This is a genomic window from Borborobacter arsenicus, assembly GCF_003934165.1.
GTDB lineage: Bacteria > Pseudomonadota > Alphaproteobacteria > Rhizobiales > Rhizobiaceae > Pseudaminobacter > Pseudaminobacter arsenicus.
This window is the reverse complement of record NZ_ML133513.1, coordinates 1-56,109: the sequence shown is the minus strand read 5'-3', so window position 1 is coordinate 56,109 and position 56,109 is coordinate 1. Positions and strand designations below refer to the sequence as shown.

Here is a 56,109-nt window from a genome sequence, read left to right as displayed (position 1 = left end):
GGATATTTACCGGCCTGATCGGCAATGCGAACCCGCTCCAGCAGATGCATCGCGTATTCGCGGGTTTCGGCCATGTTGCGCGCACCCGTCAGACGCGGCGCAATCAGCAAATTATTCAGCACACTCAGATGCGGGAACAGGTTGAATGACTGGAACACCATGCCGACCTGCTGGCGGGCCTTGCGAACGGCCTGGCTGGAGCGCGTCATCTTGATGCCTACGACCGTGACCGTGCCACTCTCGAAAGTCTCGAGGCCGTTGAGGCAGCGGATCAGCGTCGACTTTCCCGAACCCGATGGCCCGCATAGGACGATTCGCTGGCCCTCCTCGACTGCAAGGTCGATATCCTTCAGGGCGTGAAAATCACTGTAGAATTTGTTCATCTTTTCGATGGTGATCATGGGAATTTCCTCGACGGCCCCGGCAGGCATCAGTAACGTGCCTTGATGGTCTTGAGTTCGTAGCGAGCGACCAGCCGACTGAACGGCCACAGTACGATGAAATAGAGCGCTGCGGCGGCGACCAGCGGCGTCGGATTGTAGACGTTGGCCTGTGCCACCTGTGCGACGCGCAGGAGTTCGGGCATGGTGACGAGTGAAGCAATCGAAGTCGCCTTGGCCAGTTCGAGCGCATTGCTGGCAAGCGGGGCCGCGACATTGCGGATTGCCTGCGGAACGACGATGAATAAGAGGACGCGCGGCCGGCTGATGCCCAGGGCCAGGCCCGCCTCCTGCTGATGCTTTGGCACGGAGGCGAGGCCCGCGCGAAAGATCTCTCCAAAATAGCCGGTGTTGTTGATGACCAGCGTCAACACGACTGCCACGAAAGGCGGCATCATCAGCCCAAGGAATGGCAAGGCGTAGAAAATAATCATCAGCAGGACCAGTACCGGAATGGAACGGCACAGGTCGATCAACACGAACAGAACCGCCGTAAGTACCCGGTTTTTCACTGCAAACAGCAGCGCTACGAGCAAACCGCTCAACAAGGAGAGTGGCAGTGCTACCAGAGCAAGCGACACGGTGACCAGCAAACCGCTCAGCAGCAGCGGCAGCACTGACACGAAAGTGTCCACATTGGCGAAATTGTTGAGAAACGCCTGCATGACTTAGGCTCTCCGTTCGCGGGTGGATCGACGCTCGAGCCAGCGGCTTAGCAAGACCAGCGGAATGAAGAAGAGGACATACAGCCCTGCCGCCAAGGTCAGCGGGCTTGGATTGGCCGCAATCGACATCGCGCTCTGCGCGCTGCCGAGCAGTTCGGGCAACGCCACCGCCGCGCCAAGTGCCGTACCCTTGGTAATGGCGATGGCGCGATTACAGAGAAGCGGAATAGACAGCCTGATAGCTTGCGGCAGAATGATGAAGGCGATGGTCGACCAGGCGCCGATGTTGAGCGCTCGTGCCGCATCGGTCTGCCCGCGTGGGATTGCCTGGATGGCCACCCAGAACGTTTCGGCTGAATATGCCGTCAGTACGAGGCTCAGCGTGGCAACCGTCGTCACCAGCGGCGACAGCCGCAACCCGGCGTAGGGCAAGGCGAAATAGACGAGAAACAGGATTACCAGGATCGGGATCGTGCGGAACACGTCGATGAATACGGCAAAGATGACATCGACTACCACATTGGAAAAGCATTTAAGCACCGCAAGCAGCAGCCCGCCCATTATGCCCAACACCACGGTCAGCAGTGACACTTCTGCTGTGAGCATCAGGCCTTGAACGATTTCACCCCAGTAACGGCCGATAACCTCGCCATTGAAGAAAATCTCTTCGATTGCACCCAAGCTACCTACTCCTCGCATTCGGCCGCCAGTCGGGCGGGCGGGCGCCTCATTCCAGACACCCGACCCGCTTCGCTTACGGCGCGGCCGAAACCGCACATGACGGATCAGCCGCCACCATCAGTCGCACGCCGGAACGTGCGCGGTGGGCGCGTGACCGACAAAGCCCGGAGGGCCAAAGCCGAAATACACCACGTCCATGGCCGAGCCGGGCGTTGGCGGCGAGCCATACCATTTGGTGTGCAGGTCGTGCAGCGTTCCATTAAGCTTCAGGCACTCGATGATTTCTTCCACCTGGTTACGGAATTGCACGTCATCGTTGCGGAACGCGAAGGCGAAGTTACGGCCAGAATAGTCCTTATGGGCCACCTCGATGGCGCTGTTCTTGGAGGCGGCATAGACGGTGGTGGGAATTTCGTTGATCGCCACGAAGGCACGCCCGGTTATCACCGCTTGAACAGCGTCGGGGAAAGAGTCGTAGCGCTCGACGGTAAAACCATATTTCTCGGCGTTGTCCCCAGCCCAGGAATCGTCGATCGTGCCGCGATTAACCGCAACCACCTTGCCCGACAGCTCCTCGAAATTATCGAGAACGTCGCCGGCCCGCACCACAAATCCACGCCCGGTCGCCAGAAGCGGCTCGGTGTAGAGCATCTGGGTGGACCGCTCTTCGGTGATGTTGAGAAGCGTATTGGTAAACTCAATCCGCCCGCCGAACAACGCGGCAAACAGGCCAGAAAAATTGATGTCGAGAATCTCGAAGCCGGGTCGCCCCAACCGTTTGGCGATTTCGGTGGTCACGTCGACCGCGAAACCTTCCGGCCCGGATGGACCCTGCATGATCCAGGGCGCCAAGCCGAAATTAGTGCCGACCACCAACGGCTCGCCACTCTTGACCTTGCTGTCCTGCGCCAAAACGGCGGGGACCATCGCGGCATAGAGCGCTATGCCGACTAACGTTCTTCGAAAATATTTAGCACGTCTCACGTTAGTTTCCTCCTCCAAGCGTGATTGACAAACGACAGGTGCACCCTAGGGCGCGCGACCGGTAGCACAGACCGCTATCGGCCGAGCGAGCTGGGCCTTTACATCGTTGCCTTCGGCGACCAGCCCCTGAACAACGAAGAAACTCGTGGAAGTATCGAGGACCATCATACCGGCATGCCAGACGCCAGACCGATAGATGAGGCCGCCTGCTCTGTCAGCGACAAAGGCCCGGCAACTGGCGACTTCGGGCTGCCCCAGAGCATCCGCCTGCGCCACGACGATCAGGAACCGGCATGGCTGCATGGCGACGAAGACCTGGGCGCTGTGCGGATGCGCCTCTAACTCCTCGACAGAAATCGATCCTTCAATGACCGGCTGAAACCTGGATATCCAGCAGCGGGGCTCAGCGTGCGGAGAGACGATGCGGAAGCTGTCGAAGAACCGGCGGCTACCCGCACCAACCACATCCGGGTCCAGCACCTCGCCGAACGGCGCAAATGCTGCTGCGGACAACGGCTCCGGCAGCATTTGCAATTGCGGCACTTGGGTGGATGTTCGCACGCTCATAAACCCTGTCGACCCTTTAAATCACTGAAAGTAAGTTATTTCTCGTTTGGGATACCACTGGTATTTAGTTGGTGTCAATATAAAATTCCATCGTGACGTGCGTTATCGTAAAGAGCCGGGGCGGCGGGACTGTCTCGACGGGACACCTACGACAAACGTCTGGACCGCCGATGCCACCAACGCTGCAGAGCTGGAGCCACCCCACATGCTCGAATGAAAGCGGCCGCAAACCGCACCTTGCGGCGGAAACAGCCAGCCCTGCGGCATCGCCAGACGCCAGTAGACCCGCAGGATACGCAGAAGCTGCACGGACAGCATCACGGTGCGGTCTTTGCCGCCCTTGCCGTGCTCGACTCGGATGACGCGGCGGCCGCTGTCGATGTGGCGGACCTTCAGCCCGAGCGTCTCCAAGGCGCGAAGACCTGCTGCGTAGGCCGTCGTCAGGGCCGTGCGCGTCTTCAGGCTCGGGACCGCCTCAAGAAAGCGGACAACCTTGTCGGCGCTCAGAACCACCGGCAGCGTGCGCGGCGCGCCGCGAGGCTTGTTCGGAAGCAGCGGCGATATGATCGCCCATTCCCGGTCTGTGAGTTGCTAGCGGAGACGCGTCTCCAAGGCTCCTTTTTTGGAAGCCTTGAACCATCAGGTCGATCAAACACCAAGTGGTTTTATGAGTTTACGGCCTAGAGAAACCAGATCCGAAAACGTCGCTCAGCAGGACGAGATACTGAATGCCTTACAGGCCGGCCTCAGCAACACGGCCGATGCCAATAAACTCAAGGAATGCCTTGTCGTTGAGGAAAGAGCATTCAGGCGCTTGATTTCTGTGTCAGGACCGTAATCGCCTCATATTGACTCAGGAAAACCCGCCCGGTGAGATTGTGCAGGAAGGGGGAGCGCTTCAGGCGGTCCATGACCGGTCCCTTCACTTCTGACAGGTGCATGAAGATGCCCGCGTCGCGCAGGCGGTGATTTATCTCTTCCAGGCTCTCAAGCGCGGAGGCATCAATGGCATTGACCGCCGAACACATCAAGATCACGTGCTTCAACTGAGTCCATTCGGCCACCAGTTCCGAGATATGGTCCTCAAGATAGCGGGTGTTGGCGAAATAGAGGCTCTCATCGACCCGAACGGACAGGATCTCGGGTGAAATGATCACCCGATGGCGGTCAACATTTCGAAAATGCTCCGTTCCGGGCACCTGGCCCACAACCGCTATATGAGGACGCGACGTGCGGTAGAGATGCAGGAGCAGCGATAAGCCCACGCCCATCACGACGCCGATCTCAACGCCAAGAAAGAGCGTGCCAACCATGGTTGCCGCCATGGCCGAAAAATCCGCTTTGGAATAGCGCCAGACGCGCCGAATGATAGAAAAGTCGACCAGCGACAGCACGGCGACGATGATCGTCGCCGCCAGGGTTGCTTGCGGCAGCTTGGTCAGAAGCGGTGTCAGGAACAATGTCGCGAGCGCAATACCAATGGCGGTATAAATGCCTGCGGCGGGCGTTTCTGCGCCCGCATCGAAATTCACGACGGAGCGGGCAAAGCCCCCGGTCACGGGGTAGCCTGAGGAAAGCCCAGATGCGATGTTGGCTGCGCCCAACGCGATCAACTCCTGATCGGGAATGATGCGCTGTCGGCGCTTGGCAGCAAGCGTCTGCGCCACTGAGACCGACTCCACAAAGCCGATCAAGCTGATGAGAAGTGCTGGTCCGGCAAGGGCACGCACCATGTCGAGATCGATGATCGGCAGGGCAGGAACCGGCAGTCCCTGTGGGATCTCACCCACCAGGACAACCCCTGCCTCGCCAAGCCGAAAGGCGCTGGCAGCGAGGATCGTGGTGGCCACTGCCACCACCGGACCGGCCTTGACTGCTATTTCTGCCAGGCGAGGCCTTACCCCCAACCGCAGAAGCAGCGCCTTCAGCTTCAGCCTTACGAAGTAGAGAAAGGCAAGCACGCCCACGGCGACGAAAAAAGTAGGCAGATTTCCCGCGGACAAGTTCTCTCCAAGGCCCACCAATATCTTCGGCAGCGTGTCACCGCCCGTTGGGATTCCGAGAAGATGCCTCACCTGTCCGGCAGCAATCAACAGGCCCGAAGCCGTGATAAAGCCGGAGATCACCGGCCGGCTCAGGAAGTTTGCGACGAAGCCAAGCCTGAAGAGGCCCATCGAGACCAGCATCAGTCCCGAGATCAGGGCGAGCAACATGGCCGCGATCAGGTTGGAATGCGTGCCCTGCGCCGCAATCTCGCCGACCGCTACGGCAGTCATCAAGGAAATGACAGCCACGGGACCGACTGCAAGCGTTCGGCTCGTGCCGAAGATGGCATAGGCGATCAGAGGCAGGATCGAGGCGTAAAGGCCGACTTCGGCTGGCAACCCTGCCAGCATGGCATAGGCGAGGGATTGCGGGATCAGCATGATTGTCACGATGATCGCCGCAATCAGGTCATTGGCCAGGTTCGAGCGCCCGTAGTGGCGCCCCCAGTCCAGAATAGGCAGGTAGCGGGCCAACCGCGTCATGTCTTCGCCTCTGTGGTTGTCAGGCGGATCGTGCCTGCGCCCGGGCTTCGGCAAGCAGCCGTGCAGCCCACATGCCGAGCATCATGGCGGGAACGAATGCGAGAGTTCCGGCCGCACCCAGGCCGAGCGAGGTGAGCGCCGGGCCCGGGCAGAAACCGCCGAGACCCCAGCCGATGCCGAAGATAGCGGGACCGACAATCACGCGGGTGTCGATGTCATTTCTGGCCGGCAGGTGAAAGCCGCCGCTCGCAACAGGCCGGCCGCGCGCCCACACCAGACGGTAGCCGATGAAGGCAACCAGCACGGCCCCGCTCATGACGAAGGCGAGCGATGGATCCCAAGTTCCAAAGAGATCCAGGAAGTTGAGCACCTTGGCCGGGTCGGCCATGCCCGAGACGACAAGGCCGATTCCAAAGAGCAGGCCCAGAGCGACATTGACGACGAAAGACATGGCATCAACCTCCCATCACATGGCGGGCGAGGAACAGGGTGACGAAGGCCGTGAACATGAAAATACCCGTCGCCACGAAGGAGCGCGTGGAAAGCCGTGACAGGCCGCATACGCCGTGGCCGGAAGTGCAGCCATTGCCCCAGATGGAGCCGAAGCCGACAAGAAGGCCAGCGGCGGCCATCAAGGGAATGCTTGAGGAAACGGTCTGCTCGGCAGCAGAGCCGGTCAGCACCATCATCACGGCCGGAGCAGCCACCAGGCCGATCACGAAGCCGAGGCGTGAAGGCAGGGCCTTGTCGCGGTAGGGAGGCAAGAGTCTTCCGGCAATGCCGGAGATGCCGGCAACGCGTCCCTCCCAAAACATCATCAATACGGCGGAGAGGCCGATCAGCATGCCGCCGGCCAGCGAGGCAAAGGGAGTGAACTCTGTCATTTGTCGTTACCTTCGGAGTTATTCTTCGGAAGTTCACAAAACATCCGGTGCATCAGGGAGATGAACTCCGCCACCCGTCCGTCGGCGAGCCGATAGACCATGTTTTTCGATTCCTTGCGGCCGATGATGAAGCCGGCTTCACGCAATTCGGCGATCTGCTGGGACAGGCCGGGCTGCCGGATTCCGAGCGTGTCCTCCAGATCGCGCACGGAACGCTCGCCATCGACGAGCGCGCAAACGATCATCAGCCGCGAAGGATGGGCGAACTTCTTCAGGAAGTCCGCCGCCTCCCCGGCATTCCGGACGAGTTCGGTGGTGTCGGGAGCAAGATCGAGCTTCATCGGTCATCCCATGCGGCGTGCAACGTATCGAGCGGGAATTTCAGGTAGCGTCTGCCATTCGCCTCGGGTTCGGGCAGCCGGCCACCGCTCATGTTGACCTGCAGTGCGTGAAGGATCAGCTTGGGCATCGACAGGGTCTTGTCGCGGGCCTCACGCAGCTTGATGAACTCGGCCTCCGACCGACACCTGGACATATGCGTGTTCTTCGCCTTCTGCTCGGCGACCGTCGACTCCCACCGCGGCTCGCGGCCACCCGGCTGATAGTCATGGCCGGTGAAGATCCGGGTTTCGTCCGACAGGGCCAGGATCTCCATGATCGACCTGTAAAGCCGTGATGCGCTGCCGCCTGGAAAGTCCGCCCGCGCCGTGCCGGAGTCCGGCATGAACAGCGTGTCATGCACGAAGGCGGCATCGCCGATCACATAGGTGATGGACGCGAGCGTATGGCCTGGCGAAAACAGCGCCCTGGCGGGAATGTTCCCCACCTTGAAGGTCTCGCCGTCGGCAAAAAGCTTATCCCACTGCGAACCGTCGGCAGGAAAACCGGGCCAGTTGTAGATGCCCTTCCAGAGCTTCTGGACATCAACGACTTTCTCGCCGATCGCCGTCGGTGCGCCGGTCCTGTCCTTCAGGTAGCGTGAGGCCGAGAAATGGTCGGCATGCGGGTGCGTGTCGAGGATCCATTCGACCTGAAATCCCTGCGCCTCCACGAAGGCAAGGATGGAATCGGCATTGCTGGTTGCGGTCGCGCCAGACTTTTCGTCGAAATCCAGGACCGGATCGACGATGGCGCATTTCTTCGTCTCAGGATCGGCTACGACATACTGGATCGAAAAGGTGCGCTCATCGAAGAAGCCCTTTACCAACGGCCTGTCTGCATTCATCGAAATTGCTCCTTGATGGTTCGTTTCGTTCGGCTCGCGGCAATTGCGTCCATGCCGCGAACCCCGCGAGAGCGTCGATAACGATTAAATAATATCGATTGCAAAAAATTGCAATCGATATTATTTAATGACCATGGCGACCTCCCGCATGCGTGATGCCACGGCACTTTTCCTCATCGTCGGTGAGCCTCGCCTTACGGGAGATCATGTCGCGGCGATTTTCGGAGGCAGGCACCGCTGGCGCTCCGCCCGTCTCCCCCGCTTGCACAAGACGGCGCGTGACCGGATTTGCCAGGTGAAATGCGACAGGCAGTATTTTGACGGCCTCAAAGAAAGCCGGAATGCCGAACACGGGTCAGCTATCCACAGCTGGTTCAAATCGCACGGCTATCGTAAGCCCAATGCAGAAGTGCTTGACGCTGGCGGCGGCGGCACCAGCTGTCACCCGGTTCGCAGTAGCGACTGACCTGCGCGACGTGTCGGCGCATGGCTTTCCATCGTCCAATCTGGCGCTCATCCTCTCCCGCCAACCTGCGGCCGTGGAAATAGCGGCAATACCATTGGAACCATCCGCGCGGATCATCTGGATGGATCCAGCCCTTGGCTCGCCAGACATTGAGAGGCAGACTGGCATCAACGCCGAAATAGTTCAGTGAGGGATCGCGGCCGCCCGGCGACAGACGTGCGTGTCGGAACCAGCTTTCCGGGAACTCGTCCTTGCAGTCAGTCATGTACTTGCCGGCGAACACGCCAAGAGTGAGCATGGCTTCAGGCGTGAGATCAGGGTGAAAATCCGGATTCAAGCCGATACCCTCAGGCGCTGTGAGACGGTAGCGGTAGCCCTGCTGCATCCGGTCGTTTACTTCTATCCAGCGGTCGGACAAGCTCGTGCTCCTGCCTAGGATGGGATGACGCTGTTACGCCGCCAGACTGAGAAGTTGAGCAACAAGGCGAAGCTTACCCAGCAAAGATAGGGCACAAGCACTGCGGCTGCAGCCGGGTGTATCGGATAAAACAAGACGATTGTCGCGACGATCGACAGCCATAACAGGACCATCTCGACCAAAGCCCATCCAATTCGATGAAGGCCGAAAAAGATCGGCGACCAGGCTGCATTCAACAGCAGTTGAATGCCATATGCCGATAGCGGCAACTCCGCGCCTCCAAATCCTGCTTCCCGCCAGACCAGCCAGCCGGCTAAAGCAATCATCGCGTACAGAAGCGTCCAGACCGGGGCAAACAACCAGTCGGGAGGCCGCCAGGATGGCTTGTCCAGCTGCTGGTACCATTGGCCAGGTCGGAAAACGATGCCGCCGATGCCGGCTGCGAAAGACGCAACCCCGAAACCAAGTAGTACCAGCAAAGAAGCCATACCTCGCGTCAAGCTGAGGAGAGATCGCCGCTTGAGCGACCCCTCCTCGTGCTGTGCCTAGCGTGCATGTCCTGCGGCAGTGTCGTTCGATGCCAACGCAGAGACAATCGGCGCGATCTGCCATGCTGCCGACAGCCCCACGACGACATAGATGATACGTGTGAGGACCAACCCTGTTCCAGATATCGCGGCAACGAGGTCGAAATTAAGCAGGCCAACGAGGCCCCAATTCAATCCTCCAACTATAACCAGCACCAAGGTCAGGACATTCAAGATCTTCATTACATCCTCCCCGTTCCAGACTCTTCAGGTCGGTGCGCGGCTTTCGCCCGTCAGCTGCGTCCGCAAAGCCTAGCCTTGCGGCGGCATTATCACCTTGTCGATGATGTGAATAACGCCGTTGGTCGCATCGATATCGGTCGCGAGGACAGTGGCGTCGTTGACTTTCACTGAACCGCCGCCGACCTGGACATCGATTGACTTGCCATTGACGGTCTTGGCCTCATCGAGTTTGGTGACGTCGGCGGACATCACCTTGCCCGGCACAACGTGGTAGGTGAGCACGTCGACGAGCTTCTGCTTGTTTTCAGGTTTTAGCAGAGCTTCGACGGTCCCGGCAGGCAGGTTGGCAAAGGCATCATCCGTCGGGGCAAACACCGTAAAGGGTCCCTCACCTTTGAGGGTAGGGACCAATCCTGCCGCGTCGAGCGCTGCCGCCAGGGTCTTGAACTGACCAGCACCGACAGCAGTATCGACGATATCCTTTTCGGCAGCGTGTGCGGGTATTCCGAGCGCGGCTATGGAAAACACGGCGGCGGCGAGTGCGTGCTTCAGTCCCATCGTCCTTCTCCTTTGGTTAACAATGCTCGCCTCCTCGGGCGGCAACATTTCATATGGCGTAAAATCTTTCTCATGCCAGTAAAAATGTCGTGAGATGAAAATATATTCTCTTGACAGTTAAAATTGGGGGCGCCAATTGTCCTTGCATGAAAAGGAGTTGAAGGCTTGCTGTCCGACACCCTCACCGACGAGCTCGAACGCTATCGGATCGGCCCGCGCATCAAGGCACTTCGCCTGAAGAAAAAGATGGGACTGGTTCAACTGGGCGCGCACACCGGCTTATCGTCGGCGATGCTTTCGAAGATCGAGCGGGGGCAGCTTTTTCCCACGCTGCCGACCCTGCTTCGGATTGCGCTGGTCTTCGGCGTCGATCTGGATCACTTCTTCAGCAAGGAAGGGCCGCGCATGGCGGTAACCAGAAAGGGACAGCGCCTGAGGCTTCCAGTTCCGGCAGGAGGAGAGATTCCGGCCTATTCGTTTGAAAGCCTTGACTATCCAATTGCTGACCGGCGTATGGATGCATACTTCGCGGAGTTCACGGGGCCTGCAAACCCGTCAAAGCCGCATCAACACGGAAGCGCCGAATTCATTTACGTTCTGAGCGGTCGATTGAACGTGAACGTCGACGGCGAAGAAGTGTCGCTCGAAGTGGGAGATGCGGTGTATTTCGATTCGAACGTTCCGCATAGCTACTGTCGGGGGGGTATCGGAAACTGCTCGGCAATCGTGGTAACGACCCCATGATAGCGGCCTTGCAGGCGGCCCGGAGCGTGCGAAATGATCAATAACCTTGCCCTTGGAACCTTAATGATAACGCTGACGGTTCTCGTCCACACCTTCGGCTTGATAGCCGTGACAAAGGTAATGGCACGGATGGTCGCGCGCTTCAGAATGCATGGCCACCGCAGCAGGGTGGTCGCGATGGTAAGTATCGTTACGGGTTTGTTCGTCGTGCTGGCCGTGGAAATCTGGCTTTGGGCGGCCTGCTATCTGGCAATCAATCTGTTGCCTGACTTTGAGACCGCGCTTTATTTTTCCATCGTGACCTTCTCGACCATCGGCTATGGAGACATCGTTCCAGGGCATGATTGGCGCGTGCTTGCTGCCCTTGAAGGGATCAACGGCTTCCTGTTCATAGGCTGGTCCACTGCCTATCTCGTCGCCGCTGGCACAAGAGTGGGTCCTTTCAGATCCGGCGAACACTTTTGAGATATATCCCGTCCCAAGCGGAAACTTGCCCGCGTGCTGCTAGAGGATTTTACAGGATCACTTGGCGTCGCACACCTGCGGCAAAAACAAACAGATTGAGTGGCAGTCCGGATTCCGGGCATCCACCGGAACCCGACGCAGCGCCCGAGCGAGCGCATCGACAAATCCGCTCGCCATTCTAAAAGCCGACATCGGCAACTGGCGGACGAAAGTTCCGGAAACCCGTACGCGGGCAATCGCACCGTTCGTCAAACTTTCCAAAGGGCTGCGTTCGTTTGCACGTCGGCTCGGCCTTGTAGGGGTGTCCAGGAACCTCGACATAGCGCGTAGTTTCTGCGCAACCGGCTATGGCGACAAAGAGCGCCAGGGCGAAGAATGATCTCATCTCATTCATCCGATAATTGTCCTTGCCCCGCTGCAACAGCATGTCACCATCGCTTGCTGGCGCATTGTGCAAGATCAAAGGTTTCCGCCATTCGGCCGCAGGACGGAATTTGCGCGACGTCGGGGCCTGTCCACGGCGCCTACACATAACAGCTTCTAAAACAGCCCGACGATGGTGCCACCTCACCGAGAGCCGGGGTGGATCGCGCACGCGCAAGACACTTGTTCTTCGCGCGTGACGGCAATCGGCTGATGGTCCGGACGCTTGCATCTGGTGCGGTGCGCCAAGCTAGTATTTGACGCGCGTCAAGGCGAAACTGTCCGCACCGGCACACTCTCCTGGCAAATGGCCTGAACTGTGGGAGATCTGCCATGGCCGCCACCGATATCCCTTCTGCACCCGCAGCTTCTATTACGACCCCAAGCCAGACAAAGCTGCGCCTTGGCGCACTGACTGCGCTAGTCATTGGCTCGATGGTTGGCTCAGGCGTGTTCAGCCTGCCTCAGAACATGGCCGCCGGGGCTGGGCCGCTCGCCATCCTGATCGGTTGGGGCATCACCGCCGTCGGCATGTTGGCGCTCGTCTTCGTCTACCAGTCGCTCGCCGTCCGCAAGCCGAGGCTGGACGCTGGCCCCTACGCTTACGCCAAGGCCGGTTTCGGGCCGTTCATCGGCTTCAACAGCGCCTGGGGGTATTGGATCAGCGCCTGGGTCGGCAATGTCTCCTATGCGGTGATTGTTTTTTCCGCGCTGTCCTATTTCTACCCGGCGTTTGGCGACGGCAACACATGGCAGGCCGTGCTCGGCGCCTCGATCCTTCTGTGGCTCATCCACATCCTCATCTTGGCCGGCGTGCGCCAGGCCGCGATCGTCAATCTCGTGGTCACGATCGCGAAGATCGCACCCATCGTCTTGTTCATCGGCATCGTCGCCGTCGCCTTCAAGGTGGACGTCTTCAACGCCGACTTCTCCGGCCTCGGCAATGCCAACCTCGGCTCGATCATGACACAGGTCAAAAGCACCATGCTGGTGACGCTGTGGGTATTCATCGGCATCGAAGGCGCCAGCGTGTTCTCGGCCAGGGCGGAACGGCGCAACGATATCGCAACCGCGACTGTGCTCGGCTTCTTTACCTGCCTCGCGCTCTATGCGCTGGTCTCGCTTCTGTCGATCGGCATCATCAGTCAGCCGGAACTCGCCGGGTTGAAGAACCCGTCCATGGCAGGTGTCCTGGAAACGGTCGTCGGCCCTTGGGGCGCTATCCTTATCAACCTGGCGCTCGTAGTCTCCGTCGTCGGCGCGTTCCTGAGCTGGACGCTGCTGGCCGCCGAGGTTCCCCACGTCGCCGGCAAGGACGGCACCATGCCGAAATTCTTCGCGCATGAGAGCGAACGCGGCGTGCCCTCCACGTCGCTGCTAGTCACTAATCTCCTGGTGCAGGCGTTCCTCATCGTCACGCTCTTCGCGCAGAGCACCTACCAGGCGCTGTTCTATATCGCCTCGGCGGCCATCCTGGTTCCCTACATCTTCTCCGGCGCCTATGCGGCCAAGCTCGCCATCACGGGCAAGAGCTACGGCGTTGGCGAGAGCCGCAACGGCGCGCTGCTGATGGGCTTCGTGGCTACCATCTACGGCCTCTGGCTCGTCTATGCCGCCGGCCTCTCCTACCTGTTCATGTGCGCGGTGCTCTACGCGCCCGGCATCGTCTTCTACATCTGGGCGCGGCGCGAAAACAGGGAGCGTGTCTTCCATCCGGTCGAGGCCGCCCTCGCCGCTGCTCTCGTCGCTGTCAGCCTCTATGCAGCCTACGAAATGTGGGTTGGCGCCGTCAGCGCGCTCTGACGCAGCCCGACTTTCCGAAAGGACAAGGCATGACAGAGCTCGGCGTTCATTCCGAAACTGGCCGGTTGCGCGAGGTGATCGTGCACCGACCCGACCTCAGCCTGCGCCGGCTCACCCCGGACAACTGCAAGGCGCTGCTGTTCGATGACGTGCTCTGGGTCAAGCGGGCGCGGCAGGAGCACGACGTCTTTGTCGATGCGCTGCGCGAACGCCACGTGACGGTGCATTCCTTCGGCGAACTGCTAGCCGAGACGATGGCCGACGCCGAGGCGCGCGACTGGCTTCTCGATCGTCGGGTCAACGCTTCAGTCGTAGGCTATGACATGATGGACGAACTGCGCGGCTGGCTGGACAAGATTCCGGCGGACCGAATTGCCTCTTTGCTGGTGGGAGGCATCGCGCGGGCCGAACTGCCGTTCCAGCCGGCCGGCCTCACCGGCAAGACGCTGCTGCCGCAGGATTTCGTGCTGTCGCCGCTGCCCAATCAGCTTTTCACTCGGGATAGTTCGTGCTGGATTTATCGCTCCGTCTCGATTAATGCCATGTACTGGTCGGCGCGCAAGCCGGAGGCAGCCAATGTCGAGGCCGTCTACCGCTTCCATCCCCGCTTCCGCGATGCCGGCTTGCCCTTCGTCTCGCCGGACAATCCCGGTCCCGGCGTCAGCCTGGAAGGTGGCGACGTCATGCCCATCGGCGGCGGCGTGGTTTTGGTCGGCATGGGTGAGCGCACAACGCCGCAGGCGGTCGGCGGGCTGGCCCGCAGCCTGTTCGCCGCTGCCGAGGCCACCCGCGTCATCGCCGCGCTGATGCCACGCGACCGCTCCTTCATGCATCTCGACACCGTGTTCACCTTCTGCGACCACGACCTCGTGACCATGTATCCGCCGGTGGTCGAGCGGCTGCGCAGCTTCTCGCTGCGTCCTGGCGACGGCGAGGCGGCCGTCGACGTCGTCGAGGAGGAAAAGCCGTTCACCGAGGTCGTCAGGGAAGCACTCGGCCTGAAGGCGCTGCGAATCGTCGCCACGGGCGGCGACAGCTACCAGTCGGAGCGCGAGCAGTGGGACGACGGCAACAACGTCGTCGCCGTCGAGCCGGGCGTCGTCATCGGCTACGACCGCAACGTCTACACCAACACGCTTCTGCGCCGCGCCGGCATCGAGGTGATCACCGTCGAGGGTGCGGAACTGAGCCGCGGCCGGGGCGGCGGCCATTGCATGACCTGCCCGATCGCACGCGACCCACTCTGACCAAGGAGAGAACATATGCCCGTCAACCTGCATGGCCGCAACGTGCTGACGCTGGATGACTTCTCCGGCGCCGAGATCCGTTACCTGCTCAGGCTCGCCGCGGACCTGAAGGCGGCGAATAGGGCCGGCACGGAAATGCCGCGGCTGACCGCCAAGAACATCGCGCTGATCTTCGAGAAGGATTCCACTCGCACTCGCACCGGCTTCGAGGTAGCGGCCTACGACCAGGGCGCGCACGTCACCTATCTCGGCCCCTCCGGCAGCCATATCGGCCACAAGGAATCGATGAAGGATACGGCGCGCGTGCTCGGGCGCATATATGATGCCATCGAATATCGCGGCTTTTCCCAGCATCAGGTGGAACTGCTTGCCGCCTATGCCGGCGTGCCGGTCTATAATGGTCTGACCGATCTGGACCATCCCACGCAGATCCTCGCCGATTTCATGACCATGCGCGAATTTACCCACAAGCACCTGTCCGACGTGACGGTCGCTTTTGTGGGTGAAGGAAAGGACAATGTCGCCCAATCGCTCGCCGTCGGCGCGGCGAAGGTCGGTATCGACATGCGCATCGCCTCTCCTCGCAGGCTCTGGCCGGAGCAGGATTTCTGCACCCATGTCAAAGCGTTGGCCCAGCGGAACGGCGGGCAGTTCAGGTTGGATACCGATTTGGAGGCCTGCGTTAGAGGGGCCGATTTCATCTACACAGATGTGTGGCTGTCGATGGGTGAGGACGAAAGTGCCTGGGGTGAGCGCATCAAACTTCTTATGCCCTATCGGGTCACGCGCAAGCTGATGGCATCAACCGGCAATCCATACACCAAATTCATGCACTGCCTGCCCGCCTTCCATGACACGGAAACGGAAATAGGCCGGCTGGTCGCCAGTGAATATGGCATCGACTGCATGGAGGTCGAGGACGCGGTGTTCGAGTCAGAAGCCTCCATCGTCTTCGACCAGGCCGAGAACCGCATGCACACGATCAAGGCGATCCTCGTCGCCACGATTGGCAGCTGAAGATGCGTATCGTCGTCGCCCTAGGCGGCAATGCGCTATTGAAGCGCGGCGAGCCGATGACGGCCGACAGCCAGCGCGCCAATATCCGACGCGCGGCCGAGGAGCTGGCCCAACTGGTGAAGGCCGGCCATTCGCTGGTAATAACGCATGGCAATGGGCCGCAGGTGGGGCTGCTCGCCCTGCAGGCGGCGGCAACGCCTGACACGCCCTTTCCGCTCGACGTGCTCGACGCCGAGACAGCCGGCATGATCGGCTACGTCATCGAGCAGGAGCTGCGCAACGTGGCGAAAGACCGGCTCTTCGCCACGCTGCTTACGCAGGTGCGGGTCGATCCGCGCGATCCGGCCTTTGCCAAACCGACCAAACCGATCGGCCCTGTCTACGACGAAGCCACCGCCCGCCGGCTTTCGGCCGGGCGCGGCTGGACAGTCGCGCCCGATAACGGCAAATGGCGCCGCGTCGTGCCATCGCCAAGGCCGCTGGAAATCCTCGAGGCTGAAGTGCTTGCTTTCCTGGTCGAGCGCGGCGTCATTGTCATCTGCGCAGGCGGCGGCGGCATCCCCGTCGTCGCGCTGGCAGACGGCAGCATTGCCGGCGTCGAGGCCGTCATCGACAAGGACTTCGCCTCCTCGCTCCTGGCGCGACAGCTCGACGCCGACATGCTGCTCATGCTCACGGACATCGATGCGGTCTATCTCGACTGGGGAACCTCGCAGGCGCGGCCGGTCGGCCGCCTGCAGGCCAATGAAATCAATGCCGCACACTTCCCGGCCGGCTCGATGAGACCCAAGATTGAGGCAGCCATTATATTCGCGACAGCTACCGGCAAACCGACCGCGATCGGCCGCCTGGAGGATGCGGCCGACATTGTCGCCGGCCGCAAGGGGACACGGATAGATCTGCCGGTTCCGTTGCATTGACTGGCATCAAGGCACGTCGAGGCAAGGCACGCTCATAATCGACGATCATTGGCCAGGAGCCTGATCCATCATGGAGCGGGAACAAGTCTCGGCGGACAGCGCCTATTGGTCGGTTCCGGCGGAAACAGTCCTAGCCAGGCTAGGTTCCACCCAGTCGGGCCTCTCCTCCAGCGAGGCTCAAGTCAGGCTGCGCAAAGCCGGACCCAACCTGATCGGTCGCAAAGCCGGCCCCTCCCCCATCGTCGCCTTCCTGCAGCAATTCCGGAGTCCCCTGGTCCTTATCCTGATTTTCGCTGCCATCGTATCGGCCTTCATCGGCGAAGGCAGCGAGGCTGTCATCATCGGGATCATTGTGCTGGCTAGTTGCGTGCTATCCTTCACGCAGGAATACGGCGCTTCCAAAGCCATGCAGGCGCTGACTGCGCAAATTGCGCGCAAGGCGGTCGTGCTGCGCAACGGCGAGGAAGCTAACGTGGCTGTCGAGGAGATCGTGCCAGGTGACGTGATCCGGCTGTCGGCCGGAAATCTGATCCCGGCTGATGGCGTGCTCCTGGAGGCGCGCGATTTCAACGTGAGTGAAGCAGCGCTCACCGGCGAGACCTTCCCGGTCGTGAAGACGCCGGGTATTTCGGCGGTGCAGGCCCAATTGGGTCAGCGCGCGAATGCCGTCTTCACAGGCACCTCGGTTCGCAGCGGAACGGCAACCATGGTTGCCGTTTGCACTGGCGAGCGCACCGAGTTTGCGGCGATTGCCGGGGCGATTGCCCATGCAGCGCCCGAGACGGAATTCGCCAGAGGCATCCGACGCTTTGGATATTTGATGACGGAGATCATGCTGGTCATCGTCATCATCGTCTTCTTCGCCAACCTCCTCCTGCACCGCCCAGCCGTCGACTCGCTGCTGTTCTCGCTGGCGATTGCCGTCGGTTTAACTCCGGAACTGCTGCCGGCCATCATCAGCGTCACCCTGGCGCGTGGCGCGCGCACGATGGCGGCGCGCGGCGTCATCGTGCGCCGGCTCGATGCGATCGAAAACCTCGGCAGCATGGACCTCCTGTGCACGGACAAGACCGGCACGCTGACCGAAGGCACGATCCGCCTCGATGGTTGCCGGGACGTGGACGGCGCAGATTCTCCACGGGTCCGACAGTGGGCGCTGCTCAACGCGACGCTTCAGTCCGGCATGGCGAACCCGCTGGACCAGGGAATTGCGGCCAGCAAGCGTCTGGACGATGACCTGTCCACCCATGCCAAGGTCGACGAGATTCCTTACGACTTCATCCGCAAGCGACTATCGGTCATCGTCCGGCAGAAAGATGCGGGTGACGACCTCCTGATCTGCAAGGGCGCTGTCCAGAATGTCCTGGAGGCCTGTTCGTCCGTTCTCACCGGGACGGGCGAGCAACCGCTGGGCGAACGCGAAGCGCGAATCATCGACGAGAAGGTACGCGGCTGGTGCATGCAAGGCCTTCGCGTGCTCGGCCTTGCAGTGCGCCACCTCCCGCAGCGGGCCAGCTACCGGCGCGAGGACGAGGCGGGCTTGGCCTTTGCCGGATTCCTGCTGTTCCTCGATCCACCCAAGGCAGGCATGGCCGAGACGCTGAAATCGCTGGCCCATCGTGGAATAAGGGTGAAGGTCATCTCCGGTGACAACCGCCATGTCGCGGAGCATCTGGCTGAGATCGTCGGCCTGCCTCATCTCAACATCCTCACTGGCGGGGAACTCGCGAAGCTGACGAAGGAAGCGCTGTTTGCTCGCGTCGGAAGCACCGACATCTTCGCCGAAATCGACCCCAACCAGAAGGAGCGAATCATCTCCGCACTGCGCCGGCGGGGCCATGTCGTCGGCTATCTTGGCGACGGAATAAACGATGCGCCCGCCATGCACGAGGCCGATGTCGGAATTTCGGTCGATGGCGCTGTGGACGTCGCGCGCGAAGCAGCTGACATGATCCTGCTGCAGCGCGACCTGGACGTCCTCCTGCGCGGCATTGACGAAGGGCGTCGCACCTTCGCCAACACGATGAAATACATTGCCGTCACCACCAGCGCCAATTTCGGCAATATGGTCTCCATGGCGTTCGCATCGCTCGCGCTGCCGTTCCTGCCGCTGCTGGCACCGCAAATCCTGCTCAACAATTTCCTCTCAGACGTCCCATCGCTTGCCATCGCCACCGACAATGTGGATGCAGATCTGGTGCGGATGCCACGTCGCTGGGACATCAGCTTCGTGCGCCGTTTCATGGTCGCCTTCGGCCTGGTCAGCTCGGCATTCGACTTTGCCACGTTCGCTTTCCTCATCCTCCTCGCTGAGGCCACCGCGCAGGTCTTCCAAACCGCCTGGTTCATCGAATCTCTTCTGACGGAACTGGCCATCGTGCTGGTCGTGCGCACCCGAAAGCCGCTTTGGAAAAGCGCTCCCAGCGCGCTGCTTTCGTGGCTGACATTGGGAGTCACCATGCTGGCGATAGCCATTCCCTATCTGCCGGGGGCGGACTGGTTCGGCTTCGTGCCGCTGTCGGCGCCGATCATGGCAGGACTTGCCGCGATCACGCTGGCTTATCTGGCAGCTTCGGAAGCGATGAAGGTCTGGTTTTTCGGGCGCGAGCGCCACCCGGGCAAGCGGCATCGTTCTTGAAGCGCCGAAGACCAGCCTTGATGCACGTCAAGGCAAACGGCGCCGGTGCATGATGGACTGCCTTGATCGCACTTGGTTCTTTAGCTCCTGGAACGCACATGGTAACACTTGCGGAAAAGGTGGAATTCCTGAGTTGTCCGGGCAGTTTTCCCCATGCAACGACCAATGTCGAGGTAAGGGAAACCCATATGTCTTGGGTGTTCCTCGCCGACGACCGCGTCTACAAGCTCAAGAAGCCGGTCAAATACCCCTTCCTCGATTTCAGCACGCTGGACCGCCGTCGCTACTACTGCGAGGAGGAACTGCGGCTGAACCGGAGGCTCGCCAGCGAGGCTTATCTCGCGGTCATCCCTCTGCGCGTGGACCGGACAGGCCGCCTTGCGGTACACGGCCACGGCCGGACCATTGACTTGCTTGTGGAAATGAATCGGCTGCGCCATGCCGACATGCTCGATGTACGGCTACGCGAGGGTCGCGTCTCAGAAGCGGAAGTCCGCCGCGTCGGCGAGCTTATGGCTCGTTTCTATGCGGGCTGCACGCCCGAGATCACGAATGGAGGCCTTTATCTCAAGCATCTTACCGAGGAGCAGGCCATCAACCGGGCCATCCTGCAACGGCCGGAACTCGGCGTGCGGGATGCTGCCAGGCCAGTGTTCGATGCCGCCGACCGGGCACTTGAATCGATCGTATCGAAGATCAAGCGACGGATCGCGGATGGCCGCATTGTCGAAGGCCATGGTGACCTGAGACCGGAACACGTCCACCTCGGCAAGCCCCTCCAGATCATAGACTGCCTGGAATTCAACCGTCCGATGCGCATCCTCGACCCTTATGACGAGATCAATTATCTCGGACTGGAATGTGTCGCCGCGGGTCAGCCGTGGATACGTGCCTGTCTCCTGGATACTTTGACCGCGAGATTGGGGGGACGGCCAGACGGAGACCTTCTTGCATTCTACGGCGGTTTCCGGATGCTTCTAACGGCACGTCTTTGCATGGCGCATTTGCTGGAAATGCCAGTGCGTCAACCAGAGAAATGGAAGCCGCTCGCCCTGTCCTACATCGCATTGGCGAAGCACGAACTCAGCTTTCCATGCCGACCAGATCCGAAATCGACCCGTTCGTATGAAGACGTCTGATCGCCTCGGCTATCAGCGATGCGCATGAGATCACCTCAAGCTTGGCAGCTTTCGTCGCGGACGCAAGGCTGTCGGAGACGACAATGCGGTCTATGGCGCTTCCCGCCAGGAGAGCGTAGGAGCCGACGCCAAAGAGCCCGTGCGTGGCTATCGCATGAACTGCTCTCGCGCCGCGCTCACGACATGCATGGGCCGCCCTGAGCATGGTGCCGCCGGTGCTGATCATGTCATCGACAAGAAAGACTGCCCTGCCGTCCACGTCGCCCGAGAACAGATCGCCTGACACGACACCGCGGCTGCGGCGCTTCTCCATGAAGCCAAAGCCGACCTCCACGCCAACCTCGGCTTCATAGCATTGCCGGAGCAATTCCGCTCGCTTTATGCCGCCACCGTCGGGAGAAAAGATCACGACCGGCTGGCCTTGATCCAACTTCCGGATTGCCGGACAAAAGAGCTTGCGCGCATTTAGGTGGACTGTCCGGCAGCGGAACGCGTTTTGGAACGCTGCGAAATTGTGCACCTCGAGCACCGCCACGCAGTCGGTGCCGGCCGCCTCGAAGAGCTGCGCAACATAACGAGTCGTCACCGGGTCGCGTTCCTTTGTCTGCCGGTCCTTGCGGGCATAAGCGAGATAGGGGACAACCGCCGTTACGCGCGCGGCACCGTTTTCCCGGCAGGTGGCGATGAAAAACAGGAGCTTGACGAGTTTGTCATTGGCAGACGCGCCGGGTTCACCGGCAATACTGTGGACGATGTAGACGTCCTCGCCGCGCACGCTTACCAGCGGCCGGGCCTTATGCTCACCGTCCTCGAAGTCGCGTTCCTCATGCGGGTCGAGCCCCATACTCATGGCACCCGCAACCGCGACGCCAAGGCTGTCGCTCCCCTTCAAAGCGAATAGACGCATTGATACCTCAATTCCCACCGTGGACCTCGGACAAGCCTGGCGGTCCGCGCACGTCGTTACATTGCCAATTCCGACCCGATCGGTTGCGCCGGCTTTTCTTCGGGAATCTCCGTCATGGTCGCTTCAGTGAGAAGAAGCGTACTGGCGACCGACACCGCATTTTCCAGAGCCACGCGCACGACCTTGGTCGGATCGATGATCCCTGCCTCGACCAGATCGACATATTGCTTGCGCCCTGCATCGAAGCCGAAATTGCCTTTGCCTTCCAGCATTTTCGCGACCACCACCCCACCATCGACGGCGGAATTTTCCGCGATCTGACGCACCGGGGTCTCGAGGGCCCGCCTCAGGATCTGCACGCCGGTACGCTCGTCGCCTTCAACGAGCTTCTCCTCCTTCTCGACAGCCGCAATGCAGCGCAGCAGCGCCAGTCCGCCGCCTGGCACGATTCCTTCGGCGACCGCCGCCTTGGTGGCGCTGATCGCATCATCTAGCGCCTCTTTCCTCGACTTCATTTCAGATTCGGTCGGCGCGCCGACCTTGACCACCGCAACGCCTCCGGCCAGCTTCGCAAGCCGTTCCCTGAGCTTCTCGCGGTCGTAATCGCTGGTCGTATTCTCGATCTCCCGCCTGATCTGCTCGATTCTTGCCTTGATCGCCGTGCTGTCTCCAGCCCCACCCACAATCGTCGTGTTCTCCTTGTCGCACACAACACGCCTGGCGCGGCCGAGCTGTTCCATCGTCACGTTCTCCAGCTTGATGCCCAGTTCCTCGGAAATGACCTGTGCTCCGGTCAAAATAGCAATGTCCTGGAGCATGGCCTTGCGCCTGTCACCGAACCCGGGGGCCTTGACCGCGCAGCTCTTCAGCGTCCCGCGGATGTGGTTGACAATCAGGGTGGCGAGCGCTTCCCCCTCCACCTCCTCGGCCACGATGAGCAGAGGGGCGCCTGACTTGGCAACCGCTTCGAGCAGCTTGACCAAATCGTTCAGCGAACTGATCTTGCGATCGACGACCAACACAAGCGCGTCCTCCAGCACGGCTTCCATCTTGTCCATGTCGCTCACGAAATAGGGCGACAGGAAGCCCCGGTCGAACTGCATGCCCTCGACCACGTCAAGAACCGTCTCGGTGGTCTTGGCTTCCTCCACCATGATGACGCCCTCGTCACCGACTTTCTCCATCGCTGCCCCGATCAGGTCACCGATGCCAGCATCGTTATGCGCCGAGATTGTCGCGACCTGCTCTTTCTCCCGCCGCGTCTGAACGGGCTTGGAGATCGCTTTCAGCGCCTCGACCGCGCGTTTCGCAGCCCGGTCGAGCCCGCGCTTGATGTCGATCGCGCTGGCACCCGCCACGACATTGCGCACTCCGTCGGCGAACATCGCGTGGGCGAGGATTGTCGATGTGCTGGTGCCGTCCCCGACCATATCCCCCGTTTTCTCCGCCGCTTGCCTCAGCATCCGCGCGCCGAGATTTTCCTCCGGATCCTTGAGATCGAACTCCTTTGCAATGGTGACGCCATCGTTGCAGACGATGGGCGTGCCCCATTTCCTCTCGATCAGCACCGATTTCGAGCGTGGCCCGAGCGTGACCCGCACGGCATCGGCAAGCTGCGCACAGCCCCGCAAAATCTTCTCACGGGCTTCGGAACGGAACAGCACCTGTTTGTGAGCCATTTCATCGACCTCTTGAACGTCCGGAAGCTGCCCGGTCGCCAGACCGTTCCAACTGCGAATGTCATTCTGCCATCACGTTGGGTCGTTGGGATTGATGCGGATCAACTGCGCCGTGCCCCGGATTTGATGTCCATCAATGCCGTTAAGAATTGGCTGCCCCATTGTTTTCAAATGGATGATCTTGATCTCGTTACCCTTGCCGCGCGACTGGCTGACCAAGCCGGGGCCGAGATTCTTGCGATCCGCGCACGCGGCTACACGGTTTCTGAAAAGCTAGACCGATCTCCTGTGACGGACGCCGATCTCATCTCACAGCGAACCATTCTCAACGGATTAAGAACCCGGACACCTGACATCCCGGCCATCGCCGAGGAATCCGCCACGAACCGAGCCGAACCGATTCCGAGCGTCTTCTGGTTGGTCGATCCATTAGACGGCACTCGGGAATTCGCAGCCAACCTCGATGAGTTCGTCGTCAATATCGGCCTCATTCGAGACCATGAGGTGGTATTGGGAGCTGTTGCTGCACCTGCTCGACATGAAGTGTACACCGGCGTCGTCGGACGAGGTGCATGGAAACGTACAGGCGGGACAGACATGCCCATTCAAGTCCGAGACGTCCCTCGAGACGGGCCTGTCGCCTTGGTCAGCCGGCATGATGCGGATGATCAGCGCCTCCCGTCGATGCTCGCCAGATACGAGGTCGCTGAAACGGTCAGGATGGGTTCCGGACTGAAATTCTGCCGGATAGCAGAGGGGAAGGCCGATCTGTATGTACGGCCGGGCCGTACCATGGAGTGGGATACCGCTGCGCCTCACGCCATCCTTCAAGCAGCTGGCGGCACCGTGCTCACAACCGAGGGCAAGCCGCTCCTCTACGGCAAACCCAACTGGGAAAATCCTTCCTTTGTCTGCGCGGGCGCACAGTCTGCCCGGAGCAGGGACCAGGATGGTGGCCCGGCCCCTGCTGGTGATTGAAAATGAAGGAGCGTTCCTTGATTCCTAGCGACCAAGCTGAAGCAATGGCTTTCCTGGCAGATCCACTCACATTCGGCATCGCCGCCCCGGCCGAAATCATTGAGACACATATTTCGGTGATATTCCTTGCTGGTGACCGTGCCTTCAAGCTGAAACGGGCGGTGCATCTCCCTTACGTCGATTTCTCGGCCCCCGAACTGCGCCTTGCCGCCTGCCTGAGGGAGGTGGAACTCAATGCACTCACCGCGCCGGATCTCTATCTCGGCATCCGGCGGATCACGCGCGAGCCGGGCGGTGGACTTGCGTTCGATGGGAGTGGAGAATTGGTCGATGCGGTCGTTGAAATGAACCGCTTCGACCAAGCGCAGCTGCTGGATCGCATGGCGGAAGCTGGCCGGCTCACGCCCGATCTGATGACAAAAACCGCCCGCATGGTCGCGCGTTTCCACAGTCAGGCTTCAGTCGTGCATGCAGGCAGCGGGGCGGCGAACCTCGCTGGCGTGCTCGACATCAACAGGGCCGGCTTTGCCACCAGCCGCGTTTTCGACGAGAACAAAATCGACGTTCTGGACGCTGCATTCCGGGCGACGTTGTCGCGTCTTGCCGATGTATTGGATCAGCGCGAGGCGGTCGGTAAGGTGCGCCGCTGCCATGGCGATCTGCACCTGCGCAACATCTGCCTGCTGGATAACCAGCCCTGCCTGTTTGATTGCATCGAGTTCAATGAGCGGATTGCGACGACGGATGTGCTCTATGATGTATCCTTTCTACTCATGGACCTGTGGCACCGCGGGTTCCCGGAACTCGCCAATCTTGTGACGAACCGGTATCTCGATGAGACCGACAATGAAGACGGGTTTGTTCTTCTGCCTTTTCTGATGGCAATCAGGGCGGCCATTCGTGCTCATGTCCTTGCCACGCAGATAGAAGAAAACGGCGACCCGTCTGGGAAGCTGACCCGCGAGGCCCATGCCTATTTCGACCTCGCATCGGAACTGCTGCAAGCGCGTTCTACGCGTCTCCTCGCCATTGGCGGGCTGAGCGGTTCAGGCAAAACGACTGTAACCGAAGCGCTTGCTGCGTATATCGGCGCGCCTCCCGGCGCGCGAATGCTGGAAAGCGACCGGATCCGCAAGACGATGCATGGCGTGTCGCCCGAGACCCGCCTCCCCGAGAAAGCTTATCGGCCGGAAATCTCTGAGCGGGTCTATCGGGAGATGGCCTGGCGGGCAGGCCTCGTCCTGGCCGAGAGCGGTTCAGTGATTGTCGACGCAGTCTTCGATCGGCCGCGCGACCGCGTGCGCATCGAGCAGGTCGCCATGGATCGCCATGTACCGTTTCTGGGCGTTTGGCTGGAAGTCTCTCCCGATGTGCTGTGGCGTCGTGTCGACCAGCGGCTCGGCGGCCCCTCCGATGCAACTGTCGACGTGTTGTCTCGCCAATTGCAGAGGGATGTCGGACAGGTCACCTGGCATCGCATCGAAGCTGACAGATCTCCGGCCGCGATAGTTTCCGATATCCTCGCCTTGGCTGCCGCGTGAAGCCAAGGCGCACGACAACGAGACCCGGACTTACTAGTCCTACCGCTTATCATTCGGTCAGGTGGCAACCACCTGGTGCTCCTGCATGACAGTCAGGCAGCTTGCGTTTAAGCGGGGTAGGCATTGGCAGGGCGCTATTTCTGATCCGGCAGAACAAGACAAGCCAGTGCCCATCGAGATGTTCGCTGAGAGCTTGATGTGACGGCCGATATGATCGCGACCTGCCCAAAACCTGTCGCCAGAAATCAGTACCTCTTGAACCATCGTCTCGCCCCTGTGCTATGGGCGAAGCTCCGACACGATTCGCATCGAATTCGGCAGGGATTCCTTCAGATCGTGCTGTTCGGGGTTGTACCCCCTGAGTGGAACGGGATAAGCGGTCCAGATATTGCAAACTCGGAAGGAATGCCTGATCGGCCCAGGGCCACGACAGCGCCGATCTTGCCGGACCGACGTGCAAATCGACCGCCCATTACGACTTATCTTGCCCGTGACGCCTTATTTTATGCCGAGCTGGCCGATCGCTGCAGCAAGTTCCTGCCGCGGCACTTTCGTCAGATCCTTCGCCACTTGAGCCACGACGGTTTGTTGAAGCGTGGGCGACAGCTTCCGGCGCAAAACGCCGAGCATCCGTGGCTCGGCGACGATCGCGAGACGCTGGAACTCATGGGCAAGGAAGCGCTGTTCCAGTTCCGCAATCAGAGTTTCTGCGAACCGGGCCTCCTGCTCCTTTTCGGGTTCCGAATGGTACTCAAGCGCAGATCGCCTTGTGCCTTCCGAGGCGAAACTGCGTCCTGGCCTGTCGGACATGATCTCGCCCAACTGCTTGTGGTCGATCTCAAACACCAGATCCTCAACCTGCTCTTCGTCTTTGAGATCAATCTGGCGAACGATACGCGCGCGCGCTCCGTCCGCCAGCAGCACCCAGGTCGTTTTCTCTTTCATCACCTGCAAATCTCTCTGTTTGCGTTGGCTTCTCGACCTCAACGACACCCAAGCGGCTTCATCATGCAACCGTAACGGCCGAAGCATAGGGACCCCGCGCACCGTCGTGTTCGGAAAAGCGGACCTCCTTGCCCTCGGACAGCGCTGACCACTCCTTCTGGGACGTCATGTTCTCCCGACGGAAGAAGAACTCGCGGCCGTCTTGCGCGAGGATGAAGCCGTAGCCTTCCCCGGGCATGAGCCTTGCGATCTTTCCGTGAAGTACCTCCGGGTGCGCCTTGACCCGATAGCCGCTATTTTTTCGAACGAAATCCTCAAGCTTTCGTTGTGCCGCATCGAAGCTATCCCGGATGGCGACATAAATGTCCTCGTGGGCATGGTTCTCCTGCCGAGACATGCCTGTGACGATTGCCGCACTAGGTACGGCGATGTCGACCAGGACGCGATAGAGCTTGCCTTGACGGCCGTGCCGATGAGGGGCTTCAATCACGACCGCACAAGAGGTGATCCGGTCATGGAAACGGCCCAGGCGGGCGATCCTTTCGCGCACCACTTCCTCCACCGATGGGGAAGGTTCCATTCCGCGGAAGCTGATCTGTGGCTCGCTCTGCATCATGGGTCGTTCCTGCAAAATATGAATGCGATCATTGACCAGCGTTTCGCCCGGCGCATTGATCCGCATCAATGCGTCCGCGGAGGCGCAGGTCATCTTTGTAGGTACAAGGAGACGCAAAGTGAGCGAGAGGATGATTGTCTGCAGCCAGTGCGGCAGCGTCAACCGCCTGCCTGCGGAGCGGTCCGCATCTTCGGCAAAATGCGGAAAGTGCGGAGGCATGCTTTTCAAGGCACGTCCGCAGGACGTGGACGGCGCAATTCTCAGGCGTCATATGGAGCGGACGACCTTTCCCGTGCTGGTGGATGTGTGGACACCGTGGTGCGGCCCCTGTCAAATAATGACCCCCGCCTACGAGGCGGCAGCACGGGAACTGGAGCCGGACGTCGTTCTGCTGAAGCTCAACTCCGACGTCGAGCAGTCTGCCTCGACAGAACTCGGCATCCGCAGCATACCGACGATGGTTTTGTTTTGCGGCGGTAGGGAACTCGGGCGCGTGTCCGGAGCCATGTCGGCCGGGCGGATCATCCGCTGGGTGCGCGAGCGGCTGCCAACCGCGGCAGCCTGACTGCTGCACACGCCCTTGCCCGAGATTCACTTGGCTCGGGCAATTGACGGTGTTCAGAGGACTAAGTCGACTTCGATAGCAAGGCATGCCGGTGCGGCCGCCGAAGCGTCGGCGAGAGGCCTCGCCCGGGCCGCCCGAAAAGTTTGATCTGACGCAAGGCGGGCTCGTTTCCGACGGTCAATATTCTCTGGACAGCTCGGTGCCGACATTTCCGCCGGGTTCAATCTTATGAGGCACGATTCGTTGCGGGCACACCGTGCTTGTAGGACTGGCGCGAAGGTCCACACGTTTCTTGGCGTAGACGCGCCGTCCTTTGACGGCCCATCGCGTCGAACGACCGGTTGCCGATGAGAAAGGACGCTGCAATGCAAGCCCGAGACATCATGACCACGGCAACCTTGACGGTCACCCCACAGACCCTGGTTGCCGATGCCGCCCGCTTGATGCTTGAACATCGCGTCAGCGGATTGCCTGTCATTGACAAGGACGGTGCTCTTGTCGGCATTGTTACGGAGCGGGATCTTCTTTGTCGACCGGAGATCGGCACGGCGCCAAGGCACGCAAACTGGATCAACCTGTGGCTTACGGCGGACGAATCGGCAGAGGAATATGCGCAAAGCCGCGGGCGTAAGGTCGGAGACGTAATGACCCGGCAGGTCTTCAGCGTTGCACCGGATACTTCGCTACATGACATCACCGCACTGATGGTCCGCGAAGGTGTAAAGCGGCTGCCCGTCACCCAAGACGGAAAAGTGATGGGGATGGTTAGCCGAGCTGACTTCCTGCGCCCCCTCCTCGGCCGCCTCGACAATGTGCAGGGTCCGAGGGCCGAAGACATCACCATCCGCCGAGAGATCCTGCGGGAAATCAGTGGCAAGAGGTGGTCGCCTCGGCCGGTGGTTGACGTCTCAGTATGTGATGGCATCGTAGAATTGACCGGAAGCGTGGCGAGCGAACGTGTGCGGGCGGCTATCCGAGTGGCCGCGGAGAACACGTCGGGCGTCAAGCAGGTGATCACTCATCTCCGGCTGGCCTCCGGCACCTCCGGTGCGGGGGACCGAGATGTGCCATCACATTCTCGATGACGCGAATGCTCGTTTCCGGTTCTTTTTACACCCGTGCTCCACCGGTGATGGTTCTGGGACACGCAGAGCGTTCTGTCATGATGTGTTGATTGCAACTTGCGCATAACGCTACCTCCAAGAACCGAGCATAACGTCGGCCATTGGAGTTGCCACTGCAGCAATCGAGCCGTCGCCTCCGCCCTGTGCCTTTGGGGCTGCCCCAAGGGTCACCGCGCCCGGAGGACGGCCCCTGCTGTTTCACCATTGATGCGAATCAAAGCGGGACCGATAGGTTTCGCTCAAACCGGATCGATGATCTCGCAGGCAAAAGGCAACTGGTATCCGTTCCTCCGGCTGCATGTCCCGCGCTTCCGTTATGGTGCAAAGCAGATAGTATCAGACACAATCCCGTCAGCAGGAGAAACCGATGTACAAGCATGTATTGATTGCGACCGATGGCTCGGAGTTGGCTCAAAAGGGAGTCGAACAGGGCCTGGCGCTCGCCGCCAAGCTTGGCTCCAAAGCGACCGTTCTCAGCGTCACCGAACCCTTGCAGCCGGCGGCAGCGCAGGCGGCGGTGGAAGGAGGCATCCACGATCCCGTTGCCCGCTACGATCAGCAGATCGACGATGCCATGAAGGAGCGCTATCAGAGCATTGAGCAAATTGCCTCGCGTCACGGAGCGACCGTCGAACTGATGCATGAGGTGGACGAATTTCCTGCAGAAGCCATCGTCCGGGTGGCAAGGCTGAAGGGCTGCGACCTCATCGTGATGTCTTCGCATGGTCGGCGCGGCATACAGAGGATGCTGCTCGGCAGCCAGACAGCGGAAGTGCTTGCGAGCACGACGCTTCCGGTGCTGGTGATCAGATAGGCTCGCCTCGGAGCGGGCTCGGCGGGACCATGTCAGCGACACGGTCAGCTGCCGGGCTCTTGCCTTGCAGCCCAGTTCTTCATGTCCGGATGCCCGCTTGTTGATGCCGATCAAATCATTGCCGAACGGCCTGGGGTAGCCTCGAACCAGAATAGGAGTCGCCGGCACGACCCGCTCGGTTTCGAGCCGATCGCCGATCAGGAGAGAGGTCAACATGGCATCTGCAAGTGAACTCAGCCCCGGTTTCCGGCATGTCAGGCTCTTGCTGGCACGTGAGCGGGACAATCCGGCCGGCAACAGGGATGAAGGCTACGACCTGCTCGTGCCCCTGGCTGCCGATGGCCGCATAGACGCCGCCGAGTGGAAGACTCAGCAGGCCCGCTGCCGCGTCCGTCGCTTCGGTGCTGGCGAGAACGACCGCATCGGACGGCTGCGGCGCAAGCCCGGCGGCCAATGGTATTTCGACTACGAGGATGGCGAGCGCGACGACGAGATCGGCTTCCGCCTCGGCGAGGAGCGCTTCGTCACCGGGGAATATGTCTCGCTAGGCCGCCAGGGCAGGATGCATACCTATCAGGTCGCGCGCGTCGAGAAACCCTGAAAACACAACGAAGAATATCCATTGCGATTGGGCCGCCCTGTGTAGTCCTGCTTCGGCAGGGCAAGCTCGACCTCGACACCACAGCGACGTGTATTTTTTGCCCTCTCGCTCGTGTCAGTGCGACAGGAGGACCGGCATCAACAGGTCGGAGAGCACGCCTTGTGTCGCGCCGCCAAGGACAAAATCGCGCAGGCGCGAATGCCCGTAGCCGCCCATGACGAGCAGCTGGCCGCCCTTTTCGATGGTCGTCTGCTGCAGCGTCTCGGCAATGGGGCAATCCTGCGCCATGATCTCGAAGGCTTCGGCGTTCAGCCCCCGCTCGCGCAAGGCGGTGGCAAGCCGCTCGCCGGCCGCCTTCTCCTTCAGCGGCTTCTCATCTAAGACCGTGAGGACCAATATGCGCGTCGCGCGCTCCAGGAACAGCCGGGCGTCGGCGACCGCACGCGCGGCGACACGGCTGCCGTCCCAGGCGATAGCGACATGATCGAAAGGCGAAGGCTCCCATAGCTCCGGCAACAGGATTGCCGGCCTTCCCGAACCGAAGATGACGGCTTCGGCGATTGCGCGCGAGGTTGTGTTGCCGGCCTCCCAGCCGACCAGGCTGAGGTCGCTATAGCGGGCGTCCAGCGCCGCGGCCTCTCCCAGCGCCGCAATCGGGGCATTGACCACAGCGGTCGTGAGGTCGACGCCGGCCAAGTCCGACTTCTCCTTGACGAGTGCAAGCAGATGCCGGCCCTGTTGGCGGCTCGCCGCTTCGGCTTGCCGGATCAGTTTGGGCGTGTCGAGCAACAGTTTGGAAAGCGCATTGGACACATCGGGGATGTCGGCATTGATAGCCACAGCCCGGATCGTCACGCCGATCCCGGCCGCGACCGCGGCCGCATGGGCGGCGAGCGCGTCAGCGTTTGCTTCCGGATAGGTGGCGAAGGGAACGAAGGCCTGGAATTTCAAAGCTGTCTCTCCTCTGAGGAGCACGAGAGTCCGGCTGCGGGGGAGCCATCATCTTATTTTATATCATGATCGGCTGGGTGGCCGCCTTGATCTCCCTCAAACCGTTTGGCCAAAGGATTGAACGATCGCGGGCTACGCTGCGCCGTCCTCCGTCATCTCTGAAGGCTCTCGATGTAGGCAATAATCGCACCGATTTCTTCCGGTTCGGCCCTGAATTCGGGCATGTCCGGATGGCCTACTGAGATGCCTTCGGCCAATGCTTCTGCGAGCGCCTCGATCGGGTAACGTTGCGAGAGGTTGCGGAAGGCCGGCGCCTCCGGATGGGCGCTCTCGTCGGTCAATGCCACGGCGTGGCACCGAGAGCAGTTCTGCTTGATCGACATCTCGCCATAGGCGCGCTGACGGTCGTCGTCAGCGCTCGCAGAACCGACGAAAAGAACGGCGAAGGCGGCCACGAGGAATTTGCACATGCATCATGTCCCACGGTAGATGGATCCCTTTTCCAATGAATGGCATCTCTGCGCCTTGATCTATCGCAAGGCCGCCTGACGGATGACATCGAACGAAAAGCGTGAGCGATTGCGGGATTTGCATTGAGACGATCACTTTAGCGACAGCAACTTCCGGTTCCCGAGGCACAATGGCAAGGAAGGCCCGAGGCAATGCCAAGACGCGGCTCCTATTCTGGATGCCATATTAGGACCGAGGTGCAGCTGATCCGGATAGCACCACAGGTACACCCTGTGTGCGAGGGCGGACGACCTGAGCGCTCTGTTGTCACATGACGATCATAGAGAGATAACATCCCTCACCCCGTCAGTTGGGTATCATTTGACCGGCATCAAGGCCGCCGCCGTCATTTGGTGATGAACATTATAAACCGAACAGAGGCCAAGACGATGATCTACAACACAATCATGGTTCAACTCGATATCGATGCACCGGCAACGCCACGGTTAACTTTTGCCTGGGAGCTTGCCCAGAACCTAGAAGCTGATCTGATCGCATTTGCTGCGGCCGAACCATTCCTGGTGAGACCGGCGGACGGTGATGGAAGCATTTCAGCAGAGGCAACGCGCAGCCAAGTCGAACAAATCGAAGAGCGACTGAAAGCGCTGAAATCCGAGTTCCATGATCTCACGCAAGACAGCAACCGTGCATCATGGCGGGGCACGGTTGGCGAGCCGACACGGTTTCTTGCCCTCAATGCCCGCGCTGCTGACTTGCTGGTCGTCGGTCCCGTCGGCCATTCACCGAAAGATCGCCTACGCACGATAGATCCGGGTGAGCTTATTCTTTCGGCCGGCCGGCCGGTCCTCTTCGCCTCAGATGGCTATCGGCCGCTGACCGCGGAAAACGTCCTTGTCGCGTGGAAGGATTCGCGCGAGGCGCGGCGCGCGGTCATCGATGCGATGCCGTTTCTGGCCAACGCGCGCCAGGTCCTGGTCGCGTCGATTGAGGAAAGTGATCGAGCGCAAACGAGGGAAAGCGCCGCTGACGTTGTGCGTTTCCTGATGAAGCACGGGGTCAAGGCACGTTCGCAGATGCTGGAGGCCGGAGGGGCCGATTTTGCCGAAGCGCTTTTGCAGGCAACCGTGGAAACCGGTGCAGACCTGATCGTCTCAGGCGGCTATGGCCACAGCCGGTTGCGCGAATGGGCGTTTGGTGGGGTAACACGCTCACTGCTACAGGACAGTTCCATCAACCGCTTGATCGCCAACTGAAGTCTAAGGATTGATGCGATTGCACACGGGGCCGGAGTAAGACTTCGCGCAGAGTCCCATTCTTGACCGGGGGTCAAAGTGTCCAACCTCGGCGCTGCCCGGGCAAGATCAGATGAGATAACACTAGGCCGTAAACTCATAAAATTGCTTGGTGTTTGATCGACCTGATGATTCAAGGCTTCTGAAAAAGGAGTCTTGGATGACGCGTCGCCGCTACGAACTCACAGACCGGGAATGGGCGATCATATCGCCGCTGCTTCCGAACAAGCCTCGCGGCGTGCCGCGCGTCGATGACCGGCGGGTTCTGAACGGTATCCTTTGGCGGTTCCGGACCGGCTCGCCATGGGCGGAGATCCCCGAACGCTACGGGCCTGCGACGACCTGCTACAACCGCTTCGTGCGATGGAGAAAGGCGGGCGTCTGGGACCGGCTTCTCGACGCGGTTTCCAAGGCTTATGACGGCGATATCGTCATGATCGACTCCTCCTGTGTCCGTGTCCACCAGCATGCGGCCACGGGAAAAAGGGGGATGGAAACGATGGTGGCATGGGACGTTCCCGCGGCGGTCTCACCAGCAAGATCCACGCGCTTGTCGATGCCGAAGGCCGCCCCGTCAGCCTGCGCCTAAGCGCCGGTCAGCTCGCCGATTGCAAGGAAGCCGAAACCCTGATCGAGGTCCTCGGCGAGGGCGACATCCTGCTTGCCGACAAGGGCTACGACACCGATGCGATCCGCGCCAAGGCTGCAGCACGGAAGGCCTGGGCCAACATTCCACCGAAAGCCAACCGCAAGGGCACCTTCTCCTTCTCGGCCTGGCTCTATCGCCAGCGCAACCTCGTCGAGCGGTTCTTCAATCGCATCAAACACTTTCGCGGCATCGCAACCCGCTATGACAAGGACCCGGAAAACTATCTCGCCGCCGTCAAGCTCGTTGCGACCAGGATCTGGTGCCTGCCGTAATGAGTCTACGGCCTAGCAAGTCGCGATGCAGCTACGATTGCGCGCAGGGCACCATTAGCGCCGGGATGACAAGGTGATCGCCCGGACGCTGTCGTGATCGTTCCGGATCCCGCTGGATCAGCCCGCCCGCTCTCCAAGAGTACTCAACATGGTTCACAGCATGTTGAGCCCGATTGCGCACCGGCCTGGGAATAGGTGGTAATGCCGCTTGGGTCGTCGTCGGCCGCGCCCGTGATCAGGCCTGGCCCCGGTTATCAAACAGCGCAGCTCGGTGCAGTCGATGAAACACCGGCTTCACCGAAATGCCGGATTGTGGCGGACGATCACCATGGTCTTTACGCAACGGCTCGTCGACCCGAATCCGCCGGGATTGATCGGATCCCGGTAGATTTCAGAAAGTGAGGTGTAAGTCGTCAAGCCGTTTTCATAATGGCACCCTCGATGACGACCCCAGAGGTTGTGTATTTCCAAAGCGCCACGAGCAACTTGCGTGCCAGCGCGGTAACGGCTGACTTTTTCATCCGGCCGCCACTATGTTCAACTCGCGCCTTGAACCACTGGGCCAGTGTCGAGTTGGGCTGATGTCGCAGCCAGAGCCAGGACATCTGGATCAGCGCTGTGCGCAGTCTTGGGTTGCCTGCTTTCGAGACGCCCTGTTCTCGATCGATTGAACCGCTCTGCCAAGGTGTCGGCGCCAGTCCTGCAAAAGCGGCAACCTGGCGGCGGTTATTGAACTGTCGGAAAAAACATTCTGACCACAAAATATTGGCGAACTCCGCGCCAATCCCCTTGATCTCCAGCAGCATTGTAACAGGTGACGGCTTCTCCTCTGTGGTCTGTGCCGCGATAAGCGCATCGCGCTCATCTTCAACCACCCTGATTTGTTCGAGCACCAGCTCCAAACGATCCAGTTCCCGGAGGATCTGTGCTTTCATATGCGCAGGCAGTCGGTGCCCGTCGCCGGTCTGCAATTCTTCAAGCCGTTGCCGCCGATCCTTGCGGATCGGCTCATAATCGGTGATGCCCTGTGAGAACAGAAGACATTTGATGCGATTGACATGCGCGACACGTTCGACCGTAAGCGTCTTGCGCTCCCGGCCGATCCGCCGTCTGTCCTCTTCCTTTGCTGACGGAACCCGCACCATCGAGCAAATTCTCGGCTCGCCCCTCTTATAGGCCATAAGAACCCGGAGGAGTGCCTCGCCATCGACGCGATCCGTCTTTACGCGGCGGTGACGGCGTGGTGTCGCGATAGACGCCGGATCGACCACATGACTTTCGATCCCGTTGTCCTGAAGCGTTCGATGAATCCAGAATCCGTCCAGGCCCGCCTCCTGTATAGAGATGATCTGCCAACTATGTCCGGTCCTGGTGCGGCTTCTTTCCCGCAACTTCGAAAGCAGATCGAATAAGCCTGCCATGTTTCCAGCGGCCACTGAATGCGTTGACATCTTCTCGCCATTTCCTGGCGACAGCGATGTGATCAGCCAAGTGGATTGGCTGAGTTCAATCGAAATGAAGATTGCTGCAAGATTAGTATGGATGGCGGTCGCAGGACTTTCGATCTTGAACATCGGGACCTCGGAATAAGTGGTTGGTGGAACGGCCACTCATTCTGCAAAAACGCCGGCCGTCATCTAGGCCCCATGGAATCTTGACAGTTGGATCAGACGCTATCGAATGCAACGGCACCGTGACGGTCAGCACTGTTACCTTCGCCTTTACGGCCGCAGCGAGAGCTGCGCCATGGGCGACGGCCTTCTCCGATCGTTCGAAGCCGTCAGTCGGGATTAAAATGTGCTTGTACATAACGGAACCGCCGTGTCCGACAGTCGGAGCGGCATCATCAACCCCGTAGCACTAGGGTTGATTGTGAGGTCGCCTACAGGCGACCCGCCAATTGGTTAATCGTTTCGGTGTCGACTACATCCCAGAAGCGCTTCCGGAGCTTGTTCCGCTCCGAAAGGGCAACGTCGCGGCTCGTCCAGAAACGCGTCCACTCAACGTAACGCTTGCCGCGGCCAGGGTCTGTGACGCAACAGTTCCACGTTTCAACACGATCTGGCGGCGGGGTATCGCCCACCACCCACCCCTCTGGTGTCAGATGACAGGTCGCATTTTTGAGATTGGTCGCCATGTTGTCACACGTTCGGCTATCCATCAATGGGCGACCATAGCGCGGGGGAAACTGCCCGCGTTGACGTAGATCAACTTCCTCGATTGTGGGCGAACAGCGCGCGCATGTGCAGGACGTTCCGGACGGCCGTTTGCCCTGGATCAAAGAGGAGGGCGTTGTGTCTCGGAACTTGTTGAGCGCCTCATCGCCGGCCCGATGTCGTCGAACGCAGCCGACAGCTGCGCGAACCGCATAGCGCCAGCGTCGGTTAGCGAAACGCTTTGCGTTGTGCGGTTCAGCAGGCGGATGCCAATCAGCGAGTTCGGTCGCTTAATTGATGAACCTCATTCAATATTTGTCACGAGAACAATCACGTCCCGGTTCACACGCCCAACCTCGAGTCCGCCAAGCGCTTCTATGTCGAGAAGCTCGACTTCCTGTCGTCGCGGGATGGGATCATGCAGACCAGAAGCTCCCTTATCTCGCGCCGCCAACCGACGATCATTTCTTAGTAGAGGTGCCGGGCGGCGGCGACTCCAAGCCGCAAGACATGCGCCGACAGCCTGCCGGTTACCACCATTTCTGCCTCAACGCGGCAAGCGTCGACGCGACCGTGCAAAACCCTTCTGGAGGAGCCGGCCGAGCGGCCTGCTTTCCTGGCTGACGCTAGCCGTCACCGTTTTCGCCGTCGCAGTCCCCTATCTGCCGGGCGCAGATTGGTTCGGTTTTGTGCCCCTGCCAATGCCGGTCATGGCCGGGCTGATCGCGATCACCTTCGCCTATCTCGCTGCGTCGGAAGCGACGAAGCGCTTTTTCTTCGCACAGGAACTCCGCCGCGCCAGACACCACCATCCTTGACTGAGGTCAAAGCATCCAAGTGAAGGCTGTCTAACGTGTGTCGAGGAAAGTGGAGAATTTTGCATGCCACGCCGCATTCTCGTCATTGTCGGTCATCCCGACAGCAATCCGAAACGCCTGTGTCGGGCACTCGCTGCGAGCTATGTTGAGGGAGCACGCTCGGCCGGACATGAGGTTCACCAGATCGAAATCGCAAGGCTCGACATTCCCTTGCTGTGCTCAATGGAGGAGTTCCAGCACGGAATGATCCCACCCGACTTGCGGGATGCTGCCGAGGCGATCAAATGGGCGGAGCACATCGTCTTCGTCTTCCCGCTGTGGCTGGGCATGATGCCGGCTATGCTCAAGGCATTCCTTGAGCAGGTGATGCGCCCGGGTCTGGCGTTTGCCTATCCAGATACGGGCAAGGACGGCTTCGCTAAAACGCTGCTGAAGGGCCGCTCGGCGCGTATCGTGGTGACGATGGGCATGCCGGCCCCGGTCTACCGGCTCTGGTATCTCGGCCATGGCGTTGCCGGCATGCGCCGCAATATCCTCAATTTCGTCGGCATCAACCCTGTGCGGGAAACCCTGTTCGGACTGGTGGAGGGCGTCAGCGACACCAAGCGAAAGAAATGGATTGCAACCGTGCGTTCCCTCGGAGAACGGGCCAGCTGAACGCCATGTCAGGGCACGAGCACGGCAGCGCCGCCAAGGCGCCCGACGGAAAGGGGCGAACCTCGATTTCCTGCGCGATGCCTTTGACACCTTTCACCCTGCGCACGACATTCTCGACGGTCACCTTTTGGGCGTAGGTAGGGACGTGCCCGGTCAAGGTGGCGATGCCATTTTCCACCGCCACGCCGATGTCGGCCGCATCGATACTCGGCTCGAATTCAAGCTCGTCGATAATGTATTGTCTCAACGTGATGTCGCTCATGCTCGCTTACCTCGCTGCTCGACTCCGCCCGCCTGTAGATAACATCCACGGGACAGGTGTGCTGGTCCTTGATCCGGGTCAAATCAGATAGGAACCGAGGCCCCTGACCGATTCTGGTGAGGTGCCGGATTCTATGAACGCAGGCGCTCGCTCCACACAGGCTTGAGCAACTCAAGCATGACGAGTGCGATCAACCCGGTCACGACAGCCAAGGTTACGTTGTCCCACTGTAAGGGCGCGAAACGGAACAGCGCGCTCAGCGAGGGAATGGACAGACTCAGCGTCATGATCGCGGCGACTGCGAGCACGATCCAGGCCAGCATGGGATTGGGGCTGCGGAAAGCGGTGATCAACGAGGCGCTGAAGGATCGGTTGATCAGAATCAGACTGACGATTGAAACCACCAGGGACAAGAAGGCGACTGCGCGCGCTTCGTCTTCTGGCATGCCAATCTGCAGCGTCGACACGAAGATGCCGGCGACGAGCACGAGGACCAGCGTGCCCTGCAGCAGGCTCCATCCGATCAAAGCCGGCGAAAACAGCCGATCGTTCGGAGGCCGTGGATGTCGGTCCATCACGTCCTTTTCTTCCGTTTCAGCCTCGAAAGCCAACGAGCAGACCGGGTCGATGATCATCTCCAGAAAGGCGATGTGGATCGGGGTGAAGATAATGGGCAGCCCGAAAATCAGACGTAGCAGCGCCAACCCGGCAATAGGCACGTGGACGGCAAAGATGAAGCCCATCGCTTTGCGGAGATTGTCGTAGATGCGCCTGCCCAAACGGACTGCTTTCACGATGGAGCCGAAGTCATCGTCGAGAAGCACGAGGGACGAGGCTTCCCGCGCGACGTCTGTGCCGCGGCCACCCATGGCAATGCCGATATTGGCTGCCTTCAGCGATGGCGCGTCGTTGACGCCGTCTCCGGTCATCGCGACGATATGGCCGTCGGCCTTGAGCGCCTGAACGATGCGCAGTTTCTGCTCAGGCATGGTCCTTGCAAATGTGCTCGTGTTGCGCAGGAGGCGCATCAATCCGGCATCGTCGATGGATTCGAGGTCACGCCCCGTAAGCACTTCCTCGGCGTCGAGCCCAGCCTGACGAGCGATGGCGATGGCGGTCGCCGGGTAGTCGCCAGTGACCATGAGAATTCGGATGCCGGCCGAACGGCATTGGCGCACCGCTGCGGGGACGCTGGGGCGCACGGGGTCGGCAAGGCCGACGAGGCCGAGGAACTCGAAGCTTAAATCCCGCGGAGACTCTGGCAGGGCGGCTTTCGGACAGCTGACTTTTGCCACGCCCAGGACCCGCAACCCATCAGCCGCCATGGTCTCAACCGCTTCCTTCACGCCAGACACCTCTTTTGGTCCGAGGCGGCAGAGTTCGGCGATGGTCTCGGGCGCTCCCTTGGCAGCGCCGAAGACGTTGGAGTTCCCATCGGCAAGTGCCCACACGTTTGTCACTGCGAGAAGCTCCGGCCGGAGCCCATAGGTGCGCACCAGTTTCCAGTGCGGCGACAAAGACGCTCCTGCCATGCGATCGCGCGCAAGATTGTGAAAAGCCTTCTCCATCGGGTCGAAGGGCTCTGGCTCGCTCGCCAAAAGGCCATATTTGACCATTTCGCGGAACTCGTCCGCCAAAGGTTCGTGCGGTTTCTCCCGCGCGTGCAGGGCACGCCCGCGCCTGGTACGCAGCACGGCAACCGACATGCGGTTTTCGGTCAGCGTGCCGGTCTTGTCCGTGCACAACACTGTCGCTGATCCGAGTGTCTCGATTGCTGTAGCCCGGCGGGTAAGGACGCGCGCTTGGGAGATCCGCCAAGCTCCCATCGCCATGAAGACAGCCAGCACCAGCGGGAATTCCTCAGGCAGCATCGACATGCCGATAGTGATTCCAGCCAGGAAAGCGTCCAGCCATCCGCCGCGGAGCAGTCCGTAAAGCACTACCGCCAAGGTGCTGACGATGCCGCCCGCGGCGGCCGAGAGCCATACCAAGCGGCGCGTCTGGGCGAGAAGCCGTGGCGGCTCGGTTTCAAGCTGGTGGAGCGACTGGCCTATCCTCCCGATCTCGCTGCGCGGGCCGGTCGCGATCACCTCTCCGAGACCGCTGCCGCTGACCACCAGCGAGCCGGCGTAAACGTAGGGCAGATCATCACCGCCTGGACGGGCCCCTGCCGTATGGGTTGCGTCGGCAACAATCTTGCGCACAGGCATCGATTCTCCCGTGAGCAGCGATTCGTCGGCCAGAAGATTGCGGCTTTCCAGCAGGCGGGCATCAGCGGGTACGCGGTCCCCTTCGCCCAGCAGGATAATGTCTCCGCGCGCGACTTCACGCCCGGCGATACGTTTCTTCACTCCCTCGCGGATGACCAAGGCCCGCGGACTGGTCAAGTCGCGCAACGCCTCGAGGACGCGCTCGGTTCGCGCCTCCTGCACCAGCGTTATCGTCACGGACATGCCGGCGAACACGATCAGAATAAGGGCCTCTTTCAGGTCGCCGAGCACGAGATAGACCGCGCCGCCAGCCAGCAAGAGGGTGAGCATCGGCTCCCGCAGGACATCGATTGCAATATCCAGAGGCGTTCGATGGCCCGAACGGGGCAACTCGTTGAAGCCTTCCGATCTCAGCCGCTCATCGGCTTCTGCGTCGTCGAGGCCGGGCAATTCAGAACTGAGAGCTCTCGCCATAGCTTTCGGTACCCCAATTGCGCGTTTTCGGCATTGATCGGCCGCAAAGGCGCGGCTTCTTGAGCATGCGAGCGGCATCGGGCGAGGAGGTCGCAACTCCTGGATCGGGCGATGGGTCACCCATGGCTGGCAAAGCGGCGTTTTCGACAGGTCTACGGTTGATGGCATCAGGGCCAAAACTCGTATCCACGGTCACTCGCCTTGAGAAGGCTGGCGGCCGATGCTATTTTTCGAGCGTCGGTCCTTTCGCAAGGCGTATAGATCTCCTACAGCACGCACCGACAGGAACCCATCGGGGTGTCCACCGCCCTGCATTGGATAGGAACGACGAATGGCGTTCACCCTAGAGCTTGAAGTATGGACAAGCTGATCGCGCGTCTGAATATCGAGCATTTTCAAGAGCGTCTGGCCGAAGAGAAAGACGAGGCGACGCGCCGGGTTCTGATGAAATTGCTTGCAGACGAGGAAGAAAAACTCAGACGAATTCTGCGCAGGGAGGCCTTGAAGGAGCCTGAGAACAAGGAGGCATAGCTTCAGACAAGATCACGTGGCGGCACCGTTCCAATCACGCCAGTGCGTTGGTGAGACCTCGATCTTGTCACTCGTGTTCGCACGCACCCAGCCTTCTGACATGCGCCGACAGGGGAAAACGAGTGCATGTATGCCGTCGCGGTTGATGACGGCCAGTTCCAGGTCCGCGCCGTGGGGGGCGGTGGTTATCGGCTGCCAATTCTGCTGTCGGGTAAACATGGAGGATAGGGGCGCAACAGGTTCGCGAGGAGTCAGATCCATGATTGTTAATCGATCATGTGCTGTAAGGCCTGCCATTTCATCACCTCCACGGTGCGCAGGCCTGTCAGTCTGATGACACCCTGCTGCCTGAGCCTGGAGAAGACCCGGGATACGGTCTCGATGGTCAGTCCGAGATAGTCCGCGATATCCATCCGCGACATCGGCAATTCAATGTTGCCCAGGTCATCTTGGCGCTCGGACATTTCCGTCAGGAACGCAGCCACACGCTCCATGGCATTTTGACGCCCCAGCACCAGAAGATGCTCCTGCGCTCTTACGAGGCTCTGGAGAGCCATCGACAGCAATTCGCCGGAAAGTTCATTTTGACGGGACGATGTGCGCAGCACGCGAATGTTCGTGGCGCAAATCGCTTCCGCAAAGAAGTGATGTATGGCATCAGCCTCAAACCCGAACACCTCGCCAGCAAAATGAAAGGCCGAAATCTGGCGGCGGCCGTCGGCAAGCAAGCGATACACACGCACGGCCCCAAACTCGATCTTGTAGTGACTGTCGCTTCTTTCACCTTGAGCATAAATCTCGGCCCCAGCCGGAAAAAAGCCAACCGCTTGCAAGCTGCCCAGTGTTGAGGGTGCTGTTGAGCGAACGATCCGTGGATCGCGGGAGTAAGCTGAAGTTCGGGACGTCTCAATCAGTGCCATGACGATCTCCCAATGCCATTGAGGCATTTTGGCTCAAACGGGCGCGGCCTGGAATCCGGTGACAACCGTAGAGGAATCTACGTAGCGGCTCTTACTCGAGGTCGGTGATTGCATTCCGCACCGCCGCGATGAGCGGCGCGCCCAGATACGGCTTCATCAAGGGCGTTATGGCAGGTAGCTCCGGTGCTTTGCGGAACTGGTCCACAAGCAGGATGACGGGCTTCGCGAACCGGCTGAACTGCTCCTGGACTTGATCCCAATCGCTGACGGCATCGTCGTCGATGACGGCACACGCAGCTTTATGAACGTAAGCGGACACAAAGGCGTCTTCTGCATACCTAAAGGCATGCACGCTGTAGTCGTCGCTTTCCAATGCGAACACTAACGAATGTCTGAAGCTCGCATCCGGCGCGGCGACCAGGATGAATTTCGTGCCACGCAGAACCATTCGCTCATTTTCCTGCATGCCGACGCCAGCATCCGCCGATCGGTGGTGGGAGGCATTGCGCAGGATCAAACGGGAACCAATCGCGAGGAGAAATCGATGTCAGGCGATGATCGAAGTGCGATCACAAGCGTTATCAGAGCTCGCTATGGCTTTATTCGGCAAGACCCAGGGCAATCGCCATGCGGACGAGCTCAGGCAGGCTGCGGGCCCGCATCTTCGACATGATGTTGGCGCGATGGACTTCCACAGTCCGCGGGCTGATGTCGAGGTCGTAGGCGATCGTCTTGTTGGGGAGCCCGGCGACGATGGCGTGCAGGACCTGTCGCTCCCTATCCGACAGCCCGCTGAGCCGGGGCCGCAACGCTGCAATGTCCTCGCCTGACCCGGCAATCTTGTGCAGTCTCTCCGCGGCCCGTGTGATCGAGCTGATCAGGACTTCGTCTTCGAACGGCTTCTCGATGAAATCGACCGCACCCGCCTTCATAGCTGCCACCGCCATCGGGACGTCTCCGTGACCGGTGATGACAACCGCCGGCACCAACGCACCCATTTCGTTAAGCTTCTCCAGCAGTTCAACCCCATTCATATCCGGCATCCTCAGGTCAGTAACCAGACACGCCTTGCTGACGGCTGATGGTGCGACAGCAAGAAAGCTCGTCGCGCTGTCATGGACGCGTACTGTGAAACCGGTTGCGGTCAGTAGAAATGCAAGCGACCTGCGTACCTCTTCCTCGTCGTCCACGATGTGAACAGTGTAATTATCGATCTGCATTGTCTGCCTCCCTTGGGACGACAGGCAGAGAAATGCGGAAAGTCGCTCCGCCTTCGCTGTTGCGGTTTGCCGATATGCTGCCGCCGTGGGCTTTTACGATGCGCCTGGAGATCGAGAGGCCGATGCCCATGCCATTGGCCTTGCTGGTGACGAACGGCTCAAACAGGCGGGCCGCGATTTCGTCTGGAATCCCTGATCCCGTATCGGCAATCTCAATTATGACATGGCTGTCGCCGTCGCTGCTCGTCCGCACGGTCAACTCGCGGCGGTCGCCATCGCGCATGGCATCCATGGCGTTGCGGATCAGATTGATGATGACCTGCTGAATCTGGACCCTATCGACCAGCACGTCTTCCGTATCGGCAGCAAATCTGAATATCGACCGCACGCCTTGCTCGCGTGAGCCAATGAGAGCCAGTGCCCCGGCCTCTTCGATGAGCTTGCGGATATTTACCAGCGACCTCTCGCTGTCCTCTCGCGTGACGAACTCGCGCAGATGCCGGATGATGCCGCCCGCACGCAGAGATTGCCGGGCCGTTTCCTCAAGCGCCTTTCTCATCTGATCGGATGAGGCCCCGGTCGGCCGGTCCAAAAGCCGCACGCAACCTTGCGTATAATTAGCGATTGCTGCCAGTGGCTGATTGAGTTCGTGAGCCAGCATGGACGCCATCTCCCCAAGCTCGCTCAGGCGAGCGAGCCTTGCCAGTTCGTTCTGAACCCCTTGAAGACGCTCCTCGGACTGTTGGCGCTCAGTGAGGTCGCGGATGAACCCGGTAAAGAAGGTTCGACCCCCGGACCGCATTTCGCCGACTGCGAGTTTCATTGGAAATGTCGAACCATCCTTCCTTCGGCCCACGACAACGCGATCAATGCCGATTATTCGTTTCTCTCCGGTGGTTAGGTATCGGTTCAGATAACCCTCATGCTCGCTATGGTATGGTTCGGGCATCAATATATTTACATTGGATCCGCTGACTTCCCCTTCCGTGTATCCGAATAGCCGAACCGCGACCGCGCTGAAGGATGTGATTAGCCCCTGCTCGTCAATCACCACTGTCGCGTCGGGAACGGTGTCGAGGATCGAACGCAAATGCGCCTCGCTGGCCCTCAAAATATCTTCTGTTTTGTCGAGGGCTCGGCGCGCTTGGTGCAGCATCTCGCCCATCCAGGCGATCACCAGGCTGACGAGAGTGAAAACCGCGACCTGCAGCCAAAACGTAGGATCGGTGCCGACAAGATAGAAGGCGCTCGCCAGCGCGAGGATGAACGCGAACAATCCCGGACCGATGCCGCCTGTAATCGCCGCTGCGAGGACGGCGGGAACGAAAAGAATGAAGACGGCGGCATTTCCGAGGGAACCCTGCAGTGGAAACCTGATGAGAAAGGCGATGGCAACCGCCGCTGCCGCCAGGAGATAGCCAATCCACCCTTCAAAGCGGCGCGAGAGGACCGCGTGAAGAAAGCGCCCTTTTAGTCCAGGCATCTCTTGGGCTGGCATAGCCTCTCCCGTCCAGATCGTAGCAGACAGGTCTGCCACGTCGCCAGCAATTGCGAACCGCAATGTATGCCCGCTCCGCAAGGCCACGACGTTGTTGGCCATCAAGGATATATCTGAAGAGGTGTGAATAAAAGTTGGTAGAGTGCCGCAAATTTGTCGAGTTACGAAGCGATGGACTGAAAGCCTAGCTCCAAAACCGTCTACTTCGTTCTCGCCTTGTCCCGGCTTGGGAACTTCCAGTGGCTGGCATCCCGCGATGTCATCCAGGTTCCTTATAGCGACCCGGGGGTCGGCGAAGATCCCTTCGCTCTGCGTTGCGGAGGTGGAAGCATTGCGATCATCGTTTCATCGGTGAGCTGGGGAAAGTCCCGGTAATGGTATGTCAGCGCGAAAAAGCGGGCAGGCTGGCTCAGACAGACGACCCGGTCCGCCTCGCAAGCCAGTTCCTCGATGGTCTCAGGCGGCGCGACAGGAAGAGCTACGACGATCTCCCGGGGCGATCGCCGCTGCAGGGCGCGGATCGCCACCTTCATCGTGGTCCCCGTGGCCGCACCGTCGTCGACGAGGAGGGCTGTCTTGCCGGCGATCGGAACAAGCGGTCGCCCTGCCCGGTATACGCGCCGCCGGCGCTCCAGTTCAGGACGCGCGCGAGCAACAAGATCGCGCAGCGCGGCATCATCGAGCTCGTAAGCTTCCACGATCTCACGATTGAGAACGACATCCGGAGGGTCGCCGTCGACGATGGCCGCGACCGCCAGTTCCGGGTTTCCCGGCGCACCGACCTTGCGCACAATGACCAGGTCGAGCGGAGCCTTCAATGCCCTGGCGATCTCGGCAGCGACTGGCACGCCGCCGCGTGGCAGCGCCAGCACGACGGGATCGGCAAGGCCGAGCTTCTCCAGTTCGCCCGCCAGCTTGCGCCCCGCATCCTGCCGGTCACGGAACATTGCGTCAGTCCGCCGGCCACAGATCGCGCAGCGTCTTCTTCATCGAGTTCCTGACATCTTCGATCTCGCCGGGGGAGACATGGCGATCAAGCAGCCGGAAGACGGCCGTCACGGCCGCATCGGGGTCGTTCAGCAGGTCGTCGGAGAAGGCTTCCTGGATGCGCGCGATGAACTCTTCCTTGCTGCGATCCCAAACCGGCGTTTCCAGCGGCTTCCAGCCCTCGAAATAGATGCCGCGGATGAGGGCGGGAAGCTGCGCCGACAGGTCGGCCATCTCTTGCTGCGGCAGCCAGTCCCGGAGCGCCTGCAGGACGCAACGCAAGAGGTGATACGAGCGCCGCTCATCCCAGTTCAGGCCGCCGGCGAGTTCGTTGACCCACTGCTGCGCCTGTTGCGCTGCATGCGTGAAATTGGGAATCGATGTGCCAACCATGCGATTTCTCCATGGCTCTGGATCGTTACCGATCCGATTGGAAACAGGGCCCCTCGCAGGAACTCCGAAAGAAAGCACTCGCGACGAAAGCTCATGGCACCAGCGCGTCATACGCCTCGATGCCATGAGTTGCTCACGCCGACTTGACCGAGATCTTCTTTTCCGCATTCTTCGCCTCGGCACTCTTGGGCAGGTTCACCGTCAGCACGCCTTTGGTGAAGGTCGCCTCGATCTTGTCGACATCAATGCCTTCCGGAAGCTGGAAGCTCCTCTGGAACAAGCCGTAGCGCCGCTCGGACAGGTAATAGTCCTTCTGCTTTTCTTCCTTCTCTTCGCTCTTCTCCCCCTTGATAGTCAGCGTGTGGTTGGAAAGCTTGATCTCGATGTTTTTTTCATCGATGCCGGGAAGCTCGGCGGTGATCTCGTAGCCGGTGTCCTTCTCGACCAGGTCCACGGCTGGCGCGAGCTGCCACTGTGCGCGGATGCGAGGCGCTTCGAGGCCGAATACTCTCGACGGTAGGCGCCAGCTGAATGGGCGGAAGTCATCGAACAGACGGTCCACCTCCCGGCGGAGGCTCTCGAACGGTGTCCACTCTGCGGCCTCGGTCGGGGACGGAGATTTCTCGATAGGAAGTTTGGTTGTGGCTTCGGCCATGGCTGATCTCCTTGCGTTTGACGTTTCTGCAGAACGCCGTGGCTCCCCCCTCTTACGCCTCTGAGCTACCCCAGAGGAACTCAAAGCCGGAGGACGGCGGACCGCCTGCCGGACGTCATTGCCAATCTCGGTTCATCGCAACGCCGATAGTGCTTTCGAACGTCTCGTTCGCGCCGCTTCACCTGGTCTGTCTGATCCGACAAGGACTTCAGCAAACCCCTTCCGCCAATTCGTCTCATTGATGAGGATCAAATCCCACAAAAAACGTTGCGGCGAGCCAGCTCAAAGATGCTCGCTCGCAAAATCGGTGCAGGAGGCCGATGGTATCGAGGGCCCGCGGTCAGATGGCCCAAGCAGCCGATCGCCCCTACACAGGGATCGTCACCGTAGTACTGAAGGATGGAAGCATCGTTGTCGTCAATGTGACCTGCCACTGAGTTTATCCTCCACTTAGAGTTAGAGTCCGACCTCGACTGAAGGACCGACAGATGAAGCGGAAGCGATTTACGGAAGAACAGATCATCACGGTTTTGCGGGAGCACGAGGCGGGCGCGAAGGCGGCCGATCTGGCCCGCAAGCACGGGGTCAGCGAGGCGACCCTTTATAACTGGAAGGCGAAGTATGGCGGGATGGACGTATCGGATGCCAAACGCCTGAAGGCGCTGGAAGACGAGAATGCGAAGCTGAAGAAGCTGCTCGCCGACCAGATGCTGGAAGCCTCGGCGCTGCGCGAGCTTCTGTCAAAAAATGTATGGTCCGCCGCCAAGCGCGAAGCCGTCGCGCATCTGCAGGCCGCGATGGGCCTGTCGGAGCGTCGGGCCTGTTCCTTCGTCAATGCCGATCGCAAGATGATCCGCTACCAGTCCTGGCGTCCGCCAGAGACCGAACTGCGCGGCCGGCTACGCGACCTTGCCAATGAGCGCCGGCGCTTCGGCTATCGGCGGTTGTTCATCCTGCTGCGGCGGGAGGGTGAGCCATCTGGAATCAACCGCATCTATCGGCTCTACCGGGAGGAAGGCCTCACGGTTCGCAAGCGCCGGGCACGACGGCGAGCGGTAGGCACACGCGCGCCGATCCTGGTCGAGGCTCGGCGCGCGTGTGCCCGGCAGGGGGATGCGCCAGTCCCCGAGAGCTGTCGTCGATCCGCATGAAGATGCCGTGCTTGCCGCCGCCTTCAAAGCTCGCGACATCGTATGCATTGTAAGCGGCAAGGTAAGGCCGTTGAAGCGCTTCCGGTGGGATGTCGTCGATGCCGAGAGACCTTGCAGGATGCTCCTCTCTCGGCGGCTGAATTGATGCCGATCAACGCGGCACGTTCCCGAAGGAGCCAGTTATCTCACGTAGGTTATGGAGGTCGAGCAAATGCGCATCCGTTCGCTGAGCACGCTCGAATGCACTGAGGTGTTGAACCTGAACCGCCTTGGACGCTTAGGGTGCGCCAAGGACGGGCGTCCTTATGTCGTGCCATTCTATTTCGCCCATGACGACAATTATCTCTACGCCTTTTCCATGGTTGGCAAGAAAATCGAGTGGATGAGGCTCAATCCGCGAGTGTCAGTCCTCGTCGAGGAGCATGTGCAAGGACGGGAATGGAAAAGCGTCATTGTCGACGGACGTTACGAAGAGCTGCCGGACCGGATCGGCCACATACGCGAAAGGGATCATGCCTGGTCGCTGCTCAGCCGGCATTTCGACTGGTGGGAACCTGGATCCCTCAAGCTAGTGACCCCGCCCCTTTCTGATCATTCCGATCACGTGTTCTTCCGTATCTGGATAGAACAGTTGTCTGGGCGTGAAATCAAGGAAGATGAGTAGACAGGCTTGGGTACCGATTTGATGCAACTCAAAGACTGCATCGGCGTATGTGTTAGTAAGAATACTCAACCGCAGCATGGGGTAGGCCAATGACGATCAAGACAGTGCTCACCGTGACAAGCCCCGACCTCGGGGAGGCCGACCTGAAATTGGCGGCCACGCTTTGCGAGGAAATCGAGGCACATCTTGCCGTGTTGATCGTCGCTCTTGCCGCACCGCCGCCGATAGGCGAATACGCGGCCGTAGTGTCAGATATTTGGCTTCAAGAACGGCAAGCCGATCTTGCGAAGCTCAAGGAGCGTAGCGATGCAGTATCAACGTGGCTAGCCTCAAGCCGCGTCTCAACCGACATCTCGAGCGAATATCAGGAAATCACGTGGTCTGACGAAGCGATCGGCCGACGCGCACGCTATGCCGACATCACTTTGCTCGGACCTGACATGCTGTCCCATGACACGCTGAAGGAAAAGGTGGTCGAAGGCGCGCTATTCCATTCGGGAAAGCCGCTGCTGCTGATTCCGGACGGCGCTACCGCGACGCTGAAGCCCAAGCGGATCATGGTCGCCTGGGATTCCCGCGTCGAGGCGTCCCAAGCCGTCGCGCAGTCGCTGGACTTGCTGACCGTCGCCGAAGAAGTTCGACTGGTGCTCGTCGATCCGACTGAGGGCGAGGACGCTCATGGCGCCGAACCGGGCGCGGATATGGCGACCTTCCTGGCTCGCCATGGCGTCAAGGTCACGGTCGATCGCTTGCCCAGCCAAGGCAAAGCGGTTGCATCGGTCCTTCGCCAGCACGCTGCTGACATGGCCGCCGAACTCCTGGTCATGGGCGCATACGGCCACTCCAGGCTGCGGCAGAAAATCTTTGGCGGTGTCACCAGTTCAATGCTCGGTGAGCCACCAATCCCGATCTTGATGGCACGCTGAAATACCCGATCTCTTTGATCACTAGCCAAAGCACATGTGATGCGGAAGTATTCCGGTCGGCCGGGTCGACCAGCGATCCAGCCGCACGTTTTCCCCTGTCCCTGCTTGCGGTCGCCCGCACCGGATAGATCGTCACGCTAGTTTGAACACGCGGTTATCGTCTCATCGTTTCGGCAGTCGCCGAGATTGATGCGTGTCAATGACATCGGTGCCGGCCGTCAGAAAATGTCCTCCTGAGCCGAAATTGAAAGATGTTCAATGCAAGGTTTAACGAGACGACTGTTCCTGGCCTCCGCTACTCTTGCTAGCGGGTTGGTTTCTCGTGCCAGCCTTGCCGGTGGCTCTGGGCTGCCTCCGGCCGCGACGACTGCAGACGGAAGCCTGATCGACGCCTTGTCGCGCCGACGTTCGACGCGGCTCTATTCCGACCAGTCGATCGATGCCGCGACGCTCTCGACGTTGCTATGGTTCGGCATCAATCGTCCGGAGAGCGCCGGACATACTGCTTCCTCCTGGCATACCTCGATGGAAGCGGACATTTATGTCGCCGACGTTGGTGGGGTCGGAAAATTTGACCCTGCCACTCATCGGCTTCTGCCCGTATTGGCTGAAGACATCCGCGGCAAGGCAAGCTTGCAGCCCTTTGTCGGGACCGCACCACTGGTGCTCGTCAATATCGCTGATAGGGCGCGCAATGAGGAGCAAATCCAGGCGGCGCACGTGGACGCGGCGATCATCCCAGAGAACGTCTATCTCAACTGCGCGTCCGTCGGACTCGGCACCTGTCTCGTTGGAGGCGCCGACAAGGCCGGTCTGACGCAAATCCTGAAGCTCCCGGATTCTCAGATGGTCACCTTCTCGCAACCGGTCGGCTATCTGAAACAGGCGGCCTGAGCCCAGCCCTTATTCAAATTGTGGACACTTAGAGTCAGGAATTATTGATCAGAGCCAGAAGATGACGACGGCAGCGATGTAGATTGCGGAGAAGAAGGTATGGGCCGGCGAGTTCCGACGGCCTGTAGTTGCGCCATGGACACGCTACTCGCCCGACTTGGACTAGCACTGGCTATCGGCCTGCTGGTCGGCGTCGAGCGTGGATGGCGTGAGCGCGACTCGCCTGATAGAAGTCGAACGGCGGGCATCCGGACCTATGGGATTTCCGGCCTGCTAGGCGGTATTTTCGCGGCACTCGCCGATACCTTCCACGCGCCGGCTGTGCTCGTTGCAGGTTTCCTGGGGTTCGCGGCCATCCTCGCCTTCTACAAGGCGCGCGAGGCAGCTCATGACGAGGATTTCAGTGTCACTGGCGTGGTCGCGGGGCTCTGCGTATTCGCCCTCGGCGCGATGGCAGTCGTGGGCGACTTCCAAGCTGCGGCTGGAGCTGGGGCGGCCGTCGCCGCCCTGCTCGCCAGCCGAGAAGTCCTCCATAAGCTGCTGACGCGGCTGTCGTGGCTCGAGCTGCGCTCGGCCCTAAGCCTTTCGGTAATGACGGTGATCGTATTGCCACTTTTACCTAACCGAGCCCTCGACCCTTGGGGTGGGCTCAACCCTTGGGAGATATGGTTCTTCACGGTCCTGACCGCAGCGATCTCATTTTTGGGATACATCGCCGTGCGCCTGTTCGGCGCTACGCGCGGCCTTATGGTCAGCGCCCTGACGGGAGCTGTGATCTCGTCGACTGCAGTCACAGTCTCGCTTGCTCGCAATGCGAAATCGGGCGAGAATCCATTTTCACTTGCAGGCGCGGCTGCGCTTGCTGCGATGGTCTCAGTCGTNTTTCGGCTTCGGATCTTGCGGAGCGGTGCTGCTGCACCGGCATGGTGGTGATGGCGATGTTGTCCCACCCGCGCGAAGCCCTTTCGACCTCGGTCCGCTGCTGGTCTTCGCCATTCTTTTCGCGATCGTGGCGACGGCGAGCGCGGTTATAGCTACTTATGTCGGAGTACAGGGCTTGTTGGCAACCTCGGCGATTTCCGGCGCGGTCGATGTCGACGTCGCGGTGCTGAGCGCGCTGAGATTGGTGGGAACCTCCACAACCGCGGCGATGGCTGCGGACGCGGTGCTCATCGCCCTTGCAGCCAATGCGCTGTCACGGCTCGTCATTGCGGCTGCCTCTGGAAAAGTGCGCTTCTGGATGCCGCTAGTCGTCGCCACAGGAATTGCCGCCGGCCTCTCGGCGTTTGTCTTCTCCTTGGCCCCAGGCTTCTAACATCCGTGTCATGGGCAAATCGCGGGTGGGGTCCTCCCCGACAGCACGCCGAATAGCGATAGGGAGCAGTTCGTTGTAGTCAGATTACTTCGGCCTCGTAATTAACTGATAACTTCAATCGTACCTGCAGGGCCAAGTTGTTGGAATGGATAAGCGCCTCGGCCGGTTGAATGGCATTTCGCACCTTTTGTCGCTCATCCCAACCTTCCTCAAGACGTAGTCAGGCGTATCCAGATAAATGCTACTGAGTGTTTTTGTTTTGGGAGCACTGCTTGCAAGGTTCAACACTTTCAAACGGATCTCAAGCTCCCTCAAACTCGTTTCATCGAGCGCGAACTTCAATTCGATTTCGCTCATGGTGACCTGCCACTGAACTTTCATCCAGCGGCGGTTAGAGCCTCGGCCGTTTCTGTTACGCCGCAGGGCGCGGGTCGAGCAACCGGTGGAGACGCGAAGCCCTTATCGAGCGAAGCGCCGAAGACGGTTGCGGTGAGAGTTCCGGCGAAAGCCACCGGGGTCTGGTAGCCGAGCGAGGAATGTGGCCTCGCATTGTTGAAATCCTCCCTCCATTCGGCGATGGCGCTTCGGGCGTGGTCGAGGCCGAAAAACAGGCTTTCGTTCAAAAGCTCGTCGCGAATCCTGCCGTTGAAGGATTCGACATAGCCATTCTGCATCGGCTTGCCCGGCGCGATGTAGTGCCACTCGACGCGATGATCCTTCGACCAGGCGAGGATCGCGTTCGAGGTGAACTCGGTGCCGTGGTCGGAAACGATCATGTCCGGCTTGCCGCGACGACCGATCAGATCGGTTAGCTCACGTGCCACCCGACGACCGGAGATCGAAGTGTCCGGGATCGCGGCCAGACACTCCCGGGTCACGTCATCGACGATGTTCAGCACACGAAAGCGCCGCCCGCAACCGGCTCGACCTCAGCGTCAGCATCGCGCTCGGAAGCGCCTCGCAGATAGCGCTGTTCGTCGCGCCGCTGCTCGTCATCCTCAGCTATTTCATCGGCCCCGCCCCGATGAGCCTGCAGTTCTGGCCGGGTGCGATCGGGACGATGCTGGTCGCCACGCTGGCTGCAACGCTGATGGCCAGTGGCGGACGCTCCGCATAGTTCGTCGGCATGATGATCCTGATGGTCTACGCCATCTTCGCCATGATGCTTTTCCCTCTGCCGCCCGCCGCATGACAAGCCACGCGTCATACGGAACAAGCGTGAGCGCCACGGCCGAGAAAAGCGTGCCCCGCAGAATCCTCGATCCGCTGGATCGCGCCAGCGAAATCCTTTTCGGGCTGATCATGGTGCTGACCTTCGAGCCGGGAGGATGTCCGCACCCGTGCTGATCGGCGCTTTAGGCTGCAATCTCGCATGGGGGATAGTCGACGCCGTGACGTACCTGATGGGGTGCAGGGCGAGCGACGGATCGGGGCCACAGAACTTGCCGCGATCCGCAATGAGAATGACCCGGTCCTGGGACGTGCGCTCGTTGCGGATCCAGCTGCCGCCGGTAGTTCTTCCGGCGTTTGGCGGTGCTTCCCTTCATCCAGCCGCGCGCAGCAGGGCCATGACCATCGGTCAGGTCGGGAATTTCCCTTCCCGCCTTCAGTCGCACGCGTCATCGTCATCGTTGCGGTCGTGCAGCCTGGTGTCCTTGCCGTTATGGGGCCGGCGGCGCTCGCAGCAGCTTTCGGCTTCGGATCTTGCGGAGCGGTGCTGCTGCACCGGCATGGTGGTGATGGCGATGTTGTCCCACCCGCGCGAAGCCCTTTCGACCTCGGTCCGCTGCTGGTCTTCGCCATTCTTTTCGCGATCGTGGCGACGGCGCACGCGGTTATAGCTACTTATGTCGGAGTACAGGGCTTGTTGGCAACCTCGGCGATTTCCGGCGCGGTCGATGTCGACGTCGCGGTGCTGAGCGCGCTGAGATTGGTGGGAACCTCCACAACCGCGGCGATGGCTGCGGACGCGGTGCTTAGCTTCAATCGAACCTGCAGGGCCAAGTTGTTGGAATGGATAATCCAGACGGCAGCTTCGTCGCAACATCGCCGCAAGCGGCATCGATTTGCGGTTGCTGCAGACCCCTTGCGTCCGAGAGGTCCAGTCCCTCAATCCTGGTCAGGAATAGGAAAGCGCGGTCGAATTCTATTGGGCCTTTGATAATTGCGCTGCTGAAATCGGCGCGTGAAAGATTGGCGAACGAAAATCGGGTGTTCCTCAACACAGCTTCGTCAAAATTGGCGCGCCCGAGTTCGGTCTTTTCGAAATTGGCCCCGGTTAAGCGCGCCCGACTAAAGTCAACGCGCTGTAGTTCTGCACTTGCAAACGAAGCACCTTCCGCTGAGACCTCCGCAAAGTTGGCCCGGTACGCTTCAACCCGGGCGAAGTTGGCCATGACGACATTTGCGCCGGTGAACCAGGCGCGCACCAGGGTCGCCTTTTCGAGATTCGCTGACTTGAGATTGGCATCTCGAAGATCAGTAAAACTAAAATCGGTGCTAAAAAGGTTGGCACTTTCTAGGTTGCTGCCATCGAGCATGAGACGGCTCTTATTGCAATGGCTCCAGTCCAACCCAGCCACTGGCGAACTCTTGCAATGCACGGCCTCCGCCCAGCCCGCAAAAATCAGGGTAAAAAAGGCAAGGCCAAACGCTAGGGTAAGCGTTACTGGAACCGAAACTTTGCGAGCTGCGGCAGACACCGAGCCGACAGGGCAACTTCGCAGCATGAGGCTAACTCCAAATGCTTTCAGCCTGCTGTTGGAAGAATTTAGAATAGAGCATTCCCACCGCCATGGGTTGACTCAGATCAACGGTCGATACCCACTGGATGGGAACCCCCTGACAGGGGACTGTCAGGAATTTCGTGCGTGAGGCCATGATTGATGGAAGGAGAATCATCACATGGCCATTGAGAAGGAACTGCTGGATCGGTGCTTGCGGGACGCGATCCGAACGAGGACTTCGCCAAGAACGGCCTCGTTGACGATCTGAAGAAGGCGCTTTCGGAGCGCATTCTGAACGCCGAGCTGGATGAGCATCTGCATGATGAGCGCGAGGCTGACGGCCCCGCCAACCGGCGCAACGGCGTTTCGAAGACGTTGGTGCTGATCGGCACCTCGAAGATGGCGCTTTCGATCCCGCGTGATCGGGCCGGCACCTTCCATCCAAAACGGATCGCCAAATACCAGCGCCGCTTCCCGAAGTTCGACGAAAAGATCATCTCCTTGTATGCGCGCGGCATGACGGTGCGCGAGATCCGCGGCCACCTGGAAGAGCTCCATGGCATCGACGTGTCGCCCGACCTGATCTCGGCCGTGACTGATGCGGTGCTTGAGGAGGCCGGCGAATGGCAGAACAGGCCGCTCGACGCGCTCTACCCACTGGTCTTCTTCGACACCATCCGGGACGTGATTGTGACTGAAGGTCCGTCAAAATATGACTAGCCGCTCCGGACCAATATATTCCATTTTCAGGCCCTCAGCGCGCGCGTTATGGACCAGGAGATTCACGCCAGCCAAATCGGTTCGAATATAGCGGCCAGTGTTCTCGAACAGAAATGGATCCGTCCTCTTTTGTGTCCACTCGTAAGCGCCTCTGGACACGATCTCGACCATCCAGCCTATGCGCTGGGAATATCTCACACGAAAGTCTGGCGGCGTATCTGCTTCAATTCGAAGCTCTCCCGGCTGCAACCGATCCCTGGGTTTTTGCTGTTCCTTCATAGCCACGTCATCCACTTGCTGTGCTCCGCCCGAAGCTCAAATCACTAAGGTAACTCGTTTGGGCCGTAATTGATCTTCATCAATGACTGCTTTTCGGGCCTGCAACGCCTCGCCGCCAAATAAGATGCAGGTGCCGGCCGGAAACCACTGAGCTATGCAAGCCTGTCGATTCACTGCCGCGGGTGCATGCCGGACTAGCCGTGGCTAGTGCATGGATACAACCTCTTGGCCGCGCTCGCGATTTTTGGCGCTGAATGCATGATGGTGCTGCTGGGGTGGCGGCCAACCAGGCCCTCATTCCGTGGTCGGCCATCCAGGGACCGCCTAGCTCGCACCACGCTGTGGAGGGGCCAGGAGATTCTGCAGGTGCTGGCGAAAAAGCTCGGTGACGCCCGCGCGGTTCAGATGATCCGTATCGGCGTAGAAACGTGGCTCGGCGATCGCATCCGAAAGGTCGGTAAAATCGGCGCGTTGACTGGCGGCGAGTGTTCGCAGAGCAGCATCGAACTAGGCTTGGCCCGCTTCCGAGGTGCTTCGCATTAGATCAAGCGTAAGCGGGTAGCCGCGGCCGTTCAGGCTTTGAAGTTCCAGGGCATGAGATCGTCGATCCGGGAGATCGGCCAGCCCTGGGCAATGCGCTCGAGGGTCTGGGCGAGCCAGGCGTGT

Annotated in this window: 56 protein-coding genes and 9 pseudogenes (1 of these 65 only partly in view); 29 read left to right on the top strand and 36 right to left on the bottom strand. The window is 60.2% G+C overall.

Annotated elements, in window-relative coordinates:
• From EET67_RS06645 to EET67_RS06570, 15 genes and pseudogenes are all read right to left on the bottom strand, one after another.
• Positions 1-401, bottom strand: partial view of an amino acid ABC transporter ATP-binding protein gene (locus tag EET67_RS06645; protein ID WP_128625436.1) — the 5' portion only. 325 nt of this gene lie to the left of the window's left edge; 401 of the gene's 726 nt are visible here — the first part of the coding sequence; its start codon is at positions 399-401; its stop codon lies off the left edge, out of view.
• A 29-nt stretch (positions 402-430) separates the two neighbouring features.
• Positions 431-1,105, bottom strand: coding sequence for an amino acid ABC transporter permease (locus EET67_RS06640; protein ID WP_128625435.1), 675 nt, complete (start codon positions 1,103-1,105; stop codon positions 431-433).
• 3 nt (positions 1,106-1,108) lie between these two features.
• Positions 1,109-1,786, bottom strand: coding sequence for an amino acid ABC transporter permease (locus EET67_RS06635; RefSeq protein WP_128625434.1), 678 nt, complete (start codon positions 1,784-1,786; stop codon positions 1,109-1,111).
• 117 nt (positions 1,787-1,903) lie between these two features.
• Positions 1,904-2,770 (bottom strand): substrate-binding periplasmic protein, encoded by an 867-nt coding sequence (locus tag EET67_RS06630; RefSeq protein WP_128625433.1) that lies wholly within the window; start codon positions 2,768-2,770, stop codon positions 1,904-1,906.
• A 45-nt stretch (positions 2,771-2,815) separates the two neighbouring features.
• A complete protein-coding gene (locus tag EET67_RS06625) occupies positions 2,816-3,298 on the bottom strand; it encodes an ureidoglycolate lyase (protein ID WP_165899810.1) in 483 nt (160 codons plus the stop codon).
• 282 nt (positions 3,299-3,580) lie between these two features.
• Positions 3,581-3,865, bottom strand: a pseudogene (locus tag EET67_RS06620) (tyrosine-type recombinase/integrase); the annotation flags it as partial.
• Between the two features lie 278 nt (positions 3,866-4,143).
• A complete protein-coding gene (locus tag EET67_RS06610; protein ID WP_128625431.1) occupies positions 4,144-5,865 on the bottom strand; it encodes a SulP family inorganic anion transporter in 1,722 nt (573 codons plus the stop codon).
• Positions 5,866-5,884: 19 nt separating this feature from the next.
• Positions 5,885-6,316: a DUF6691 family protein gene (locus tag EET67_RS06605; protein ID WP_128625430.1), complete on the bottom strand. Its 432-nt coding sequence runs from the start codon at positions 6,314-6,316 to the stop codon at positions 5,885-5,887.
• A 4-nt stretch (positions 6,317-6,320) separates the two neighbouring features.
• The gene (locus EET67_RS06600; RefSeq protein ID WP_128625429.1) at positions 6,321-6,749 is read right to left on the bottom strand and encodes a YeeE/YedE family protein; all 429 of its coding nucleotides are present in this window, start codon (positions 6,747-6,749) and stop codon (positions 6,321-6,323) included.
• Positions 6,746-7,090 (bottom strand): ArsR/SmtB family transcription factor, encoded by a 345-nt coding sequence (locus EET67_RS06595; RefSeq protein WP_128625428.1) that lies wholly within the window; start codon positions 7,088-7,090, stop codon positions 6,746-6,748. The genes EET67_RS06600 and EET67_RS06595 overlap by 4 nt, the downstream gene beginning before the upstream one ends.
• Complete coding sequence (locus EET67_RS06590; RefSeq protein WP_128625427.1) at positions 7,087-7,974, bottom strand: MBL fold metallo-hydrolase; 888 nt, start codon at positions 7,972-7,974, stop codon at positions 7,087-7,089. Before EET67_RS06590 ends, EET67_RS06595 begins: the two co-directional genes overlap by 4 nt.
• A 374-nt stretch (positions 7,975-8,348) precedes the next feature.
• Positions 8,349-8,825 carry a hypothetical protein gene (locus tag EET67_RS06585; protein WP_165899814.1) on the bottom strand — a complete coding sequence of 159 codons (477 nt, stop codon included), beginning with the start codon at positions 8,823-8,825 and terminating at the stop codon, positions 8,349-8,351.
• A 47-nt stretch (positions 8,826-8,872) separates the two neighbouring features.
• Positions 8,873-9,346 (bottom strand): TspO/MBR family protein, encoded by a 474-nt coding sequence (locus tag EET67_RS06580; protein WP_128625425.1) that lies wholly within the window; start codon positions 9,344-9,346, stop codon positions 8,873-8,875.
• A 57-nt stretch (positions 9,347-9,403) separates the two neighbouring features.
• Positions 9,404-9,628, bottom strand: a complete 225-nt coding sequence (locus EET67_RS06575) for a DUF378 domain-containing protein (RefSeq protein WP_128625424.1) — start codon at positions 9,626-9,628, stop codon at positions 9,404-9,406.
• 69 nt (positions 9,629-9,697) lie between these two features.
• A complete protein-coding gene (locus EET67_RS06570; protein WP_128625423.1) occupies positions 9,698-10,186 on the bottom strand; it encodes a fasciclin domain-containing protein in 489 nt (162 codons plus the stop codon).
• A gap of 165 nt (positions 10,187-10,351) precedes the next feature.
• Here EET67_RS06570 and EET67_RS06565 point away from each other — a divergent pair, with 165 nt between their 5' ends.
• The 9 genes from EET67_RS06565 (at position 10,352) to EET67_RS06525 (ending at position 20,582) form a co-directional block, all read left to right on the top strand.
• Positions 10,352-10,930 carry a helix-turn-helix domain-containing protein gene (locus EET67_RS06565; RefSeq protein WP_128625422.1) on the top strand — a complete coding sequence of 193 codons (579 nt, stop codon included), beginning with the start codon at positions 10,352-10,354 and terminating at the stop codon, positions 10,928-10,930.
• A 33-nt stretch (positions 10,931-10,963) separates the two neighbouring features.
• Complete coding sequence (locus tag EET67_RS06560; RefSeq protein WP_128625421.1) at positions 10,964-11,395, top strand: potassium channel family protein; 432 nt, start codon at positions 10,964-10,966, stop codon at positions 11,393-11,395.
• Positions 11,396-11,456: 61 nt separating this feature from the next.
• Positions 11,457-11,774, top strand: coding sequence for a hypothetical protein (locus tag EET67_RS25580; protein WP_165899809.1), 318 nt, complete (start codon positions 11,457-11,459; stop codon positions 11,772-11,774).
• A gap of 377 nt (positions 11,775-12,151) precedes the next feature.
• Positions 12,152-13,621, top strand: coding sequence for an arginine-ornithine antiporter (arcD, locus tag EET67_RS06550; RefSeq protein ID WP_128625420.1), 1,470 nt, complete (start codon positions 12,152-12,154; stop codon positions 13,619-13,621).
• Positions 13,622-13,650: 29 nt separating this feature from the next.
• The gene (locus tag EET67_RS06545) at positions 13,651-14,868 is read left to right on the top strand and encodes an arginine deiminase (protein ID WP_128625419.1); all 1,218 of its coding nucleotides are present in this window, start codon (positions 13,651-13,653) and stop codon (positions 14,866-14,868) included.
• A 15-nt stretch (positions 14,869-14,883) separates the two neighbouring features.
• Positions 14,884-15,885 (top strand): ornithine carbamoyltransferase, encoded by a 1,002-nt coding sequence (gene argF, locus EET67_RS06540; protein WP_128625418.1) that lies wholly within the window; start codon positions 14,884-14,886, stop codon positions 15,883-15,885.
• Between the two features lie 2 nt (positions 15,886-15,887).
• The gene (gene arcC / locus EET67_RS06535) at positions 15,888-16,805 is read left to right on the top strand and encodes a carbamate kinase (RefSeq protein WP_128625417.1); all 918 of its coding nucleotides are present in this window, start codon (positions 15,888-15,890) and stop codon (positions 16,803-16,805) included.
• 70 nt (positions 16,806-16,875) lie between these two features.
• Positions 16,876-19,443, top strand: coding sequence for a magnesium-translocating P-type ATPase (gene mgtA, locus EET67_RS06530; protein WP_128625416.1), 2,568 nt, complete (start codon positions 16,876-16,878; stop codon positions 19,441-19,443).
• Positions 19,444-19,505: 62 nt separating this feature from the next.
• The gene (locus tag EET67_RS06525) at positions 19,506-20,582 is read left to right on the top strand and encodes a hypothetical protein (protein ID WP_128625415.1); all 1,077 of its coding nucleotides are present in this window, start codon (positions 19,506-19,508) and stop codon (positions 20,580-20,582) included.
• Here EET67_RS06525 and EET67_RS06520 read toward each other — a convergent pair.
• Both EET67_RS06520 and groL read right to left on the bottom strand, forming a co-directional pair.
• Positions 20,527-21,489: a ribose-phosphate diphosphokinase gene (locus tag EET67_RS06520; RefSeq protein ID WP_128625414.1), complete on the bottom strand. Its 963-nt coding sequence runs from the start codon at positions 21,487-21,489 to the stop codon at positions 20,527-20,529. The two genes, EET67_RS06525 and EET67_RS06520, sit on opposite strands and share 56 nt — an antisense overlap.
• Positions 21,490-21,545: 56 nt before the next feature.
• Positions 21,546-23,168, bottom strand: coding sequence for a chaperonin GroEL (gene groL / locus EET67_RS06515; protein WP_128625413.1), 1,623 nt, complete (start codon positions 23,166-23,168; stop codon positions 21,546-21,548).
• Between groL and cysQ the strand changes: the two genes are divergently transcribed.
• Entirely contained in the window at positions 23,160-24,146 is a 987-nt protein-coding gene (gene cysQ / locus EET67_RS06510) for a 3'(2'),5'-bisphosphate nucleotidase CysQ (RefSeq protein ID WP_210211097.1), read from the top strand. The two genes, groL and cysQ, sit on opposite strands and share 9 nt — an antisense overlap.
• Positions 24,147-24,190: 44 nt before the next feature.
• Positions 24,191-25,687: a bifunctional aminoglycoside phosphotransferase/ATP-binding protein gene (locus tag EET67_RS06505; protein ID WP_245450757.1), complete on the top strand. Its 1,497-nt coding sequence runs from the start codon at positions 24,191-24,193 to the stop codon at positions 25,685-25,687.
• 498 nt (positions 25,688-26,185) lie between these two features.
• Here EET67_RS06505 and EET67_RS06500 read toward each other — a convergent pair whose 3' ends face one another.
• Both EET67_RS06500 and EET67_RS06495 read right to left on the bottom strand, forming a co-directional pair.
• Positions 26,186-26,632 carry a host attachment protein gene (locus EET67_RS06500; RefSeq protein ID WP_165899808.1) on the bottom strand — a complete coding sequence of 149 codons (447 nt, stop codon included), beginning with the start codon at positions 26,630-26,632 and terminating at the stop codon, positions 26,186-26,188.
• Positions 26,633-26,693: 61 nt separating this feature from the next.
• Complete coding sequence (locus EET67_RS06495) at positions 26,694-27,410, bottom strand: HPF/RaiA family ribosome-associated protein (RefSeq protein WP_245450755.1); 717 nt, start codon at positions 27,408-27,410, stop codon at positions 26,694-26,696.
• A 55-nt stretch (positions 27,411-27,465) separates the two neighbouring features.
• On the opposite strand from EET67_RS06495, the gene EET67_RS06490 reads away from it, so the two are divergent.
• The 4 genes from EET67_RS06490 (at position 27,466) to EET67_RS06475 (ending at position 30,352) form a co-directional block, all read left to right on the top strand.
• The gene (locus EET67_RS06490) at positions 27,466-27,813 is read left to right on the top strand and encodes a thioredoxin family protein (RefSeq protein WP_342634652.1); all 348 of its coding nucleotides are present in this window, start codon (positions 27,466-27,468) and stop codon (positions 27,811-27,813) included.
• A 383-nt stretch (positions 27,814-28,196) separates the two neighbouring features.
• On the top strand, positions 28,197-28,898 hold the full coding sequence (locus EET67_RS06485) for a CBS domain-containing protein (RefSeq protein WP_245450753.1): 702 nt from the start codon (positions 28,197-28,199) through the stop codon (positions 28,896-28,898).
• A 406-nt stretch (positions 28,899-29,304) separates the two neighbouring features.
• Positions 29,305-29,751 (top strand): universal stress protein, encoded by a 447-nt coding sequence (locus EET67_RS06480; RefSeq protein WP_128625408.1) that lies wholly within the window; start codon positions 29,305-29,307, stop codon positions 29,749-29,751.
• Between the two features lie 214 nt (positions 29,752-29,965).
• On the top strand, positions 29,966-30,352 hold the full coding sequence (locus tag EET67_RS06475; RefSeq protein ID WP_128625407.1) for a hypothetical protein: 387 nt from the start codon (positions 29,966-29,968) through the stop codon (positions 30,350-30,352).
• A 114-nt stretch (positions 30,353-30,466) separates the two neighbouring features.
• Here EET67_RS06475 and EET67_RS06470 read toward each other — a convergent pair whose 3' ends face one another.
• Both EET67_RS06470 and EET67_RS06465 read right to left on the bottom strand, forming a co-directional pair.
• Positions 30,467-31,303 carry a universal stress protein gene (locus tag EET67_RS06470; RefSeq protein WP_128625406.1) on the bottom strand — a complete coding sequence of 279 codons (837 nt, stop codon included), beginning with the start codon at positions 31,301-31,303 and terminating at the stop codon, positions 30,467-30,469.
• A gap of 152 nt (positions 31,304-31,455) precedes the next feature.
• Positions 31,456-31,758 carry a c-type cytochrome gene (locus EET67_RS06465; RefSeq protein ID WP_245450751.1) on the bottom strand — a complete coding sequence of 101 codons (303 nt, stop codon included), beginning with the start codon at positions 31,756-31,758 and terminating at the stop codon, positions 31,456-31,458.
• A gap of 444 nt (positions 31,759-32,202) precedes the next feature.
• Here EET67_RS06465 and EET67_RS06460 point away from each other — a divergent pair, with 444 nt between their 5' ends.
• The gene (locus EET67_RS06460; protein ID WP_128625404.1) at positions 32,203-33,027 is read left to right on the top strand and encodes a universal stress protein; all 825 of its coding nucleotides are present in this window, start codon (positions 32,203-32,205) and stop codon (positions 33,025-33,027) included.
• Positions 33,028-33,226: 199 nt separating this feature from the next.
• Positions 33,227-33,987 (top strand): IS5 family transposase gene (locus EET67_RS06455; protein WP_128625403.1). Its coding sequence is split into 2 segments (ribosomal slippage): positions 33,227-33,542 and positions 33,542-33,987, totalling 762 coding nucleotides; the frame shifts between segments, so codons are not numbered across the junction.
• Positions 33,988-34,400: 413 nt separating this feature from the next.
• On the opposite strand, the gene EET67_RS06450 is transcribed toward EET67_RS06455, so the two are convergent.
• Positions 34,401-35,561 carry an IS110 family RNA-guided transposase gene (locus tag EET67_RS06450; RefSeq protein ID WP_128625402.1) on the bottom strand — a complete coding sequence of 387 codons (1,161 nt, stop codon included), beginning with the start codon at positions 35,559-35,561 and terminating at the stop codon, positions 34,401-34,403.
• Positions 35,521-35,796 carry a universal stress protein gene (locus tag EET67_RS06445; RefSeq protein WP_128625401.1) on the bottom strand — a complete coding sequence of 92 codons (276 nt, stop codon included), beginning with the start codon at positions 35,794-35,796 and terminating at the stop codon, positions 35,521-35,523. Before EET67_RS06445 ends, EET67_RS06450 begins: the two co-directional genes overlap by 41 nt.
• Positions 35,797-37,024: 1,228 nt before the next feature.
• Between EET67_RS06445 and EET67_RS06435 the strand changes: the two genes are divergently transcribed.
• Positions 37,025-37,618 (top strand): NAD(P)H-dependent oxidoreductase, encoded by a 594-nt coding sequence (locus tag EET67_RS06435; RefSeq protein ID WP_128625400.1) that lies wholly within the window; start codon positions 37,025-37,027, stop codon positions 37,616-37,618.
• A 49-nt stretch (positions 37,619-37,667) separates the two neighbouring features.
• On the opposite strand, the pseudogene EET67_RS06430 reads toward EET67_RS06435, so the two are convergent.
• Positions 37,668-37,880 (bottom strand): annotated as a pseudogene (locus tag EET67_RS06430) (BON domain-containing protein); the annotation flags it as partial.
• A 131-nt stretch (positions 37,881-38,011) separates the two neighbouring features.
• Complete coding sequence (locus EET67_RS06425; RefSeq protein ID WP_128625399.1) at positions 38,012-40,564, bottom strand: cation-translocating P-type ATPase; 2,553 nt, start codon at positions 40,562-40,564, stop codon at positions 38,012-38,014.
• 357 nt (positions 40,565-40,921) lie between these two features.
• On the opposite strand from EET67_RS06425, the gene EET67_RS25575 reads away from it, so the two are divergent.
• A complete protein-coding gene (locus tag EET67_RS25575; RefSeq protein WP_165899807.1) occupies positions 40,922-41,095 on the top strand; it encodes a hypothetical protein in 174 nt (57 codons plus the stop codon).
• Positions 41,096-41,361: 266 nt separating this feature from the next.
• On the opposite strand, the gene EET67_RS06415 is transcribed toward EET67_RS25575, so the two are convergent.
• The 7 genes from EET67_RS06415 to EET67_RS06385 form a co-directional block, all read right to left on the bottom strand.
• The gene (locus EET67_RS06415; RefSeq protein WP_425359511.1) at positions 41,362-42,006 is read right to left on the bottom strand and encodes a helix-turn-helix domain-containing protein; all 645 of its coding nucleotides are present in this window, start codon (positions 42,004-42,006) and stop codon (positions 41,362-41,364) included.
• A gap of 100 nt (positions 42,007-42,106) precedes the next feature.
• Complete coding sequence (locus EET67_RS06410) at positions 42,107-42,463, bottom strand: response regulator transcription factor (protein WP_128625397.1); 357 nt, start codon at positions 42,461-42,463, stop codon at positions 42,107-42,109.
• A gap of 151 nt (positions 42,464-42,614) precedes the next feature.
• A complete protein-coding gene (gene fixJ / locus EET67_RS06405) occupies positions 42,615-43,229 on the bottom strand; it encodes a response regulator FixJ (protein ID WP_165899812.1) in 615 nt (204 codons plus the stop codon).
• Positions 43,222-44,733 carry a PAS domain-containing sensor histidine kinase gene (locus EET67_RS06400; protein ID WP_128625395.1) on the bottom strand — a complete coding sequence of 504 codons (1,512 nt, stop codon included), beginning with the start codon at positions 44,731-44,733 and terminating at the stop codon, positions 43,222-43,224. Before EET67_RS06400 ends, fixJ begins: the two co-directional genes overlap by 8 nt.
• A gap of 272 nt (positions 44,734-45,005) precedes the next feature.
• The gene (locus EET67_RS06395; protein WP_128625394.1) at positions 45,006-45,680 is read right to left on the bottom strand and encodes a phosphoribosyltransferase; all 675 of its coding nucleotides are present in this window, start codon (positions 45,678-45,680) and stop codon (positions 45,006-45,008) included.
• Positions 45,681-45,684: 4 nt separating this feature from the next.
• Positions 45,685-46,113, bottom strand: coding sequence for a DUF2267 domain-containing protein (locus tag EET67_RS06390; RefSeq protein WP_128625393.1), 429 nt, complete (start codon positions 46,111-46,113; stop codon positions 45,685-45,687).
• 133 nt (positions 46,114-46,246) lie between these two features.
• Positions 46,247-46,768, bottom strand: a complete 522-nt coding sequence (locus tag EET67_RS06385; protein ID WP_128625392.1) for an Hsp20/alpha crystallin family protein — start codon at positions 46,766-46,768, stop codon at positions 46,247-46,249.
• Positions 46,769-47,256: 488 nt separating this feature from the next.
• On the opposite strand from EET67_RS06385, the pseudogene EET67_RS06380 reads away from it, so the two are divergent.
• From EET67_RS06380 to EET67_RS26005, 6 genes and pseudogenes are all read left to right on the top strand, one after another.
• A pseudogene (locus tag EET67_RS06380) lies at positions 47,257-47,859 on the top strand (transposase); the annotation flags it as partial.
• Positions 47,860-48,130: 271 nt separating this feature from the next.
• Positions 48,131-48,583 (top strand): pyridoxamine 5'-phosphate oxidase family protein, encoded by a 453-nt coding sequence (locus tag EET67_RS06375; protein WP_128625391.1) that lies wholly within the window; start codon positions 48,131-48,133, stop codon positions 48,581-48,583.
• Between the two features lie 89 nt (positions 48,584-48,672).
• Positions 48,673-49,509 carry a universal stress protein gene (locus EET67_RS06370; protein ID WP_128625390.1) on the top strand — a complete coding sequence of 279 codons (837 nt, stop codon included), beginning with the start codon at positions 48,673-48,675 and terminating at the stop codon, positions 49,507-49,509.
• Positions 49,510-49,767: 258 nt separating this feature from the next.
• Positions 49,768-50,403: a nitroreductase family protein gene (locus EET67_RS06365; protein WP_128625389.1), complete on the top strand. Its 636-nt coding sequence runs from the start codon at positions 49,768-49,770 to the stop codon at positions 50,401-50,403.
• A gap of 99 nt (positions 50,404-50,502) precedes the next feature.
• Positions 50,503-51,284: pseudogene (locus EET67_RS26010) on the top strand (MgtC/SapB family protein); the annotation flags it as partial.
• Position 51,285: 1 nt separating this feature from the next.
• Positions 51,286-51,718, top strand: a pseudogene (locus tag EET67_RS26005) (DUF4010 domain-containing protein); the annotation flags it as partial.
• Between the two features lie 377 nt (positions 51,719-52,095).
• Here the strand turns inward: EET67_RS26005 and EET67_RS06355 are convergent.
• Positions 52,096-52,632 (bottom strand): annotated as a pseudogene (locus tag EET67_RS06355) (integrase core domain-containing protein); the annotation flags it as partial.
• On the opposite strand from EET67_RS06355, the pseudogene EET67_RS26000 reads away from it, so the two are divergent.
• Together EET67_RS26000 and EET67_RS26485 are read left to right on the top strand one after the other, a co-directional pair.
• Positions 52,626-52,910 (top strand): annotated as a pseudogene (locus tag EET67_RS26000) (calcium/proton exchanger); the annotation flags it as partial. The pseudogenes EET67_RS06355 and EET67_RS26000 sit on opposite strands and share 7 nt — an antisense overlap.
• 180 nt (positions 52,911-53,090) lie before the next feature.
• Positions 53,091-53,636: pseudogene (locus EET67_RS26485) on the top strand (DUF4010 domain-containing protein); the annotation flags it as partial.
• A gap of 64 nt (positions 53,637-53,700) precedes the next feature.
• Here EET67_RS26485 and EET67_RS06340 read toward each other — a convergent pair.
• A complete protein-coding gene (locus EET67_RS06340) occupies positions 53,701-54,447 on the bottom strand; it encodes a pentapeptide repeat-containing protein (RefSeq protein ID WP_128625388.1) in 747 nt (248 codons plus the stop codon).
• Positions 54,448-54,622: 175 nt separating this feature from the next.
• Between EET67_RS06340 and EET67_RS06335 the strand changes: the two are divergent.
• Positions 54,623-55,146: pseudogene (locus EET67_RS06335) on the top strand (transposase); the annotation flags it as partial.
• Positions 55,147-55,149: 3 nt separating this feature from the next.
• On the opposite strand, the gene EET67_RS06330 reads toward EET67_RS06335, so the two are convergent.
• A complete protein-coding gene (locus EET67_RS06330) occupies positions 55,150-55,458 on the bottom strand; it encodes a hypothetical protein (protein WP_165899805.1) in 309 nt (102 codons plus the stop codon).
• A gap of 210 nt (positions 55,459-55,668) precedes the next feature.
• Between EET67_RS06330 and EET67_RS06325 the strand changes: the two genes are divergently transcribed.
• Complete coding sequence (locus EET67_RS06325) at positions 55,669-55,986, top strand: hypothetical protein (RefSeq protein WP_128625386.1); 318 nt, start codon at positions 55,669-55,671, stop codon at positions 55,984-55,986.
• A gap of 29 nt (positions 55,987-56,015) precedes the next feature.
• On the opposite strand, the gene EET67_RS06320 is transcribed toward EET67_RS06325, so the two are convergent.
• On the bottom strand, positions 56,016-56,109 hold a 94-nt coding region (locus EET67_RS06320), incomplete at its 5' end, for a transposase domain-containing protein (RefSeq protein WP_133308878.1).

Excerpts from the sequence above, each read along its gene's own strand:
- EET67_RS06640 (WP_128625435.1), bottom strand. The coding sequence starts at position 1,105 with ATGCAGGCGTTTCTCAACAATTTCGCCAATGTGGACACTTTCGTGTCA.
- EET67_RS06625 (WP_165899810.1), bottom strand. The coding sequence starts at position 3,298 with ATGCTGCCGGAGCCGTTGTCCGCAGCAGCATTTGCGCCGTTCGGCGAG.
- EET67_RS06610 (WP_128625431.1), bottom strand. The coding sequence starts at position 5,865 with ATGACGCGGTTGGCCCGCTACCTGCCTATTCTGGACTGGGGGCGCCAC.
- EET67_RS06605 (WP_128625430.1), bottom strand. The coding sequence starts at position 6,316 with ATGTCTTTCGTCGTCAATGTCGCTCTGGGCCTGCTCTTTGGAATCGGC.
- EET67_RS06600 (WP_128625429.1), bottom strand. The coding sequence starts at position 6,749 with ATGACAGAGTTCACTCCCTTTGCCTCGCTGGCCGGCGGCATGCTGATC.
- EET67_RS06595 (WP_128625428.1), bottom strand. The coding sequence starts at position 7,090 with ATGAAGCTCGATCTTGCTCCCGACACCACCGAACTCGTCCGGAATGCC.
- EET67_RS06590 (WP_128625427.1), bottom strand. The coding sequence starts at position 7,974 with ATGAATGCAGACAGGCCGTTGGTAAAGGGCTTCTTCGATGAGCGCACC.
- EET67_RS06585 (WP_165899814.1), bottom strand. The coding sequence starts at position 8,825 with ATGCAGCAGGGCTACCGCTACCGTCTCACAGCGCCTGAGGGTATCGGC.
- EET67_RS06580 (WP_128625425.1), bottom strand. The coding sequence starts at position 9,346 with ATGGCTTCTTTGCTGGTACTACTTGGTTTCGGGGTTGCGTCTTTCGCA.
- EET67_RS06575 (WP_128625424.1), bottom strand. The coding sequence starts at position 9,628 with ATGAAGATCTTGAATGTCCTGACCTTGGTGCTGGTTATAGTTGGAGGA.
- EET67_RS06570 (WP_128625423.1), bottom strand. The coding sequence starts at position 10,186 with ATGGGACTGAAGCACGCACTCGCCGCCGCCGTGTTTTCCATAGCCGCG.
- EET67_RS06560 (WP_128625421.1), top strand. The coding sequence starts at position 10,964 with ATGATCAATAACCTTGCCCTTGGAACCTTAATGATAACGCTGACGGTT.
- arcD (WP_128625420.1), top strand. The coding sequence starts at position 12,152 with ATGGCCGCCACCGATATCCCTTCTGCACCCGCAGCTTCTATTACGACC.
- EET67_RS06545 (WP_128625419.1), top strand. The coding sequence starts at position 13,651 with ATGACAGAGCTCGGCGTTCATTCCGAAACTGGCCGGTTGCGCGAGGTG.
- argF (WP_128625418.1), top strand. The coding sequence starts at position 14,884 with ATGCCCGTCAACCTGCATGGCCGCAACGTGCTGACGCTGGATGACTTC.
- arcC (WP_128625417.1), top strand. The coding sequence starts at position 15,888 with ATGCGTATCGTCGTCGCCCTAGGCGGCAATGCGCTATTGAAGCGCGGC.
- mgtA (WP_128625416.1), top strand. The coding sequence starts at position 16,876 with ATGGAGCGGGAACAAGTCTCGGCGGACAGCGCCTATTGGTCGGTTCCG.
- EET67_RS06520 (WP_128625414.1), bottom strand. The coding sequence starts at position 21,489 with ATGCGTCTATTCGCTTTGAAGGGGAGCGACAGCCTTGGCGTCGCGGTT.
- groL (WP_128625413.1), bottom strand. The coding sequence starts at position 23,168 with ATGGCTCACAAACAGGTGCTGTTCCGTTCCGAAGCCCGTGAGAAGATT.
- EET67_RS06505 (WP_245450757.1), top strand. The coding sequence starts at position 24,191 with ATGGCTTTCCTGGCAGATCCACTCACATTCGGCATCGCCGCCCCGGCC.
- EET67_RS06500 (WP_165899808.1), bottom strand. The coding sequence starts at position 26,632 with ATGAAAGAGAAAACGACCTGGGTGCTGCTGGCGGACGGAGCGCGCGCG.
- EET67_RS06490 (WP_342634652.1), top strand. The coding sequence starts at position 27,466 with ATGCTTTTCAAGGCACGTCCGCAGGACGTGGACGGCGCAATTCTCAGG.
- EET67_RS06485 (WP_245450753.1), top strand. The coding sequence starts at position 28,197 with ATGACCACGGCAACCTTGACGGTCACCCCACAGACCCTGGTTGCCGAT.
- EET67_RS06480 (WP_128625408.1), top strand. The coding sequence starts at position 29,305 with ATGTACAAGCATGTATTGATTGCGACCGATGGCTCGGAGTTGGCTCAA.
- EET67_RS06475 (WP_128625407.1), top strand. The coding sequence starts at position 29,966 with ATGGCATCTGCAAGTGAACTCAGCCCCGGTTTCCGGCATGTCAGGCTC.
- EET67_RS06460 (WP_128625404.1), top strand. The coding sequence starts at position 32,203 with ATGATCTACAACACAATCATGGTTCAACTCGATATCGATGCACCGGCA.
- EET67_RS06450 (WP_128625402.1), bottom strand. The coding sequence starts at position 35,561 with ATGTTCAAGATCGAAAGTCCTGCGACCGCCATCCATACTAATCTTGCA.
- EET67_RS06445 (WP_128625401.1), bottom strand. The coding sequence starts at position 35,796 with ATGTACAAGCACATTTTAATCCCGACTGACGGCTTCGAACGATCGGAG.
- EET67_RS06435 (WP_128625400.1), top strand. The coding sequence starts at position 37,025 with ATGCCACGCCGCATTCTCGTCATTGTCGGTCATCCCGACAGCAATCCG.
- EET67_RS06425 (WP_128625399.1), bottom strand. The coding sequence starts at position 40,564 with ATGGCGAGAGCTCTCAGTTCTGAATTGCCCGGCCTCGACGACGCAGAA.
- EET67_RS25575 (WP_165899807.1), top strand. The coding sequence starts at position 40,922 with ATGGACAAGCTGATCGCGCGTCTGAATATCGAGCATTTTCAAGAGCGT.
- EET67_RS06410 (WP_128625397.1), bottom strand. The coding sequence starts at position 42,463 with ATGGTTCTGCGTGGCACGAAATTCATCCTGGTCGCCGCGCCGGATGCG.
- EET67_RS06400 (WP_128625395.1), bottom strand. The coding sequence starts at position 44,733 with ATGCCAGCCCAAGAGATGCCTGGACTAAAAGGGCGCTTTCTTCACGCG.
- EET67_RS06395 (WP_128625394.1), bottom strand. The coding sequence starts at position 45,680 with ATGTTCCGTGACCGGCAGGATGCGGGGCGCAAGCTGGCGGGCGAACTG.
- EET67_RS06390 (WP_128625393.1), bottom strand. The coding sequence starts at position 46,113 with ATGGTTGGCACATCGATTCCCAATTTCACGCATGCAGCGCAACAGGCG.
- EET67_RS06385 (WP_128625392.1), bottom strand. The coding sequence starts at position 46,768 with ATGGCCGAAGCCACAACCAAACTTCCTATCGAGAAATCTCCGTCCCCG.
- EET67_RS06375 (WP_128625391.1), top strand. The coding sequence starts at position 48,131 with ATGCGCATCCGTTCGCTGAGCACGCTCGAATGCACTGAGGTGTTGAAC.
- EET67_RS06370 (WP_128625390.1), top strand. The coding sequence starts at position 48,673 with ATGACGATCAAGACAGTGCTCACCGTGACAAGCCCCGACCTCGGGGAG.
- EET67_RS06365 (WP_128625389.1), top strand. The coding sequence starts at position 49,768 with ATGCAAGGTTTAACGAGACGACTGTTCCTGGCCTCCGCTACTCTTGCT.
- EET67_RS06340 (WP_128625388.1), bottom strand. The coding sequence starts at position 54,447 with ATGCTGCGAAGTTGCCCTGTCGGCTCGGTGTCTGCCGCAGCTCGCAAA.